The 56497-nt window shown below is 41.6% G+C and carries 65 protein-coding genes and 1 pseudogene (1 of these 66 cut by a window edge); 29 read left to right on the top strand and 37 right to left on the bottom strand.

Translation table 11 applies throughout. From position 1 onward, the window contains the following. Window positions 1-1177 carry the 3' portion of a GTP cyclohydrolase II gene (gene ribA, locus K9H14_03030; protein ID MCG9479164.1) on the top strand. 44 nt of this gene lie to the left of the window's left edge, so 1177 of the gene's 1221 nt are visible here — the last part of the coding sequence; its start codon lies off the left edge, out of view; its stop codon occupies window positions 1175-1177. A 16-nt stretch (window positions 1178-1193) separates the two neighbouring features. Then, window positions 1194-1658 carry a 6,7-dimethyl-8-ribityllumazine synthase gene (gene ribE, locus K9H14_03025; protein ID MCG9479163.1) on the top strand — a complete coding sequence of 155 codons (465 nt, stop codon included), beginning with the start codon at window positions 1194-1196 and terminating at the stop codon, window positions 1656-1658. A gap of 73 nt (window positions 1659-1731) precedes the next feature. On the opposite strand, the gene K9H14_03020 is transcribed toward ribE, so the two are convergent. Beyond that, window positions 1732-2367 carry a corrinoid protein gene (locus K9H14_03020; protein MCG9479162.1) on the bottom strand — a complete coding sequence of 212 codons (636 nt, stop codon included), beginning with the start codon at window positions 2365-2367 and terminating at the stop codon, window positions 1732-1734. 162 nt (window positions 2368-2529) lie between these two features. Between K9H14_03020 and K9H14_03015 the strand changes: the two genes are divergently transcribed. Continuing rightward, complete coding sequence (locus K9H14_03015) at window positions 2530-3138, top strand: hypothetical protein (protein MCG9479161.1); 609 nt, start codon at window positions 2530-2532, stop codon at window positions 3136-3138. Here K9H14_03015 and K9H14_03010 read toward each other — a convergent pair. Next, window positions 3135-3800 carry a 3D domain-containing protein gene (locus K9H14_03010; GenBank protein ID MCG9479160.1) on the bottom strand — a complete coding sequence of 222 codons (666 nt, stop codon included), beginning with the start codon at window positions 3798-3800 and terminating at the stop codon, window positions 3135-3137. The two genes, K9H14_03015 and K9H14_03010, sit on opposite strands and share 4 nt — an antisense overlap. 429 nt (window positions 3801-4229) lie before the next feature. Between K9H14_03010 and K9H14_03005 the strand changes: the two genes are divergently transcribed. Together K9H14_03005 and K9H14_03000 are read left to right on the top strand one after the other, a co-directional pair. After that, on the top strand, window positions 4230-4853 hold the full coding sequence (locus tag K9H14_03005) for a metallophosphoesterase (protein ID MCG9479159.1): 624 nt from the start codon (window positions 4230-4232) through the stop codon (window positions 4851-4853). Between the two features lie 3 nt (window positions 4854-4856). Beyond that, entirely contained in the window at window positions 4857-5762 is a 906-nt protein-coding gene (locus tag K9H14_03000) for a hypothetical protein (GenBank protein ID MCG9479158.1), read from the top strand. On the opposite strand, the gene K9H14_02995 is transcribed toward K9H14_03000, so the two are convergent. Genes K9H14_02995 through K9H14_02955 form a run of 9 tightly spaced genes read right to left on the bottom strand, consistent with a single transcriptional unit; the run spans window position 5743 to window position 12485 of the window. After that, window positions 5743-6531: a DUF1287 domain-containing protein gene (locus tag K9H14_02995; GenBank protein MCG9479157.1), complete on the bottom strand. Its 789-nt coding sequence runs from the start codon at window positions 6529-6531 to the stop codon at window positions 5743-5745. The two genes, K9H14_03000 and K9H14_02995, sit on opposite strands and share 20 nt — an antisense overlap. A 1-nt stretch (window position 6532) precedes the next feature. Further along, complete coding sequence (locus tag K9H14_02990; protein MCG9479156.1) at window positions 6533-8044, bottom strand: hypothetical protein; 1512 nt, start codon at window positions 8042-8044, stop codon at window positions 6533-6535. Beyond that, complete coding sequence (locus K9H14_02985) at window positions 8041-8379, bottom strand: hypothetical protein (protein ID MCG9479155.1); 339 nt, start codon at window positions 8377-8379, stop codon at window positions 8041-8043. Before K9H14_02985 ends, K9H14_02990 begins: the two co-directional genes overlap by 4 nt. A gap of 2 nt (window positions 8380-8381) precedes the next feature. Further along, the gene (locus K9H14_02980; GenBank protein MCG9479154.1) at window positions 8382-8828 is read right to left on the bottom strand and encodes a hypothetical protein; all 447 of its coding nucleotides are present in this window, start codon (window positions 8826-8828) and stop codon (window positions 8382-8384) included. Between the two features lie 60 nt (window positions 8829-8888). After that, window positions 8889-9320 (bottom strand): 4Fe-4S dicluster domain-containing protein, encoded by a 432-nt coding sequence (locus K9H14_02975; GenBank protein ID MCG9479153.1) that lies wholly within the window; start codon window positions 9318-9320, stop codon window positions 8889-8891. After that, window positions 9321-10247, bottom strand: a complete 927-nt coding sequence (locus K9H14_02970) for an NADH-quinone oxidoreductase subunit H (protein MCG9479152.1) — start codon at window positions 10245-10247, stop codon at window positions 9321-9323. Window positions 10248-10255: 8 nt separating this feature from the next. Then, the gene (locus K9H14_02965) at window positions 10256-11764 is read right to left on the bottom strand and encodes a hypothetical protein (protein ID MCG9479151.1); all 1509 of its coding nucleotides are present in this window, start codon (window positions 11762-11764) and stop codon (window positions 10256-10258) included. Then, window positions 11764-12162 carry an NADH-quinone oxidoreductase subunit NuoB gene (gene nuoB / locus K9H14_02960; protein MCG9479150.1) on the bottom strand — a complete coding sequence of 133 codons (399 nt, stop codon included), beginning with the start codon at window positions 12160-12162 and terminating at the stop codon, window positions 11764-11766. Before nuoB ends, K9H14_02965 begins: the two co-directional genes overlap by 1 nt. 2 nt (window positions 12163-12164) lie before the next feature. Next, window positions 12165-12485, bottom strand: a complete 321-nt coding sequence (locus K9H14_02955; protein MCG9479149.1) for a hypothetical protein — start codon at window positions 12483-12485, stop codon at window positions 12165-12167. A 186-nt stretch (window positions 12486-12671) separates the two neighbouring features. On the opposite strand from K9H14_02955, the gene K9H14_02950 reads away from it, so the two are divergent. Then, complete coding sequence (locus K9H14_02950) at window positions 12672-13775, top strand: AI-2E family transporter (GenBank protein ID MCG9479148.1); 1104 nt, start codon at window positions 12672-12674, stop codon at window positions 13773-13775. A 38-nt stretch (window positions 13776-13813) separates the two neighbouring features. Here the strand turns inward: K9H14_02950 and larC are convergent, their stop codons facing one another. Then, window positions 13814-14986 carry a nickel pincer cofactor biosynthesis protein LarC gene (gene larC / locus K9H14_02945; GenBank protein MCG9479147.1) on the bottom strand — a complete coding sequence of 391 codons (1173 nt, stop codon included), beginning with the start codon at window positions 14984-14986 and terminating at the stop codon, window positions 13814-13816. 91 nt (window positions 14987-15077) lie between these two features. Between larC and larE the strand changes: the two genes are divergently transcribed. Next, window positions 15078-15875, top strand: a complete 798-nt coding sequence (gene larE / locus K9H14_02940; GenBank protein ID MCG9479146.1) for an ATP-dependent sacrificial sulfur transferase LarE — start codon at window positions 15078-15080, stop codon at window positions 15873-15875. Window positions 15876-15937: 62 nt separating this feature from the next. Here larE and K9H14_02935 read toward each other — a convergent pair whose 3' ends face one another. The 3 genes from K9H14_02935 to K9H14_02925 all read right to left on the bottom strand — a co-directional run bounded on the left by K9H14_02935 (window position 15938) and on the right by K9H14_02925 (window position 17747). Then, window positions 15938-16606 carry a DUF2085 domain-containing protein gene (locus K9H14_02935; protein ID MCG9479145.1) on the bottom strand — a complete coding sequence of 223 codons (669 nt, stop codon included), beginning with the start codon at window positions 16604-16606 and terminating at the stop codon, window positions 15938-15940. Then, window positions 16600-16938: a DUF4190 domain-containing protein gene (locus K9H14_02930; protein MCG9479144.1), complete on the bottom strand. Its 339-nt coding sequence runs from the start codon at window positions 16936-16938 to the stop codon at window positions 16600-16602. Before K9H14_02930 ends, K9H14_02935 begins: the two co-directional genes overlap by 7 nt. 143 nt (window positions 16939-17081) lie before the next feature. Beyond that, window positions 17082-17747, bottom strand: coding sequence for a histidinol phosphate phosphatase domain-containing protein (locus tag K9H14_02925; GenBank protein ID MCG9479143.1), 666 nt, complete (start codon window positions 17745-17747; stop codon window positions 17082-17084). Window positions 17748-17844: 97 nt separating this feature from the next. On the opposite strand from K9H14_02925, the gene K9H14_02920 reads away from it, so the two are divergent. Next, window positions 17845-18789: a hypothetical protein gene (locus K9H14_02920; GenBank protein ID MCG9479142.1), complete on the top strand. Its 945-nt coding sequence runs from the start codon at window positions 17845-17847 to the stop codon at window positions 18787-18789. 1 nt (window position 18790) lies between these two features. Beyond that, window positions 18791-19489 carry a DUF2085 domain-containing protein gene (locus K9H14_02915; protein MCG9479141.1) on the top strand — a complete coding sequence of 233 codons (699 nt, stop codon included), beginning with the start codon at window positions 18791-18793 and terminating at the stop codon, window positions 19487-19489. Here K9H14_02915 and K9H14_02910 read toward each other — a convergent pair. Beyond that, on the bottom strand, window positions 19472-20065 hold the full coding sequence (locus tag K9H14_02910; GenBank protein MCG9479140.1) for a hypothetical protein: 594 nt from the start codon (window positions 20063-20065) through the stop codon (window positions 19472-19474). The genes K9H14_02915 and K9H14_02910 overlap by 18 nt on opposite strands. Before the next feature lie 131 nt (window positions 20066-20196). Between K9H14_02910 and K9H14_02905 the strand changes: the two genes are divergently transcribed. From K9H14_02905 to K9H14_02875, 7 genes are all read left to right on the top strand, one after another. Next, window positions 20197-21360 carry a cysteine desulfurase gene (locus K9H14_02905; GenBank protein MCG9479139.1) on the top strand — a complete coding sequence of 388 codons (1164 nt, stop codon included), beginning with the start codon at window positions 20197-20199 and terminating at the stop codon, window positions 21358-21360. 79 nt (window positions 21361-21439) lie between these two features. Then, complete coding sequence (locus K9H14_02900; GenBank protein ID MCG9479138.1) at window positions 21440-21583, top strand: hypothetical protein; 144 nt, start codon at window positions 21440-21442, stop codon at window positions 21581-21583. A gap of 3 nt (window positions 21584-21586) precedes the next feature. Continuing rightward, window positions 21587-23332: an NAD+ synthase gene (locus tag K9H14_02895; GenBank protein MCG9479137.1), complete on the top strand. Its 1746-nt coding sequence runs from the start codon at window positions 21587-21589 to the stop codon at window positions 23330-23332. A 24-nt stretch (window positions 23333-23356) separates the two neighbouring features. Further along, window positions 23357-24025, top strand: coding sequence for a winged helix-turn-helix domain-containing protein (locus K9H14_02890; protein ID MCG9479136.1), 669 nt, complete (start codon window positions 23357-23359; stop codon window positions 24023-24025). Between the two features lie 78 nt (window positions 24026-24103). Beyond that, window positions 24104-25345, top strand: a complete 1242-nt coding sequence (locus K9H14_02885; GenBank protein ID MCG9479135.1) for an ammonium transporter — start codon at window positions 24104-24106, stop codon at window positions 25343-25345. A gap of 24 nt (window positions 25346-25369) precedes the next feature. Continuing rightward, entirely contained in the window at window positions 25370-25711 is a 342-nt protein-coding gene (locus K9H14_02880) for a P-II family nitrogen regulator (protein MCG9479134.1), read from the top strand. A gap of 76 nt (window positions 25712-25787) precedes the next feature. Then, entirely contained in the window at window positions 25788-27125 is a 1338-nt protein-coding gene (locus K9H14_02875; protein MCG9479133.1) for a glutamine synthetase family protein, read from the top strand. Between the two features lie 43 nt (window positions 27126-27168). Here the strand turns inward: K9H14_02875 and K9H14_02870 are convergent, their stop codons facing one another. The 4 genes from K9H14_02870 to K9H14_02855 are packed head-to-tail and all read right to left on the bottom strand — an operon-like array spanning window position 27169 to window position 29768. After that, window positions 27169-27762 carry a VIT1/CCC1 transporter family protein gene (locus K9H14_02870; protein MCG9479132.1) on the bottom strand — a complete coding sequence of 198 codons (594 nt, stop codon included), beginning with the start codon at window positions 27760-27762 and terminating at the stop codon, window positions 27169-27171. Further along, window positions 27746-28534 (bottom strand): HAD family hydrolase, encoded by a 789-nt coding sequence (locus K9H14_02865; protein ID MCG9479131.1) that lies wholly within the window; start codon window positions 28532-28534, stop codon window positions 27746-27748. Before K9H14_02865 ends, K9H14_02870 begins: the two co-directional genes overlap by 17 nt. A gap of 29 nt (window positions 28535-28563) precedes the next feature. Next, the gene (locus K9H14_02860) at window positions 28564-29505 is read right to left on the bottom strand and encodes a prohibitin family protein (protein MCG9479130.1); all 942 of its coding nucleotides are present in this window, start codon (window positions 29503-29505) and stop codon (window positions 28564-28566) included. Window positions 29506-29531: 26 nt separating this feature from the next. Further along, the gene (locus K9H14_02855) at window positions 29532-29768 is read right to left on the bottom strand and encodes an Lrp/AsnC ligand binding domain-containing protein (GenBank protein ID MCG9479129.1); all 237 of its coding nucleotides are present in this window, start codon (window positions 29766-29768) and stop codon (window positions 29532-29534) included. 167 nt (window positions 29769-29935) lie between these two features. On the opposite strand from K9H14_02855, the gene K9H14_02850 reads away from it, so the two are divergent. Beyond that, the gene (locus tag K9H14_02850) at window positions 29936-30949 is read left to right on the top strand and encodes a class II fructose-bisphosphate aldolase family protein (GenBank protein MCG9479128.1); all 1014 of its coding nucleotides are present in this window, start codon (window positions 29936-29938) and stop codon (window positions 30947-30949) included. 110 nt (window positions 30950-31059) lie between these two features. Continuing rightward, window positions 31060-32342, top strand: a pseudogene (locus tag K9H14_02845) (O-acetylhomoserine aminocarboxypropyltransferase/cysteine synthase). On the opposite strand, the gene K9H14_02840 reads toward K9H14_02845, so the two are convergent. Beyond that, window positions 32339-32764 carry an Rrf2 family transcriptional regulator gene (locus K9H14_02840; protein MCG9479127.1) on the bottom strand — a complete coding sequence of 142 codons (426 nt, stop codon included), beginning with the start codon at window positions 32762-32764 and terminating at the stop codon, window positions 32339-32341. The pseudogene K9H14_02845 and the gene K9H14_02840 overlap by 4 nt on opposite strands. Before the next feature lie 125 nt (window positions 32765-32889). Here K9H14_02840 and K9H14_02835 point away from each other — a divergent pair, with 125 nt between their 5' ends. Both K9H14_02835 and metW read left to right on the top strand, forming a co-directional pair. After that, window positions 32890-34017 carry a homoserine O-acetyltransferase gene (locus tag K9H14_02835; protein ID MCG9479126.1) on the top strand — a complete coding sequence of 376 codons (1128 nt, stop codon included), beginning with the start codon at window positions 32890-32892 and terminating at the stop codon, window positions 34015-34017. Window position 34018: 1 nt separating this feature from the next. Then, the gene (gene metW / locus K9H14_02830; GenBank protein ID MCG9479125.1) at window positions 34019-34603 is read left to right on the top strand and encodes a methionine biosynthesis protein MetW; all 585 of its coding nucleotides are present in this window, start codon (window positions 34019-34021) and stop codon (window positions 34601-34603) included. On the opposite strand, the gene K9H14_02825 is transcribed toward metW, so the two are convergent. The 14 genes from K9H14_02825 to rpmH form a co-directional block, all read right to left on the bottom strand. Then, a complete protein-coding gene (locus K9H14_02825; GenBank protein ID MCG9479124.1) occupies window positions 34565-34981 on the bottom strand; it encodes a GIY-YIG nuclease family protein in 417 nt (138 codons plus the stop codon). The two genes, metW and K9H14_02825, sit on opposite strands and share 39 nt — an antisense overlap. Beyond that, entirely contained in the window at window positions 34981-35403 is a 423-nt protein-coding gene (locus K9H14_02820) for a hypothetical protein (protein MCG9479123.1), read from the bottom strand. The genes K9H14_02825 and K9H14_02820 overlap by 1 nt, the downstream gene beginning before the upstream one ends. Further along, on the bottom strand, window positions 35404-36273 hold the full coding sequence (gene lipA / locus K9H14_02815) for a lipoyl synthase (GenBank protein ID MCG9479122.1): 870 nt from the start codon (window positions 36271-36273) through the stop codon (window positions 35404-35406). After that, window positions 36254-37129 (bottom strand): ParB/RepB/Spo0J family partition protein, encoded by an 876-nt coding sequence (locus K9H14_02810; protein ID MCG9479121.1) that lies wholly within the window; start codon window positions 37127-37129, stop codon window positions 36254-36256. Before K9H14_02810 ends, lipA begins: the two co-directional genes overlap by 20 nt. Next, window positions 37107-37949 (bottom strand): AAA family ATPase, encoded by an 843-nt coding sequence (locus K9H14_02805; GenBank protein ID MCG9479120.1) that lies wholly within the window; start codon window positions 37947-37949, stop codon window positions 37107-37109. Before K9H14_02805 ends, K9H14_02810 begins: the two co-directional genes overlap by 23 nt. Before the next feature lie 30 nt (window positions 37950-37979). Continuing rightward, on the bottom strand, window positions 37980-38696 hold the full coding sequence (gene rsmG / locus K9H14_02800) for a 16S rRNA (guanine(527)-N(7))-methyltransferase RsmG (GenBank protein ID MCG9479119.1): 717 nt from the start codon (window positions 38694-38696) through the stop codon (window positions 37980-37982). 3 nt (window positions 38697-38699) lie between these two features. Next, on the bottom strand, window positions 38700-40529 hold the full coding sequence (gene mnmG, locus K9H14_02795; GenBank protein ID MCG9479118.1) for a tRNA uridine-5-carboxymethylaminomethyl(34) synthesis enzyme MnmG: 1830 nt from the start codon (window positions 40527-40529) through the stop codon (window positions 38700-38702). An 11-nt stretch (window positions 40530-40540) separates the two neighbouring features. Next, window positions 40541-42316 carry a tRNA uridine-5-carboxymethylaminomethyl(34) synthesis enzyme MnmG gene (mnmG, locus tag K9H14_02790; protein ID MCG9479117.1) on the bottom strand — a complete coding sequence of 592 codons (1776 nt, stop codon included), beginning with the start codon at window positions 42314-42316 and terminating at the stop codon, window positions 40541-40543. Window positions 42317-42380: 64 nt separating this feature from the next. Continuing rightward, complete coding sequence (mnmE, locus tag K9H14_02785; protein ID MCG9479116.1) at window positions 42381-43769, bottom strand: tRNA uridine-5-carboxymethylaminomethyl(34) synthesis GTPase MnmE; 1389 nt, start codon at window positions 43767-43769, stop codon at window positions 42381-42383. 110 nt (window positions 43770-43879) lie between these two features. Beyond that, window positions 43880-44458 (bottom strand): KH domain-containing protein, encoded by a 579-nt coding sequence (locus K9H14_02780; GenBank protein ID MCG9479115.1) that lies wholly within the window; start codon window positions 44456-44458, stop codon window positions 43880-43882. A gap of 19 nt (window positions 44459-44477) precedes the next feature. Then, complete coding sequence (locus K9H14_02775; protein ID MCG9479114.1) at window positions 44478-45239, bottom strand: YidC/Oxa1 family membrane protein insertase; 762 nt, start codon at window positions 45237-45239, stop codon at window positions 44478-44480. Between the two features lie 21 nt (window positions 45240-45260). Next, a complete protein-coding gene (yidD, locus tag K9H14_02770; GenBank protein ID MCG9479113.1) occupies window positions 45261-45470 on the bottom strand; it encodes a membrane protein insertion efficiency factor YidD in 210 nt (69 codons plus the stop codon). Between the two features lie 26 nt (window positions 45471-45496). Next, entirely contained in the window at window positions 45497-45817 is a 321-nt protein-coding gene (gene rnpA / locus K9H14_02765) for a ribonuclease P protein component (GenBank protein ID MCG9479112.1), read from the bottom strand. Further along, complete coding sequence (gene rpmH, locus K9H14_02760) at window positions 45817-45951, bottom strand: 50S ribosomal protein L34 (protein ID MCG9479111.1); 135 nt, start codon at window positions 45949-45951, stop codon at window positions 45817-45819. The genes rnpA and rpmH overlap by 1 nt, the downstream gene beginning before the upstream one ends. A gap of 438 nt (window positions 45952-46389) precedes the next feature. Between rpmH and K9H14_02755 the strand changes: the two genes are divergently transcribed. The 8 genes from K9H14_02755 to K9H14_02720 all read left to right on the top strand — a co-directional run bounded on the left by K9H14_02755 (window position 46390) and on the right by K9H14_02720 (window position 53657). Next, entirely contained in the window at window positions 46390-47184 is a 795-nt protein-coding gene (locus tag K9H14_02755; GenBank protein MCG9479110.1) for a histidine kinase, read from the top strand. A gap of 12 nt (window positions 47185-47196) precedes the next feature. Then, window positions 47197-48546: a chromosomal replication initiator protein DnaA gene (gene dnaA / locus K9H14_02750; protein ID MCG9479109.1), complete on the top strand. Its 1350-nt coding sequence runs from the start codon at window positions 47197-47199 to the stop codon at window positions 48544-48546. A 282-nt stretch (window positions 48547-48828) separates the two neighbouring features. Beyond that, window positions 48829-49938: a DNA polymerase III subunit beta gene (gene dnaN, locus K9H14_02745; protein MCG9479108.1), complete on the top strand. Its 1110-nt coding sequence runs from the start codon at window positions 48829-48831 to the stop codon at window positions 49936-49938. Window positions 49939-49951: 13 nt separating this feature from the next. After that, window positions 49952-50860, top strand: coding sequence for a DUF2520 domain-containing protein (locus K9H14_02740; GenBank protein ID MCG9479107.1), 909 nt, complete (start codon window positions 49952-49954; stop codon window positions 50858-50860). Further along, window positions 50857-51660 carry a 3-methyl-2-oxobutanoate hydroxymethyltransferase gene (panB, locus tag K9H14_02735; GenBank protein MCG9479106.1) on the top strand — a complete coding sequence of 268 codons (804 nt, stop codon included), beginning with the start codon at window positions 50857-50859 and terminating at the stop codon, window positions 51658-51660. The genes K9H14_02740 and panB overlap by 4 nt, the downstream gene beginning before the upstream one ends. Window positions 51661-51662: 2 nt before the next feature. Next, on the top strand, window positions 51663-52520 hold the full coding sequence (gene panC, locus K9H14_02730) for a pantoate--beta-alanine ligase (GenBank protein MCG9479105.1): 858 nt from the start codon (window positions 51663-51665) through the stop codon (window positions 52518-52520). After that, window positions 52517-52900: an aspartate 1-decarboxylase gene (locus K9H14_02725; GenBank protein ID MCG9479104.1), complete on the top strand. Its 384-nt coding sequence runs from the start codon at window positions 52517-52519 to the stop codon at window positions 52898-52900. The genes panC and K9H14_02725 overlap by 4 nt, the downstream gene beginning before the upstream one ends. Continuing rightward, complete coding sequence (locus K9H14_02720; GenBank protein MCG9479103.1) at window positions 52887-53657, top strand: hypothetical protein; 771 nt, start codon at window positions 52887-52889, stop codon at window positions 53655-53657. Before K9H14_02725 ends, K9H14_02720 begins: the two co-directional genes overlap by 14 nt. Here the strand turns inward: K9H14_02720 and corA are convergent. After that, window positions 53654-54646, bottom strand: coding sequence for a magnesium/cobalt transporter CorA (gene corA, locus K9H14_02715; protein ID MCG9479102.1), 993 nt, complete (start codon window positions 54644-54646; stop codon window positions 53654-53656). The genes K9H14_02720 and corA overlap by 4 nt on opposite strands. A 228-nt stretch (window positions 54647-54874) precedes the next feature. On the opposite strand from corA, the gene K9H14_02710 reads away from it, so the two are divergent. Continuing rightward, complete coding sequence (locus tag K9H14_02710) at window positions 54875-55783, top strand: hypothetical protein (GenBank protein ID MCG9479101.1); 909 nt, start codon at window positions 54875-54877, stop codon at window positions 55781-55783. Between the two features lie 54 nt (window positions 55784-55837). Here the strand turns inward: K9H14_02710 and K9H14_02705 are convergent. Continuing rightward, window positions 55838-56497, bottom strand: a 660-nt coding sequence (locus tag K9H14_02705; protein ID MCG9479100.1) for a class I SAM-dependent methyltransferase, incomplete at its 5' end; no start/stop codon positions are given.

The raw sequence follows: 56497 nt of genomic DNA, 5'->3' as shown, positions 1-56497 counted from the left end.
GGCTATACCCGATATAAAGCAGGGCAAGTTAATGATTATTGTAGATGACAGGTCTGAAAAAAATGAGGGAGTCTTCTTTCAAGCAGCGGAAGCAGTTGATGTCAGGTCTATAAATTTTATGATGACTCATGGCAAAAGCCTTATCTGCCTGGCCTGCCAGAAGGAGAGGCTGGACCAGCTAAAAATACCCATGATGGTAAGCGAAAGCAGCCAGGCCACAAATATTGGTGCTTTTGCCCTGTCCATAGATCTGAGAACCAGGCAGGGTACAGGGGTTTCAGCCAAAGACCGGGCAGCTACCATAAAGGCATTTGTTAACCCTGAAACCAGGGCCGGCGACTTTTTGATGCCGGGCCATATTTTTCCCCTTAAGTCACAGACGGGGGGAGTGCTCACCAGGGCGGGACATACCGAATCAGCAGTTGATCTGGCCACGCTAAGCGGGCTCTATCCGGCGGGGGTAATATGTGAAGTTATCAATGAGGAAGGGGAGGTAGCGCTGCTTCCGGACCTGCTGTCAATTGCCCGTAAATTTAACCTAAAACTTATTACTATTGAAGAACTCATAAGATACAGGAAAAGAAAGGAAAAACTGGTAGAAAAGGTTTCTGAAATTATACTTCCCACCAAGTGGGGGGATTTCAAGGCTTTAACCTACCGGTCCACACTGGACAACGAAACCCACATAGCCCTGGTTAAAGGCCAGGTAAGGGGCAAGGAAAATGTTTTAGTCCGGGTACATTCCCAGTGTCTTACCGGAGATACTTTTGGTTCCAAACGCTGTGATTGCGGCCAGCAGCTGGACAGCGCCTTTAAAATGATTAACCAGAAAGGCGAAGGGGTGCTTCTATATATGGCCCAGGAAGGAAGGGGCATAGGGCTGTGTAACAAGATGAAGGCCTATGAACTTCAGGATAAAGGCCTGGATACAGTGGAAGCAAACCTCGAGCTGGGTTTTGATGCCGATCTCAGGGATTACGGCCTGGGAGCCCAGATACTCTCGGACCTGGGATTAAGTACTTTGCATCTTATGACCAATAACCCCAGAAAAGTAGTGGGGCTTGAGGGCTATGGCCTGAAAATAACCAGGAGGGTATCCCTCAAGATACCCCCCAATAAGAATAATAAGCGTTATCTTGATACCAAAAGAGCTAAATTAAATCATTTATTAGACTAGAGAAAGGTTGTTAGATATGAAAAAGATAGAAGGAAACCTGGACGCAGGCAAGCTAAAAGTGGCTATTGTGGCCAGTCGTTTTAATGAATTTATCACCTCCAAGCTCCTGGATGGAGCCATAGACTGCCTTAACCGGCATAACTGTTCTGATGGCAATATCGATGTGGTGTGGGTACCCGGTGCTTTTGAGATGCCTTCTGCTACCAAGATGATTGCCGCCTCCGGCAAATATAATGCAGTCATATGCCTGGGTGCAATAATAAAGGGAGGAACCTCCCACAACCAGTATATTGCCAATGAGACTATTAAGGGCATTGCCAAAATCAGCCTTGATTTTGACCTGCCCATTGCCTTTGGGGTAATAACCCCTGATACCCTGGAACAGGCCATTGAAAGAGCAGGTACCAGGATGGGGAACAAGGGCTGGGAAGCAGCGCTCAGCGCCATTGAAATGGCTAATCTGTTTACAAAATTAAAATAACCTAAAAAAGTTAGAAGTGTCTAACTCCTATTAGGCACTTCTAACTTAATATCCCTATTATCAATAAGTTACTTTAACCAGCTAACAGCTGTTCGGCCAGGTCTACTGCACTGGAAGCATCGGGAGCATATCCGGCTGCACCAATGGAATCTGCATATTCCTGGGTAAGGGGAGCTCCGCCTACCATAACCTTGACCTCTTTGGTGTCGCTGTCTGCTGAGAGCGCTTCAATTATATCTTTCATTACCGGCATGGTGGTAGTTAAAAGAGCTGACAGGCCAACTACCTTGATTCCGTTTTTCTTTACTTCCTCTACAAATTTCTCGGGGGCTACATCCACGCCTGCATCCACTACCTCAAAGCCTCCGCCTTCCAGCATCATTCCCACCAGGTTCTTGCCTATATCGTGCAGGTCTCCCTGTACGGTTCCTATAAGTACCGAGCCCTTGGAGGGAGCTCCGGATTCAGTTAAGAGGGGCTTTATAATGTCCATGGCTGCATGCATAGCCCTGGCTGCTATCAGTACTTCAGGTATGTACATTTCATTTGCCTTGAACTTCTTGCCCACTACATTCATGCCCGGGACCAGCCCTTCATTCAGGATATCGGTTGCCTCCACATTATCATCTACAAGCTTCTGGGTAATCTCCTTGCTTTTTACATTATCGCCTGCAATGATAGCATCAGCTAGGTCTTGATATTTTGCCATATCTGTACTCCTTTTTTGGTTGTATTTTTCCATACAAAGCATGGAATTTTAATATATAATAGCAAAAATATGATAAAATAAAAATTAATGTGCTTATCTGTCTTGACTTGGATTTAATTAGTAAGTAGTATAATAAGCACTTAAAAGAATTAATATATTTATATGCCAATAAGCTCAAAAGAAAGTTTAAACAATTTAGAGAAGTCAGTTAAGAATTGTAAGAAATGCAGTGAGCTTGTAAAAACCAGAAAACAACCGGTATCAGGTATAGGAGCACCCAGCGCCAAGATAATAATTATCGGCAATTACCCCACACCCAAGGGGGCGGAAAAATCAGGAAAACCCTACAGCGGGGACAGCTCCGGTGAATTCATAAGGAAAATCATAGATGAAGTGGGACTTTCTCTGGATGAGGATACCTACCTTACCTATCTGGTAAAATGTGTACCCAGAGAAGGGGACGGCCTGAATATGAAGCCGGAATACATACAGAACTGTATCCACTATTTTAATGAAGAGATTTCCATAACCACCCCTCATATTATAGTTTCCCTGGGACTCAAGACTTCCAATATAATACTGAAACATTTCTTCTCGGTGGAGAAGGAATACCAGGATATCCATGATATTCACATGCGGGTATTTGAGAATCCTTCTTTCAAGCTGGTTCCTTTCTACAGCCCTCATGATGTGATGGTTAAAAAGAGAGTAAGTGAAGAGAGATATACCGAGGATTTCCGTTCACTTTCCAAAGTACTCAAGATGGTTTAATCATCCACCAGATACACTTTTATTTTACGACGGCCATAACGATAGCATTCTTCCAGTGACTCAAAACCTAGATCAATTCGGTTGCCCTTTATCCAGCCTCCGGTATCTGCTGCCAGGGCTTCTCCATATCCCGGAATATACAGCCGGGTACCCAGCGGTATTGTTTTAGGATCCACAGCCACAATTCCCTTTCTCACCCTTAAGCCTATAGCAGTAATTCCGTTTCCATTAAGTCCTCCGCCTCCCGAATAGTAAGCAGTAGCAACCATGTCCCATTCACCTACCAGGGTCAGGCCGGGGGGTTGCACCTGGGCGATTCTTTTTTTGATCTCGGACAGCAGGGTTGCCACTTCCGATCTTTCATTTTTTACCTGATCCAGGAGAGCCTGGTTGTAAGCAATACTCTGCTGGAGTTTCTGCTGTTCAGCCAAAACCCTTTCCCTGGTTTGCTCTACCTCTACCTTCTTTTCCTCAGATTTTCTGGAGACCCGGTCAAATTCTTCTCTTTCATACCGGTATTCCTCTATAAGCTCCGCGTCCCTTTCCATTATATTTTTAAACAGGTAAAGGTTATTTACCACTTCATTTAAATTTTTTGCCGATAAGACAAACTTTGTAATTTCATCGTTACCGTATTTATAGGTATATACCATCCTCTCCATTAAGAGCTGCTGTCTCTGTTTTAAACTTTCCTTGAGCTGTTTTCTTTTAACATACAAATCCTCCAGCTGTTTTTCATAATTTTCAAGATCCTGGTTTAATGACTGCAGTCGTTCCTGGTTAATTTGAACCTGGGTTTCGGAGGCTACTATAGCTTCTACCAGCTGCTCCTCTTCTGTACTTAATCTGGATACCCTTTCCCCCAGTTCCTGCAGGGTTATGGCTTCAAGGGGTGAAGGCAGCCCCAACTGAACTGCTCCTATCAGAACCGCAGCCATAATGGATATGGTTACCATCTTAATCTTAAGATTGCTTCTTTTTTCCATAATTTAGAGCATATTTTAATATACTTATTACTATTTTTACAGAAATAGGGGCCAAAAGGCAAACATTGCAAATACAGGATAAAAAAATTATCATTAAAAATTGTCATGAAAATTTTATTTCTAAGCGATAAGGTAGTAGATTTTTTATACAGCCCGGCCATAAGCAAAAAGATGGCAGATATAGACCTGATAATTTCCTGTGGGGATTTACCCACCTCCTACCTGGAATATATAGTAACCATGCTCAATAAACCCCTGTACTATGTTTTTGGAAACCACCATAAGAAAAAAATATTTAAGGAGGGCGGACTGAAAAAGAATATACCCCAGGGCTGCATCAATCTGGATAACAGGGTAATAAACTATAAGGGGCTGTTGATTGGCGGGCTGGAAGGATCCTACCGTTACAGCAGGGGAGATTACCAGTATACAGATTTTGAAATGTGCCTTAAGATTTTACGGCTCAAACCGAGGATGTATCTAAATAAATTATTTAAAAAAAGATATCTGGACCTTCTGGTAACCCATGCTCCGCCCTATGGGTTTCATGACGGCTCCGATTTATGCCACCGGGGCTTTAAGTGCTTCAATCATTTTATAAGAAAATTTAAGCCCGGATATCTGGTGCATGGCCATGTACATCTATACGGCATTGATGACAACTGGCTGACTGAAGTAAATTCCACCAAAGTAATAAACGCCTATGGTTTCAGGGTGGTAGAGGTATAGGTTGTGCTTATGTTATTTGATAATAATCCAAATGATGCCTTTGATCAGGCCAGGTTCAAATCTTTGCTTGGCGACCTGAGGTCTGTGGTCACCAGAAAAGAAAACCGCCTTCTTTCTTTTGATAAGATCAGCAAGAGGCTGAACCTTAAAAACCAGAGGTACTTGGGAATAAAACCGGTGCCTACAGACTCTATTGTGGGCAGTGTTGACCGCTACCGGGATTTTGACCGCCATTTTTTACCCAAAAAGGGACACCTGGAATACAGATGGAGTAAAATATATAAGGCTTACTCCAGGTTTGAAGATCTTCCTCTGGTAAAACTTTATAAAGTAGGGGAGATGTACTTTGTAGTGGACGGCAACCACCGGGTAAGTGTGGCCAGAAAAATGGGAGTAAACTATATAGATGCAGAGATAACAGAGTTTTTAACCAGGTTTCCGGTGACCAGGCAGATGGACCCCAAAGACATGTTTATACTTACCGAAAGAGAAAACTTTCTGGAGTTGACCGGGCTGTCTGAATCACGCCCCCGGATAAAGATAAGGCTGACTATACCCGGCAAATATGATGTATTGCTAAATCAGATAAACCAGTATATGTATGACCTGAACCAGAACGGGGAAAAGAAGCTTAATTTTAAGCAGGCAGCAGCAATATGGTATGACCGGGTTTATGACCCAGCTATTAAAAAAATAGAAAAATCCCACATTGTGGATATTTTTACCCACAGGACCAAATCTGATCTTCTGGTCTGGTTATATGAACATCAGCAAAACATCCAGGATAAATACGGCAAACAGATAAATCTCTCCCAGGCCATGGATGATTTCAGCCAAAGATACAGTGGAAATATCTGGTCCAAGATAAAAGCTGGCTGTCTCAGGTTATTTAAAAAGCATCCGGTTTAGGATAACGGAAGTGACCGGTAATTTTCTCTTTTCCCAATATGTCTTTTTCCACCGTATATCCCGGCTCAATGTAATTATATATAACCTTGGTAGCACCGCTTCTGGTGGTGCTGTCAGAGACAATTCCAACATTGTCTGTGTACCCGTCCCTGTCCATATCAAAGAATACCACATCTCCGGGAAGCCACTGCTGCAGGTTGTCTTTTTCGGCGGGATTAAAAATTGCGGTTAACGGTTCTGCGTTGCGCCTGAAAAAGACCTCCAGATTCTGGATCCGCCGATAATCAATATCCGGATCGCTGTATTTCTGATTCCAGATAGCCCGCAGCGGATACTGGTCAAAGTTCTGGTTGATATCCTCATTTACCAGCTCCCTTAAACCATAGCCAGCTTCCCTGAAAGCCCTGTCCACAATATCGGTGGCCAGCGCCAGGTCCCCAGGTGGATCCCCTCCCTGATAATAATTGGGCTCATCAGGCATGAGCAATATATTTTTTGCTTTTACTTCCAGCTGTTTTTTGGCTCCCAGCATTATATCTTTCTGGTCATTTATGCCATCCCTGTCAGCATCGGTTTCAATACCAATGTCATCCATGTCTATTACTCTATAGCGGGGCAGCATATTTACCAGGGCTGTAGGGGGTTCATACTCCCGGTCAAAGGGCAGCTGCCTTATGCTTAATACCACACCCAAGCCAATAATTAATACCAGAATAACCAGTAACAGGTGTTTTATATTAAATCTCTTCTGTTGCTGTTCTGCATCCATATTACGAAGGTGGTCTTAAAAAACCGGGATTAATCACACTGATGCCTGAGGCAGAAATTACCCCTGTTAACTCCAGCAGGCCCCATATGCCCAGGGCCAGAACCAGCAGGGTAAACAGGGTTACATAAACATGGTAGGCGCGGTGGTAATATACATTGGGCCCTGCCTTGTCTTTGCTGCCGGAAAACATAAACACCCATAGCCTGACCATGTTTGCCGCAATAAGCAAAAAAGCAACACAAACTACGGCCAGGGTTGCTATATCTAAACCAGATAACAGGCCCGTATTGCCCTCTCTGATGTATTGGGCTAGTGGCGCCAGCATGAAGTGCCTTAACATGTACCCGGGCGTACCTGCCATACCCAGCCAGCTTAGCATTACTATAAACATGTTTATACCCAGATAAGTATAACCCCTCATAAACCCCTTAAGGCTGTCTACTGAATCCGGCAGCCTGGAAAAAATAACCCAGACCGGAATTATGCAGATTACCATGTTTAAAATATTGGCCAGAATCATCCATTCCAGCCTGCTGCCTTCAACCATCCCTGCAGAAAACAATGAAAACCCCAGCAGGGCAAGGCCTATAAAGGTAAGATAGTTAAAACCCAGAATCCTCTTAAGACTTCTGGTAGAAAAGGCTCCTATGGCCGGACCCAGTATACATATGGCAGCTATAGCCAGTAACACCGGGGGCAGCACGTTGTATTCGGTTAGAAAATAATAGGCTACCTCCCTGAATTTTAGCAGTATTATAAAGCCGGCAGGCAGATAAAAAAGCCAGATAACCGAGGTTACCATGCTGTTGGTACGCTTTACCAGTTTCAGGTAATTTCCATGCAGGGGATAGGCGCACATAAAAATAAAAACAGAAAACATAATGAATAAAAAGCTTATACCATAAAAGGGATTATCCGGAGATCCTGATTCCAGTACCTGCTGCAGGTTCTTAAAATCGGTTACTGAATACAGGAAAGAAAATCCGATAAGCATCAACAACAATGCAAATACAGAGTTCAGGAAAAATTTTAAAATGTAGGTACTTTCTTTCTCTCCCGAGCCACCGGTAATCAGAAGGAAATTAGAAAGCACAAACAAAGACCAAGCCACCAGAATGGCCAAAAAATTCCTGGACAGCACCAAAACCAGCAGGGAAGCCAGGCCGAATAAAAATATTATAATTATCTTGGTAAAGTCGTCCTGATTATACTGGCCCAGTGACAGGAATACCAGCAGGTTTAATGCTATGAACAAAATCAGCAGCATTTCAGCCAGATGTATGGAACCAAAAGATAACACCATACTGGTAGATACTCCCCGGGTAATAAAACTGTAAATAGTAAAAAAGATTGAGGCTCCCATGCCCATCAAGGCAACTGCCAGGGATAGTTTCTTTATTTCCTGTTTTTTAGAAAGGCCAAAAAAAGTATTTACCACTATGGCTATACCTATAGCTATTACTGCATAAATAAAATTAAGATTGGCCCTGAGGTATTCCAAAAAAGCCATCACCGGTTATCCTCCCCCCACCAGATGCTTTTATCCCACTCGAAAAAATTAAGCTGTATCATCAAGTCTGCCCTTTCTCCTTCAAGTATGGAATAGGCATAAAAAAATAGCATAAACAAAAGCATATAAACCGGGATCAAAGCCATTATCATCATAGTTTTATCCCAGAGAGACCCCTGGTATAAGAAAAATGAAAAACTTAAAAAATTTATAAGGATGGAGAAAATAATCAGCTGCAGCCCCCAGGCTACCCTGACCAAACCCTTAAAGTATATAAGGTCAAACAGGCCCAGCAGGAATAGAAAGAAACTTATATATACCACTATGTTTAACTGCAAAACTATTGCCTCCGTTTATCAATAATTAATATAAACCATACCAGGGATACAAAGATTGCCCCCATCAGCAAAACTATTAGCAAATAGTAATTTTGAAAATACTCGATAGCTACATCCAGATAATTAAGTATGGTTATGGTCTCCACCCTTTCCAATCCAGCCACCGTTGGTACGGAACTTCGATAAAACCAAAATCCCAACGCCGCTACTGCTATTATTGCCCCTGCCAGCTCCCACCGCCTTATATGGCCACCTTTAGCCCCTGGCACCTGGTCATGATGATAAAAATAATATACCGGTATGTATAGAACCAGGAAATAAGTACCCAGAATAAGCACAAATACCCCTGAATAAAGAAGAAGGGCAAAAATGCATAAGGCCAGCATTATAAAGAAATAGAGCACCAGCCTGGCCCGGTCTTTTTTTAAAAATACAGACAGTACAGACATAAGCGTTATAATTATTATAAATGCAAGTTGTAAATTGTTAATTACTGTCTGAATCATTTCCTATTTTGACCAAAAATCTCTAATGACAAAATCTGCCTGCTTTACCAGGTCCAGCTTCTCAAAAACCAGCCCTTCTCTTTCGTATTCTGTCAGCTGATACCTGTAGGACATCTCCAGGCCTTTCTTGCCGCATACCTCTACACAGTTGCCGCAAAAAATACATTTACCCGCATCCAGGTAGAATTCTTCCAGCACTACTTGTCCTTTCTGGTCACTGCTTTTTTTCAGGCTGATGCAGTTTTGGGGACAGGCTTCCACACATTTTTCACAGGTATCACAGATAATTTCCAGGTTATCCGGGTCAAGCTTCAAGTGCAACATGCCCTTGCTGCCTTCCGGTATAATTATCTTCTCTTTAGGATAATTAACCGTCACCGGCCTGGTAAGCGAATTCCCTAAATTTTTTAAAAAATTTCTTATTATCCTTATCATCTAAATTAGTCCATATACCTTTCTTACTATCAGGAAAATCAGGGTTAATAAAAAATTAAAAACAGAAACCGGTACTAAAAACTTCCAGTTTATGTCTACTATATACTTATAGCTATCAATTTCCGGTATTGCCTTTTCTATAAGTATTACCAGCATAAACATAACATAAAATTTTAAAATCAGCAGCAGATTGCCATCAATAAAATACAGGTCCAGCCAGCCTCCCCAATAAAATATGCTCATTAATGCAATAATATAAAATAACAGCATGTATTTAGAAAACCTGCTTAATGCCCGGGGCAAACCATTGCCTTCCTTCTCAATTTTTCTGCCATATAGGGTCACATTTTTCCTGGTCAGCCCCCATACCTTTACCTGCAGAACAGCAACTATGAACACCACCAGAAAACCCAGAGGCTGGTATACTATATTCCAGTAATCATATTGCTGGTTAACCAGCTCCTTTAAATTCATGGTATTATTTATCATTATTACCGATATTAAACTGATTAAGACCGGCAAAAACAATGAAGCTATGGTGGCTGCTTCCCTGAATATGTGATCAGGCATCCACTTGTACCTGGACCTGGCAGCCAGCACATGCATGGCCAGAACGGCCAGATAAAACAGGATGGAAACCACAAACCCTGAATTGAAATCCAGAATCAGTATACTGGCATTTATGGGTATCACCGCCCACAGCAAAATAGAAAACAAAAACAATAGAGCATCCCATAAATTTATACTGCTCTGCTTGGAAAGATATTTTATCGTTTTAAAATATGGATAGGTTATACTGCCGAATCTGCTGGCTGCATAACCCCTCCTTGACTCTACCCTGGCCGAGACCTTAGACATAAGGTAGGAACAAATATACAGATTAATACCCAGGGTTAAAAATACATATAAAACTTTCTTTAAGATCATCAGCATAATTAACCCCACCTGTTCCTTACAATCTCGCCGCCGCTTATATCCAGGCTGGCCATAATCAGGGACACATCTTCCAGTAATGAGCCCTCCAGTATTTTTTCTGCAGCCATTAGGCTGTTAATGGAAGGCCCCATAACTGCCATGGCTTCTATACCGCTGCTTCCGGTCTCCATATATATATGAAACATACCGTGGGGGCACTCTACACTGGAGAAATAAGGCTTGGAAGGAAAGCCCTGGTCTGCAACCTTTTTGGCCTTTCTTGCTTCTTCTTCCGGAATATTTACCAGGCAATAATGGATTATTTTCAGTGACTGATAAATTTCCTTAAACCTTACAGCTACCCTTTCCAGGCAATCACCGTATCTGCCCAGGGGTGTAGTAAAAGATATTCCCTCATAAAGCAGATAGTCTTTTTCCTTTCTCAAATCTTTTCTGACACCGGTAGCCCTTAGATTGGGACCGGATATTCCAAAGCTAATAGCCTGTTCTTTGGTAAGGACACCCTTGCCTTTTAGCCTGTTGAAAACCAGAATATTTTCCATCATATTCGCTTCAATATCCCTTATCTTTTTCAGCAGGACAGGCAAAACCTTTTTTATGGTAGTTATCTTCTCATAATTAATATCTTTTTTTACTCCCCCTATGCGGACAAAATTTGGCAGAAGCCTGGCTCCGGTTATTGTTTCCATAATTTTTAAAACATGTTCTCTCTGTATTGATACCTGGCTGTAGAGAATATCGTATCCCACAGCTTCCAGCACATTGCTTATGCTGCCAAGATGGCTGGCTATGCGGGACAGCTCACTAACTATCATCCTTAAAGCCTTGGCCCTTTTGGGCACTCTGATATTAAGCAGTTTTTCTATGCCCGTACATAATCCTATCTCCGGGAATATTCCTGCATCATAGTCAAACATGCTTATCACAGCTACCCTTCCCAGTAAATCCTGCCTGTTCAGCAGTCCATGCTGAGATATGTTGGCCAGTGACACATCCACAATTGCCCTGGTTATCCTGCCCTGGTTTAGCTGGCCATGTATATCAAAGCTGTCCAGGCCGCTGGCTGGCTGGCTATACAGACTAAAATCAAGCTCTTCCCGCTCCAATAGTTTATGCCTTTTAAAAAATCCTGCTTCCGGAAAATATTCAGCAGTAGTCTGTACCAGGCCAAAATAAAGGTTCCGGTAACCTTCAGCGCTGAGGGGAACCCTGATAAGCAAATTAAAATTGTTCTCATATGAATACAGCACAATCAGCGCATAGGGATTGCCCCTTTTCCAGAAAAGTTTTATATCCCTGAAACTGCTTATGGAAAACTCCGGATTATCCTTCAGCTCTTTTAGAAGATTTTTAAGGTCTGAGCCGCCAATTTCACACAGCATATTTCCACCCATTTTCTGGATGCGGCCTATTTTTGCACCCAGTTGTTGAACCAGCTTTTTTTCCAGCCTGTCTATATATACATAATGGGGCGAACCATAGCCTTTGCTAAACATTTTTTTTACCATTAATCTTGCCTGTCCATTAACCTTAATATTGCATAAATAAATGCTTCCGGCCTTGGCGGACAGCCGGGTACGTATAAGTCCACCGGAATTTCCTTTTTCAGCTGTTTCATCTGATCTGCATTATCGCCCAAGGTACAGCCCTCCAGGGCACAGGTTCCCACTAAAGCTACCCATTTAGGATGGGCCATCCGGTTATAGAAATTGATTATTCTGGCCTGCATCTGGGGGTTCATGAAACCCTGTATAATCAGCAGATCCGCATCTTCGGGACAGGATACAAAAGTAGCCCCGAATCTTTCCAAATCATACAGGGGACTTCTGGTTGCATATATCTCCTGTTTACAGCAACCAAACCCGGTTACCAATATATTCAAGTTTTTTTTTACTGCTGTTTTCATTATTAACTGTCCTGGTTAAATACCCTGGATTTTACCACATATGCAGACATAAATATTAAAAGGAGGATAAAACCTGCCAGAATATACAGGGGTGGCCCCAGCTTTAATTCGTATATCAGAAGAATTATATCTGATATAAACAATATAGAAAATATAAGGGTTAAAAAAACAGTACCCAGTGCCATCAGGTTCTTATACAGGTATGGTCCTTTTTTAAATCCTTCCATGGTTTTCAGGCCAGCTTTCTTATGCCGGTTTGAAACCAGAAAAAGCACCAGAATAATTAACAGGCTGGCACCTATAAAAATAAGAAATTTTGCCATGTTATCAATATAGGCACCTAATGTATCCTTGAGCAATTTATACCTCAAAAAAATAATTTTGTTGATTTTAAACTTTATCACAATAACTATGCTACTTCAATCAGTTGCCATGATATCCAATATAAAACTTGTATGTTGTTATAAGTTATAAATACTTATATAATTTGTAAAAAAGTACTAAAAGAAATGAATTCAAAACAGCCCCAAAAAAATACTGATTCAATCAAAAGAGTAGGAATATTCTGCTGGTCAATTATAGGGTTGCTGATTATAATAGGGCTGCTGTTTTATTTTGTCTATTTGATTAAGCTGGCAGTTATCCCCCTGCTCATTGCCATAGCTATCGCCTATCTGCTTACCCCCCTGGTTCTGCTTCTGCAGAGAAAGATGAAAAAAATATTTGCAGTAATCATTACTTATATATTATTTCTGGGAATAATCTTTAATGTATTCTTTTTCCTTATTCCCCTGGTGATAGACCAGTTTAAGGTTTTTATTAGTAATTTCCCTTCCTATCTGGAAAACCTGACCACGGTAATTGATGATTTTTTAACCAACAGCACCCTTGTCCAGAATGTTGAAAATTTAATGGGGAGTGAATTTATTCCCAGGGATACCAGTGCCATTACCCAGTATTTCTTGGACAGAATGGACCTAAACCGGATAGACCTATTTCAGCAGGCCACTATCTTTACCAAGAACATAATAAACTGGGTGGTTAATTTTATAATAGGCCCCATAATAGGGTTTTATGTCCTGAAGGATACCAATAAGCTTAGAAGCATATTTATAAAAGTGCTGCCGGTCAGTTTAAGGCCCCAGGCAGTAACTCTTATAGACAAGATAAACATGGTGGCCGGCAGGTATCTGAGAGGACAGCTACTGATATCCTTTATTGTGGGGGTCTTGTGTACCATAGTGCTGTTGATCTTAAGGGTGGATTTTGCGATACTGCTGGGCTTTATAGCAGGCATCCTCAACATGGTACCATTTTTGGGCCCAATTCTGGGTGCAGTACCGGCAGCCCTTACCGCACTGTTTATATCCCCCTTAAAAGCCTTGCTGGTAGTTCTGCTGTTCATTGCCATACAGCAGATAGATAACTATTTTATAACTCCTACTATAATGAAATACCAGGTAAGTATTCACCCGGCCGTAATAATCTTCTCCCTTATTGCCGGAGGTGCTATCTTCGGTTTCTGGGGATTGCTGTTAGCGGTTCCTATAGTAGCCATCGTGCAGGAAATCCTGAAATTTTACCTCCTGGAAAAAAGAAATCTTACTCATTAGGCACAATACAAATAGACCCAATACCTTAAAAGAAGCGGCTACTCCGCTTTCTCATGGTAGATCTGCTTTACCTCCTGATAAACCTGTTTTAAAGGCCTGCCGGTTTGCTGGGCCAGGGAAAAGCAGGATTCGTATTCAGGTTCTGCGGTTACTACTTTACCCTTATAGAGCCCCAGTTTAATCAAGGCTTTTCCATAGCTTAAGTTTAACTGGATTACCTGTCTGTCAACAGTATGTCTGTCCACGCTTATGCTGCGCACTCCCAGAGTAGTAGTCTGGCAAAAGATTAAAGATGTGAGCTGGTTTTCCCTGGCGGCAGGAGCCAGTACACACAGTTTGAATCCCGGTCTTCCCTTTTTCATTAATATATTTTCAATCCATACATCCAGGGCTCCCTGCTCTAACAGTTTTTCAGCCACATATCCCATAATTTCCGGGCTTAAATCATCTATATTGGCAGACAGTAATTTAAGGCCGGATGGTTTGGCCTCAACCGGTGTGCTAAATTTTAGAAGCCTCAGAACATTGGGAATGCTTGTATGCTGGCGGCTGCCCGCCCCGGTGCCAACAGCTTCAATGGACGCTTCCGGCAGGGGTATAAAATCCTGGACATATTTTTTAATAACTGCCGCCCCGGTAGGAGTAGTGGTTTCAAACTCAAAGGGCCCTGCATATACCGGCAAGCCTTTAAGTATCTCCAAAACTGCTGGGGCAGGAACCGGTATCTTCCCGTGATCTGAGTCCACCATGCCCCTGCCCAGAGGTATGTTTGAACTGTAAACTCCGGTAATTTTTAGTTTATCTATGGCAGTAGCCACACTGACTATATCCACGATGGAGTCTATGGCCCCCACCTCATGAAAATGAACCTGTTCTTCATTGCAGCCGTGAACCCTAGCTTCAGCCCGGGCTAGTATCCCAAACATATCCAGGCTATCCTTTTTAATGCTTTCTTTCAGCCTGCTTTGTTCTAACATGCTCCGGATATCCCGGTAGTTCCTGCTTTCTTGCTCTATTATCTTTACCTCAAACTTTTTAGCAGCCAGAGATTTTACTCTGGTCTCCAGCAGTTCTATTTCATAACCTTCTAGGGGCAGTTTTTTTAGCTCCTGCCGGATTATTTCCAGGTCCAAACCTAAATCCAGCAGGGCGGCTACCATCATATCCCCGCTTATCCCTGAAAAACAGTCAATATATAGAAATTTATCCATTAAAATCCCTCCGCTTTAACCTGGCGAAATCCAGCCTTAATTTAAATATAATTTCAATTAAACCATGTTGCTGATAACATGATAATACCCTATGCGTGAAAAAATTGAAAAATTAAAAAAGTATATTTATAACCTCAAATCTGCAGTAGTGGCCTTTTCGGGAGGCGTAGACAGCAGCCTGCTGGCAAAGATTGCTTATTGTACTCTGGGGGATTCGGCGGTTGCCGCTACTGCGGTATCCGAACTTGTACCCCGGCAGGAAGCAGACCAATCCCGTAAAATAGCTCAGGAAATTGGTATAAAACAATATCTTCTTACCCTGAATTTGCTGGAGGTAGAGAACATAAGGGACAACCCCAGAAACCGGTGCTACTGGTGCAAGCAAAACATTTTTTCCAATATTGGCAGCCTGCAGCAGCAACTAAGATTCAACCATATTATTGAAGGCAGTAATGTAGATGATCTTAACAGCTACCGGCCCGGCATCCGGGCTTTACAACAGATGAAAGTGCTAAGCCCTCTAGCCCGGCTGGGATTTACCAAAGAAGAGGTAAGGCGATGCGCCGGGTTGCTGGGCCTGTCCAATTATAATTTGCCTTCTTCAGCCTGCCTTGCATCCCGGATACCCTACGGCCAAAAACTTGATGCCCGGCATCTCAATCAGATTGCCCTGGCAGAGCAGTATATAAAGGAGCTGGGTTTTGAGGTGGTAAGGGTAAGGTATCACCATCCGTTGGCCAGGATAGAGCTGCAGCCAGATAAACTGCCGCTGCTGTTTAAAAACCAGCTCAACCATAAGATTCATGATTACCTGACCGGGCTGGGTTTTAATTATATCACCATAGACCTGGCCGGCTTCAGGTCGGGAAGCATGGACGAGAACCTTTAAATTACCTTCTCATATAAACCAAAGATTATGGTTTAAACTGCACCAGACCTGTATCTGCCATATTAAAACCAGTAAATTCTCAGGGCAGAAAGGCCGCTCAGGATAAGAAGGGAAGCAATAAAACCGGCCAGGTATGCCCCTGCCTGCATCCAGCCCCTGGTTACCCTGCCTCCGCAATTAGGGAATAGGCTGATTAACAGAACCAGCAACAGGGCAGCAAATACAACCAGTCCCAATACCGACAGGGTCGACCATAGCCAGAACAGTGGTGCCCTGGAAAAATAAAAAGCGGCCATAAACAAAACACCGAGGCTGGCCCAGGCCGCCCATCTGGTTTTTGACTTAAGGTAGTAGCTGTTTACACCGGTCCGAAACAGTAATAAATTCTTTAAAGGCAGCAATACCAGGGGAAGGCTCCAGCCAAACATGAAACCGGTAAAAAACCTTATAATATTGCCGGAGTCATAGATTTGAAGGGTTGAAACTGCCACATCTGCCCCCATGACCAGCAGTACAGCCAGCATACCCCATAAAATTTTTTTGGGAGGGAGGTTGATTTTAGCTCTCCGGTCCAGAACCACCATTACAATCAGTGATAATAAAAATGCAATATAAATGCCGGTGCACCGGGAGCATACCGGCATAGCAAGCCCATTGGGCGCAAAAGATCTATATGCATTCTGGTGGCAGAGGCTTGCCCCTAAAAAGTAGAGTATGTCCCTTATTACCAACTCTGGTACATTCTAGGCATATTCATAAGGTATGCTGCCCCCAGGGTTATTATGGAAACTATGCCCCATACTACTATTATTCCACCCAGGACTATACCTACAATAGCCATTACTTTACCCTTGTCGCTGGTACTCTTCTTCTTAATATTCTTAAGTTCCAATATACCCAACACTATGGCAGCTATTCCCAGAATAAAATTCAGGAAAGGGATCCAGCAACAGAGTACGGCAACAATACCCAGAATCAGGGAAACAATAGCCATTACTCCTGGCTTTTGCTCAGCATTGATTATCTCGGATTTGACTTCTTCTACTTCTTCTTTATCGTTCATACCAATCCTTACTATTACTTTTTATTAATTATTTCATCAACTACAATTCATTGTCAACAGAAAAAATAATACTAAAACTTATCTGTGTATGGCTGCTATAGCCATAAAATATCTATTTTAGGCACATAGAGATATAAGTTTTATCAGGAACCGACACCTATCTTTTTTAGCATCAGTTTAGCATTAACCTTAATAATTTCTTTTACTTCCTCCGGACTAAGCCCTGCTCCCAGGCCAACCTCCTCCTGGAATTCTTGCTTAAACAGATCATTCTGGCTATGAGAATCAGTATTTATCAACAACCTGGCTCCCGCCTGGTTGGCCTTAAGGACTGTACGGCCATTGCCCAGGCTGTGGCCGCTTCTACCTGAAATTTCTAAAAAAATATCCATTTCGGCAGCTGCTTTTGCTTCCCTTTCGGTAATCAGCCCCGGATGGGCCAGAATATCAACATGTCTGGAATTAACCGCCTCCCAGTTGGTTCCTTCTTCTACCCTTTCCACAATTGACTGGCCATGAACCACCACCAATTTTGCACCTTTGCTTTTGGCATATTCTGCCATCTGGTCAATGCTTTTGGCCGGCACATTGGTTATCTCTACTCCCGGTATTGCCACAACATCCCAGTATTTTTGGGCCAGCTGGCAATCCTTGACCACATTCTCCAGTACAAAATCAATATTGGAGTAACTTGCATGATCGGTTAGAGCTATGCATCCGTACCCGTAAGAGACCGCATACCGGATCAATTCAATTGGGCTGTTAATTCCATCAGAGAAAAAGGTGTGTGTATGAAAATCATATATCATGGCCAAACCTTTCTAGACATAAAATTAGCTTTATTCTACCAATATAATATTAATAAAACTATAATTTTGATTAAAGTTATAGTAAACTTCTTAGGCAATGGAAGAGAAACAGATAATAGAACTTTCCCATAAAATAAGGGAAACAGTACTTCCCTATTTTGGCAAGCCCGAGTCCAAAAGAATTTCGGGCAAGGCCATAGGTGGAGATTCAACCTTTTTTATAGATGATATATCCGAACATTTTTTATCCAACTACCTGGAAAAAGAGGCCCGGGATATAGCTTACTATTCCGAAGACCGGGGGCTGGTAGGGGTGGGAAAACCCCGGGATCTGCTTATTATCGACCCCATAGATGGAACCCGGGCTGCTGCCTGCGGACTGGAATCCAGCTGTATTTCTATTGCTGCCTGCCCCTACAGCGAAGAAGCTGTCCTGGGAGATATAAATTTAGCGGTGGTTCAGGAAATAAAATCAGGCCGGCTTTACTGTGCTAAAAAGGGTGAAGGCATAATAATTATTGAAAAAAACCACAGCTATAAGCCCTCTCCTTCCAACAATTCAGAAATTGATTCCCTGTTCTGGTCCATAGGCCTGAGGGGTAGGCCCATAGTGCCTCTTATAGCGGTGCTGGAAGAGCTTATTGATGTGTCTAATTTTAATGGTACCCTTTTTGGACTGGGCAGCGCTTCCTTCTCTATGACCAAGGTGGCATCCGGACAGCTGGACTGTTATATTGATATTGGCCACCGGCTGGTTACAGATTTCCCGGTTCTGGAAAAAAACTATATGCATGTTGGCCAGGGGAGCATCATTAATAACTATCCATATGATATTGCTGCCGGTTACCTGGTGCTCAAGGAATCAGGAGGAGTGGTAACCGACGCTTATGGCAGGGATCTGACCAGCCATCCCCTTATGGGTATAGGCAAAGAATACCAGATGTCTACTGTTGCCTCATCCAATCCTTCCCTGCATAAAATACTTATAATGATGATTGACCGTGGTTTTAACCGGCTGGAAGACGATATGAAAAAATACTGATATGCTTATAGATATAATTATTGAAAAGATTGGTTTTGCAGTCTGCCACCAGCTCCCTGAAAGATGCCTGTCTTTCGGGCCCATTTTGATAAACATCTGTGCCCGGTGCAATGGCATATACCTGGGTTTCTTTATTTCTGCTTTGCTGCTTTTTGCCCTGTACCGAAAACGGCAGAGCGGACTTCCCCCGGTCTGGGTTTTAATTATTTTGCTGCTGTTTATTGCCTCTACCCTGGTTGACGGCCTGCTCTCCTATCTGTCAGTTATATCTACCAATAATATTGTAAGGTTTATAACCGGTTTTTTATGCGGTGCATCCATTATGGCCATAATATATCCGGTGTTTGTCTTTCAGTACTACCGGCAATCCACCCAAGATAGAATACTGGCAGAAAAGTGGAAACTTGCCGTATTCCTGGGAAGCTTGGGGGCATTTATTGCCCTTACCCTGGCACGGTGGGACTTTACCGGATTATTCTTTTACTACCTTTCTGCTTTTTCGGTCGCTTTTACCTTTTACTTTATAAACCTGACGGTAATGCTGCTGGTACCTCCCCTGGCCCAGAAAGCAGACCGGCTTTTTTCAAAAAATTTGATTATTCCTTCAGTTTCAGCCCTGGTTCTGGCTTCCCTGGAACTGTATGCTTTTTATCTTGTGCATGGCCTGGCCCAGAGAATTGTCTTACAGGTTCAGATGTAAAAACCCATACCTGGAATATATAAAGATGGTTCCTATGGCCGATATTATCGAACCAAGTATTACCTGCATTATGGTATGTCTTTTAATAGTAACCCTGGCCCAGCCAATAAAAGGTATCAGCAAAAGAAGCAGAAGCATCCAATGCCCAAACAGGATATAAAAGGTTATAGCGGTAACCGTAATCCAGCTGGTGTGGAAACTAATTTTCCAGAAATAGGTAATAGTGGTCAGAATCAAACCATTTACTATGCTTACTGCAAAAATTGCTTTTAAAAACAGGGGTGATCCCAGCACATACAGGATAAAAAATCCCATTATATAGCTTATCAGGGCCACTATTAGGGGTCTGATCCGGTTTTCCCTGTTGGGCAGGTGCAAATCATATATCTTCTTTTTACGGTACAGTATAAATACGTATAAAAAAGGTATTATAGTGGCAAAAAGGATGCACAGCAGAGCCCAGCCTATAGCTGCTATCCAGCTGTCCACTATTGTTAGGCAGATAACAATATAGACGGGAATCGATATGTAGGACCCGTCAAATATATAAGATATGGTTTTGGCAAACTTTTTCATTTTTTGGATTATTATACCTTATAAATTAAATCATTTTAATCATTTAGTTTCCAAAACAATAATTGTTTATTGACAGCTCGGCGAAAGGGTGGTAGTTTTTAATTCGATTTATGCCATTAAATTAGTATGATATGGACTATTCTTCCACATATATATACTTTGACCATAGCGCTACAACTCCGGTTTTACCGGAAGTGGCCCAAAAGATCGCCCAATGTTTAAATAACATTTACGGAAATCCCTCCGCAGGCCACAGGCTGGGCAAGCAGGCACAAGAGCAAGTAGAATCAGCCAGAAAACAGGTGGCTTCTGCCCTGGGCGCAAACCCCTCTGAGATTATTTTTACCAGCGGAGGCACCGAAAGCAATAATCTGGCTATTTTTGGCATAGCGGAAGCCTACCGCCAGAAAGGAAACCATATTATAAGCACCAGCATAGAGCACCCGTCAGTAAACATCCCCCTGAAAATGCTGGAAAGGAAAGGATACAGGATAACCCTTTTGCCTGTAGACAGCCAGGGCTTGGTGGATCCCCGGCTGGTCAAAGATTCAATTACCAAAGAAACCATACTGGTTACTATAATGCATGCCAATAATGTGTTTGGTACCATACAGCCCATAAGACATATTGGCAGCATTCTGCGCCAGGAAGGAATAATTTTTCATACTGATGCTGTACAGAGTTTCTGCAATATAGACACTGATGCATCCGCACTAAATGTAGACCTGTTATCAGTATCCGGTCATAAAATATACGGGCCCAAAGGTGTAGGAGCCCTTTATATTAAGAAAGGCACCAAGATAATGCCCCAGATCTTTGGAGGCGGCCAGCAGCGCAACCTGCGGTCGGGAACAGAAAACGTGCCCGGTATTGTAGGCCTGGCTGAAGCAGCAAGGATAGGCCACCATAATTTGGTGGACAAGATTATACGGCTTACCGTATTACGGGAGTATCTGATAGATGGGCTGCTAAGGACAGTGAAGGATATCAAGCTCTGCGGCCACCCTGCCAAAAGGCTTCCCGGCAACTGTAACTTCACCCTCAAAAATATCAGCGGCCAGGCTATAGTTGCCGAACTGGACCAGGCAGGAATAGCTGTGTCGGGAAGTTCTGCCTGCGCTTCTTCTTCTGCCAAGCCTTCGGCTACCCTGATGTCTCTGGGGCTAAGCTGTGAGGAAGCGGTGGGGTCTATACGCATTACCCTGGGATTTGAAAATACCCTGGAACAGATAGACTACTTCTTAAAGGTATTCCCGCCGATAGTCAACAAGCTGAGATCTTCTTCTTTTAGTTAAATATTTTGTATTGCATTTTTATTAATTCCATTATTTTATTAGAATATACATTAATAACCATGGCGTAAAAGAAGGTTTGATGACTGACAGCAAGATATCCACCCAACCGGCAATAAATGCCCTGTCCGGGGCATATGGCCCCGGGATACCTATTAATACAGTGGATTTGGGCTTAATCTATAAGGAAGATATAGATTCAGATGATAAATTCAAAAAGGAGTAAATTATAACTATTCTAAGGATTTATGCAGCACAGATTAACCCGGTAGTGGGAAATATCAGACATAACTACCAGCTCATTGCCCGGCATCTGCAGCAAGCAAGGGACCAACAGGCAGATATAGCAGTATTTCCCGAGCTTTGCCTCACCGGATATCCTCCTGAAGACCTGCTGCTCAAGCCTGCCTTCATAAAAGAAAACCAATCATTTTTGGAAAAACTGGCTGATTTTACTCAGGACATAATAGCGGTAACCGGCTTTGCCTATCAGGACCAGGGCCTCTATAATGCAGCCGCCGTAATATGCAATAAGAAGATATCCTGTATATACAAAAAACAGCTGCTTCCCAATTACTCCGTTTTTGATGAGGAAAGATACTTCCAGAAGGGGTCCCAGAATGTGGTATTTATGGCCGGCCCGGTACCCGTAGGCATAAATATTTGTGAGGACATTTATTATTCACTGGGACCGGCAAGCGTACAGGCTATGCTGGGCGATGCCCCCCTGATTATTAATATTTCAGCTTCCCCTTATTACACCGGCAAGATACAGGAAAGGGAAAAACTGCTTTTTGCAAGAGCAGTGGAAAACCGGGCAAATATTCTGTATGTCAATCTGGTAGGCGGACAGGATGAGCTGGTGTTTGACGGCAGCAGTATGGTTATTGGGCCCGAAGGACAGATTCTGGCCAGAGCCAAGCCTTTTTGCCAGGACACCATAATTCTGGACCTAGATACCACCGGAGTTGAATTTTCCAGGCTGGGAGATAAAAAATTCAAGGACCAGAGACAAACCCTGTCTAAACGTGCCGGTTGTTTAAAAGTGGTAGAAACCGGTTATAAGATTAATAATAAAAGCAGCAGACCGGAACCGGCAAAAGATTTCTACCATCAGGAGATAAGCAACACGGAAGAAGAAATTTTAAAGGCCCTGGTGCTGGGGACCAGGGATTATGTTGTAAAAAACGGCTTCAGTAAAGTGGTGCTGGGCTTAAGCGGCGGTATTGATTCAGCCTTTACCGCAGTAGTGGCCTGGCTTGCCCTGGGCTATCCAAATGTAAATGCGGTGCTTATGCCTTCCATATTTTCTTCTGAAGGCAGCATAGAAGACTCGGTGGCCCTATCCAAAAATCTGGATATAAATTATATGACCATTCCGATTTCTAAAATATATGATTCCTATATAAAGGAGCTGGACAGCTATTTAAAAACTAGCCAGATAAACATTACCAAGGAGAATCTGCAGGCAAGGATTAGGGGTAATCTGCTTATGGCTATGTCCAATGAATATGGATGGCTGGTGCTGGCAACCGGAAATAAAAGTGAGGTCAGCGTTGGTTACAGCACCCTTTACGGAGATATGGTGGGGGGATTTTCTCCCATAAAGGATGTGTATAAGACTACGGTTTATAGTATCTGTAACTTCATCAACCAGAAATATGGTAATATTATCCCCCGCAATATTATAGACAAGCCCCCTTCAGCTGAATTAAAACCGGAACAGAAGGATCAGGACAGTCTGCCGGAATATAAACTTTTGGATTCGGTACTGAAAGCATATATAGAAGAAGAAAAAGACCATCAGGCCATAATTGATATGGGCTTTGATCCACAGCTGGTAAAGAAAGTAATTAATATGGTAGACTTCAGTGAGTACAAAAGGAGGCAGGGAGCCCCGGGCATTAAAATTACCCCCAGGGCATTCGGCAAAGATCGCAGGTATCCCATTACCAATGGATTCAGGCTTAGTTAGGCACCTGCCCCGGAGGCGGCAGTTATGAATATAATAGTGTTTTCAGATGCTGAGCAAAACCTAAAACAAATAGAGAAAAAACTTCTGGCCAAGCCGTATCATATAGAAAGCTTTTTAGAGGCCCCTGAAATTCTGGATTTAAATAAATACAGCCTGGCGGCGGTGGATATTACCGGATGTAAGCAACCAGAGGATTATCCCCTTAGTTTGGTGGACCAGATAAACCAGGCAGGGCTGCCGGTCCTGTTACTGGCTGCCTATGAACAATCCGATCTGCTGCTTAAGCCAGAATTAAGTACTTTTGATGTAATTTTTTATCCCCAACTATCCTCAGAGCTGCCCTTCAGGCTGGACCGGATGATGGTAAATAAAGAGCTTATAAATCCTGCCAACTGCCTTTCTGTGGGAGAGATGGTGCTGAACTTGGATAAGTATGAACTCAGCATAAAAGATAAGCCCATAGAGCTCACCTACAAAGAATATGAGCTGTTAAAGCTATTGATGGACAATCAGGATCATGCTTTTTCCAGGGACAAGCTGCTGTCAATGGTTTGGGATTATGACTTCTACGGGGGCAGCCGGACCGTGGATGTACATATTCGTAGATTAAGGTCCAAATTGCCGTCCCCCTACAATTTAATGCTTAAAACAGTCAGAAGCGTTGGCTATATGTTTTCCCCTGATTTAACATAGATTTAACTTCCCCTTAACTTAATGGAAATAATCTTAAGCTAGAATAACCTCCATCATAAATAATTTTGTGGAGGTTTTATGGATACTATCTGGATTTTATTGGCAGCCTTTCTGGTATTTTTCATGCAGGCCGGTTTTGCCATGGTAGAAACTGGTTTTACCAGAGCCAAGAATACTGTTAACATCCTTATGAAAAACATTATGGACTTCAGCCTGGGAAGTCTGGTTTTCTTCTTTCTGGGTTTTGGCCTGATGTTTGGTTCAGATTTTGGTGGTTTTATAGGCATAGACAGTTTCTGGCTGTCTCTTACCAATCCCGCAGATACATCCAACTTTGCTGTATGGATTTTTCAGGCAGTGTTTGCAGCCACTGCGGCCACTATTGTTTCCGGAGCCATGGCCGAAAGAACCAGGTTTAAAAGTTACCTGGTGTACACAGTTATAATAACTGCAGTTATCTATCCCATAGCCGGACACTGGATCTGGGGCGGCGGCTGGCTCTCCGGGCTGGGCATGATTGATTTTGCCGGCTCTACGGTAGTGCATTCAGTGGGCGGATGGGCTGCTCTGGCGGGAGCCATGGTGCTGGGTCCCCGTTTTGGTAAATACAATCCTGATGGTTCTTCCAATGCCATCCCCGGCCATAATATATCGCTGGCTGCTTTAGGGGTATTCATACTATGGTTTGGCTGGTTCGGGTTTAATGCCGGCAGCACTCTTTCCGGTTCAAGTCAGGCTATCTCCACGGTAGCAGTTACCACTTGTTTGGCCGCATCTGCAGGTTCGGTCAGTGCCATGTTTTTTGTATGGCTGCGTTACAAGAAGCCTGATGCTTCCATGACCCTCAATGGTGCTTTGGCCGGCCTGGTAGCCATAACTGCAGGATGTGCAGTAGTCTCTCCCTTGAGTGCGGTAATAATAGGTTTGGCAGCAGGGGTTCTATGCAGCCTGTCGGTAGATTTTCTAGATAAAAAGTTAGGGATAGATGATCCGGTGGGAGCTATCTCGGTTCATGGACTATGCGGGGCTTTTGGCACCTTATCTGTAGGTTTTTTTGCCCAGCCTGAATTTGCTGCCCTGGCCGGCTATGGTGATACCGCCGGGCTGTTCTTTGGAGGCGGTTTCAGGTTGTTAGGGATACAGTTGACAGGAGTAGTCAGTGTGTTTGCCTGGACTTTTACCATTATGCTGGGTGCCTTTTATTTAATTAAGAGGACCATAGGACTCAGGGTATCCAGGGAAACCGAAATCAAGGGGCTGGATATTGAAGAGCATGCAATGGAAGCCTATGCAGGGTTTCAGATTTTTCAGAATGATTAATAACTTATTACAGGGGAGAATATTATGAAATTAATAATTGCCATGATACAGCCGCATAAGCTGCCCGATGTTAAAAAAGCCCTGTTCGACCAACAGATATATAAAATGACGGTTACCAATGTACTGGGTTGCGGACAGCAGAAAGGCTATACGGAAACTTACCGCGGGGTCATACATGAAGTTAATCTGTTAAAGAAAGTACGTCTGGAGATAGCGGTTAATGACGAGTTTGTGGAACCTACCATCAAGGCCATTACCGAAGGTGCCAGAACCGGTAATATCGGCGATGGCAAGATCTTTATAATTGAGCTGGACCGGTGCATAAGAATCAGGACCGGAGAAGAGGGCACCAGCGCCATTGGATAAAAGTTTACACAGATTTAACATAATCATTACAGTTTTTAAGGTATAATACTTTTAAAATAAGTTAACAGGAGGAAATATGGAAAATACAGAACAGATGAAAGAATATGTTTTAAAGAAAGCGCGAGATAACGGTATCAAGTTTATCCGGTTGTGGTTTACCGATGTACAGGGTTTCCTGAAGAGCTTTGCTATAACCGTAGAAGAGCTGGAAGGAGCCCTGGAGGAAGGAATGGGTTTTGACGGGTCTTCAATCGAAGGTTTTTCCAGAATAGAGGAAAGCGATGTTATCGCCATGCCTGACCCCAACACCTTCCAGATACTTCCCTGGAGCCCGGAAGAGCATGGAGTAGCCAGGATGTTCTGCGATATCCTGAATCCTGATGGAACCCATTTTGACGGAGACCCTCGCTGGGTATTAAAAAGGACACTTAAGAAAGCCAAAGATCTGGGCTACACTTTTTATGTAGGTCCCGAGCTTGAATTCTTCTATTTTAAATCAGATGAAGGTCTTCCCGAGGTGCTGGATAAAGGCGGTTATTTTGATTTAACTACCCTGGATGTGGCCAGTGGGCTTAGAAGGGATACGGTACTATACCTGGAAGCTATGGGGATCGGGGTAGAATATTCACATCATGAAGTGGCCCCCTCCCAGCACGAGATTGACCTCAGATATACCGATGCCCTTACTATGGCCGATAATGCTATGACCTACAGGCTGCTGGTAAAAGAAGTAGCCACCAATCATGGAGTATATGCTACCTTTATGCCCAAACCTATATTTGGAATTAACGGCAGCGGTATGCATACCCACCAGTCATTGTTTAAAGGGGATAAGAATGCTTTCCATGATCCCAGTGACAGTTATAACCTTTCCAAGGAAGCTAAAGCATATATAGCAGGCTTGCTCAAGCATTCCAAGGATATTGTAGCGGTTACCAATCAGTGGGTTAACTCTTACAAGAGGCTGGTACCGGGGTATGAGGCTCCAGTTTATATATCCTGGGCTCGAAGGAACCGGTCAACTTTGGTAAGAGTCCCCATGTACAAGCCAGGCAAAGAAGCTTCTACCCGGATTGAGTTCAGGTGTCCTGATCCTGCCTGCAATCCTTACCTTGCCTTCTCGGTAATGCTGGCTGCAGGGCTGGACGGAATAGCCAACAATTATATATTGCCCGATCCTATAGAAGAAAATATTTTTGAAATGGATGAAAAAAGGAGGGCCAAAGCCTCAATAGATACCCTTCCCAATAACCTGTTTGAAGCAGTTAAGTTCATGGAAAAAAGCAAGCTGATGAGAAAGACCCTGGGTGACCATATATTCTATAAATTTATAGAGAACAAAAAAATTGAATGGGATAGATACCGTACCCATGTGTCCAATTATGAGCTGGAAACATATCTCTCCGTACTGTAGTTAAAGCAGTTAGACAAGCAGGCAGTGCCGCCTGCTTGTCTATCTAGTCTATAAATGAAAGCAGGAAGCTTAACCCGGCAGTAAATGCGCCGGCTACTACCATTTTTATCCCGCTTATTATCAAACTGGTCCTGGATATTTTCCCCAAAAACAAACCTATACCCACTAAAACTAAAAAAGCCAGCCCAAAAGATAGATAGAAAGAAATGTTTAGAGGGATTATGCTTCCAAAGAAAAAAGGAATAATGGGAATAAGGGCGGTAATAACCGGCGACAATCCATTTACTGCTGCCAGCACCTTGGTAGCATAACCCTGGGCATAATGGATTACTGTCTTATCCAGATTATGCAGGGTGAATTTTTCAAGATCGTCTATTTCCTTCTTCCTTTCAGCACTTTCACTGTTATAAGCGCTCCAAACCCCGGAAACACCCAGTGAAATGCATACAGCCAGACCGGTTATCAGTACATTGGAGTAGCTGGTGGTTTCTATTATAAAATTACCTGTAAGTACCCCGATGATGGTTATTACCCCATCAAAGCCGTTTACGGCAAAATACCTCCTAACCAGTTTGGACATATTGGTGATCCGGTTATAGGTCTTTATCCTGTCTACAAAATTATCCATTCTTTCCATTTAAGACATACCTGTACAGGGCTTCCGCTACTCCATGGTTGTCATTATCGCTAACCACATGATCTGCTATCTGTTTAACTGCCTGGGGGGCATTGTCCATAGCAATGGCTATGCCGGCAAGATTCAACATCCCCAGATCATTTTCACTGTCTCCTATGGCTGCCACTTGGTAAGGTTGAATATTGAATTTTTCCAGAATTTTTTTGAGAGCAAAAGCCTTACCTGCACTCTTGTTGACTGCGGTTAAGAATATGGGGCCGCCCCTTCTAAATTTCAGTTTCTGGCCCAGCTCCTTTTCAATTATGCGGTTAAACTCATCCTGGGCATCAATAGTAACCGTAAATACCAGCGCCCTGGAAATTATCTTTTCTTGGGTTAGGTCCTCTACCTTAACTGTCTTATCACCGGTCTTGGCAATATAATCTATACCCGGATGGTCTTTTTCATAATAAAGCAATCCGTCATCTGCACTTAAAGCCAGGCCTTTATTATATTTTCTGGTTAAAAGAACCACTTCATTGGCCAAGTCAGTGGGTATATTAAGCTTGAACAGCACTTTTTTATCCCGGTCAATTATTGCCGAACCCCCGGATACTGTCTGGGGATCTACCAGATTTAACTGGTCTATTACCTGGGACACAGAAGATATGGTCTTGCCGGTAGTAATTATTACCTTTATTTTACGTTTTAGGCATTCTGCTATTGCCCTTCTGTTTTCAGAGCTAACCCTGGAATCAGAGTTATACAGTGTGCCGTCAAGATCTATTGCCACTAACTGGACCAATACTTTTCTCCTTTTCCTTATTCAATTATAGATTCCTGGGTTTCAGTTTCCTCTGTTTCTTCCGGTTCTACTGAAGTGGGAGTGCTCTGCTGTTGGCCAGGAAGCTCTTGCGTCTGTCCCTGCAGGTCTCCTAAATCCACCAGAGGTACTATACCTTCCGGAAGGATGCCCCAGCTTATATTGGGAGATAGTTTCTGGATGAACTCTAACTGTATAATTTCCGGATATTCCCTTAATGATTCACCCCTGATAGTAATCTCTTGCGCTTCTGCTTCTGCCTGTATAATAACCTGTTCTTTTCTTATTCTTTCCTGTTCCAGGATATTTCGTTCTACCTCAATTCTTTCCTCTGCAATCTGCTTTTCTTCCAGTACGCTAAAATACTCTTCGGTAAAATCAATTTTCCTCAATAAAAATTCATCAAGAATTACCCCGTTATTATCAAAGATTGGCCTCAGTGTATCTTCAAGCTCGTCCTGAACATCAAATACCTGTTCGGAGTACAGTTGAAGGGCAGTATATTTTTTGGGTATATTCCTGGCCAGGGACCTGGCTTCAGCTTTTACTACCTTTTCTACCAGGTCATCCATGGTGCCAATATTGTTTAGCACCCATTCTGCCTGTTTCCCGTCAATTGAAAACCTTATGGTGTATTTCAGCTGGATCTGCTGGCCGTCTGAAGAGGTGGTGTCCACCGCAAAATCAGGATAATTGGCAGTACTGGCATCCGGTGCATCACTGGTTTCATAGGTAACCTGGCGGGTAGAGTAATTAACTGTATTCTGTACAAAAGGAATTTTAGCATGCAAGCCGGGATAAAAAGTTACCCCTATAGTCTCTCCAAACTGGGTTAACACATTTACGTTACCTGCCTGTACTACTATAAAACTATTCAGTATAAGTACCAGCGCCACTATAAAAATAACAACTCCTGTTATAACTTTGGGAATTAATTTCATAATTTCTCCTTGTCTTTAAACTACATTTATAATAAATCAAGAACGATACAGGTCATGGTATCTTTTATCATGTTCAGATTCTGTATCTTTGATATAACCGTTCTGCCCAGAGAAGCCATGTCTTCTGCCGCTACATAGGCAACGATATCATAAGGTCCAGTAACCGTATGGGCGGTTTCCACGCCCTTCATCTTGCTTATCTTGGCCAAAGCATCATTCTGCTTGCCCTGATCTGATTTAATCAGGACATATGCATAAGTCATTTTTTCCCCCCTGTTAAAATTTAAATACAGATAGGAATATAACATTTATTAATCCTTTTTTCTACTTGCCGCCGGCCATGGGTTATATAATGGTTGATTTTAAAAAAAAGTATTTATATAATTTAGGTCACTATATAATTAACAAGCAAGGCAAAAGGAAAAATTTTATGGCTCTTATCAACTTAAACGATTTATTAACTCACGCCAAACAGAATAAGTATGCGGTAGGTGCTTTCAATATCACCAACCTCGATCTAATCGATACCCTTATAGATTCTGCCCTTGAGGAAAGCTCTCCCATAATCATGCAGGTAGCCGAGGTTCATTTTAAATATTTGAATTTTGAAGAAATAGGACCAGCTATTACACATGCAGCAGACAAGGTTAGGATTCCTATTTGCGTACACTTGGATCATGGCCAGAGCCTGCAAACGGTTATGAGGGCTATTAGGGCTGGCTTTACTTCAGTTATGTTTGACGGCAGCAGATTTCCTCTGGAAGAAAACATTGCCAGAACCAAAGAAGTGGTAAAAGTTGCTCATGGTGTAGGGGTTAGTGTAGAGGGAGAAATAGGCGCAGTAGGCGGAGAAGCAGTTGGAGAACAGGCTGCTACTGCTCATGCAGCCCAAAAAGAGTTGTTTACCAAAGTTGAAGAAGCTGAAAGATTTGCCAATGAAACCGGTGTCGACGCCATGGCTATAGCTATCGGCAATGTCCATGGATTGTACAAGGGAGAGCCGGAGCTTGACTTTGACCGGCTGGCAGCCATCAGGGATACTGCTGATATCCCCCTGGTCCTTCATGGAGGTTCAGGAATCTCTGATAATGATTTCAGGAAAGCAGTCAGCATGGGAATATGCAAGATAAACTTCTACACCGGGATGTCCAATAATGCAGTAGATGCTGCCAGAAAATACCTGCAGGAAAACCCGGGGGCCATTAGCTACCCCGACCTGGTAAACAAGGCCATGGCTGCTGCTAAAGACACCGTAAAAGACAGGCTCAGGGTCTTTGGGAGCGCCAAAAAATGCGTCGGTGAAAAATCTTTATGCATCTCTTGTGATGAAAAAAGTTGCGAACTTATTGATCCCAGATTCCAGCCGGAGAGCAAGGCCGTACTTTATTCAGACCTGGTAGAAAGAATTTCCAAAGAGGTTCTGTCACAGCTCAATAATAAATAAGTCTCCTATATACAAAACCTCAAGCCTTAAAAAGAATTGACATAATATTTTTAAGGTATAATATATATAAACTATTAATTCAATAGAATTTATAGTTTATAGGTGAGACAATGAGTAAGAAATACGGTTTTGAGACCAGGGCTATACATCAGGGCTTTAAAAAAGATTCCACCGGTTCCAGAGCAGTGCCTATCCATCAGACCTCTTCCTATCTTTTTGAAGATACTGCTCATGCTGCAGACCTATTTGCATTGGATAAACCGGGTTATATTTATTCCCGTATTATGAACCCAACAGTAGAAGTCTTTGAAGAAAGAATAGCTTCTCTTGAACAAGGGGTTGGAGCTCTGGCAACTTCCTCCGGGCAGGCAGCAGAGACCCTTTCAATTCTAAATATCGCCGGGTCGGGAGACCAGATTGTATCTTCTTCTTCCCTGTATGGAGGAACCTTTACTCTTTTTGAACATACCCTGGCCAAACTGGGTATAGAGGTTAAGTTTATCAAACCTTCAGATCTTGAAGGTTTCGACAATGCAGTGGAAAAGAACACCAAAGCTATTTATGCTGAATCAATTGGAAATCCTAATCTTGATGTGCTGGATATAAAAGCTTTATCAGAGATTGCCCATAGCCACGGCATCCCTCTTATAATTGACAATACACTGGCCTCTCCATATTTGCTAAAACCTATAGAATGGGGGGCAGATATTGTTATACACTCTGCAACCAAATTCATATGCGGCAACGGGACTTCTATTGCCGGAGCAATCATTGACTCTGGAAAATTCAATTGGGACCAATCCGATAGGTTTAAATCGCTTAACCAGCCAGACCCCAGTTACCATGGCCTGGTCTATACCCAAAAGTTCGGCAATGCTGCCTTTATAACCAAAGCCAGGGTACAGATGTTAAGAGATATGGGTTCATGCCTGTCTCCGTTTAATGCTTTCCTTTTGCTGTTGGGCCTGGAAACCCTTTCCCTCAGGATGGAAAGACATAGTTCAAACGCCCTAACCGTGGCCAGATATCTGAATGATCATTCCCGGGTTAACTGGGTTAAATATCCGGGGCTGGATACACATCCTACCTACAGTTTAGCCAAAAAATACCTTGATAAGGGTTATGGGGCCATGGTCGGTTTTGGCATAAAGGGAGGCCTGGGTGCTGGTAAAAAATTCATAGAATCGTTAAATCTTTTTTCTCATCTAGCAAATATCGGGGATGCCAAATCCCTGGCCATACACCTGCTACCACTACCCATCAACAGTTAAGCTTAGAACAGAGAGAGTCTGCCGGTATAACTGATGACTTTATTAGGCTGTCGGTAGGGATTGAAAGCATACAAGATATAATTGATGATCTGGAACAGGCTTTAGAAAAGTCTGGGAGCTAGACTTCTTTTTCTAATTTCTCCTGTTTGGCCAGCATTTGCTTAAGGTTAATTGAGTCCAGTTTCATGTATATATCCTTGGTTATCTCAGCCCAAATTTCTTTACTTACGCACTCTCCATACCGGTAGCACAGTTGGGGGTCGTTTATACACTCTACCAAAGCTATGGGTCCTTCTACAGCCTCCACAATTTCTCTTAAAGTTATATTTTCCGGTTCCCGGGCCAGTGTGTATCCGCCATGGGCCCCGCGGGTGGATTTCACCAGTCCTGCAATTTTTAAGGGTATTATCAGCTGGGACAGGTATTTAAGGGATATGTCCTGGGCTTTGCTTATGTCCTTTAGAAATATTGGTCCCTGGTTGTGCCTGGAGGCAAGCTCAAGCATCAGCCGGGTGCTGTATCTTCCTCTGGTTGATATTTTCATAGTATTATAATCATATTATTAGTATTCTTATAGAAAAAGTATTGTATAATATAATTGCTTAATTGACAATTACTTAGGGTTATATTATTATTCCCTATAAATTCTATAGTATTAATAGTAATTATATGACAAAAAAGGAAATTATAAAAACCCAATATTTTGATGCTTACCCTTCCGGGCAGCCATTACGGCTGGAGTGTGGGAAGCAAATCTCGCCGGTAAGAGTAGCATATGAAACCTATGGCAGCCTGAACAGCAGCAAATCCAATGCCATAGTTGTATTCCATGCCCTGTCAGGCGATGCCCATGCAGCTTTTTTTAATTCCCCGGAAGATACCAAGCCGGGCTGGTGGGATTTTATGATTGGGCCAGGCAAGCCTTTTGACACTGATAAATTTTTCATAATTTGTGCAAATGTGCTGGGAGGATGTAAAGGATCAACCGGCCCCAGTTCTATAAACCCGGAAACCGGCAAGCCTTATGGTGTATCTTTTCCTCCTATCACTATTTCTGATATGCTCAAACCACAAAAGGAGCTCTTAAAGCACTTGGGCATTACCAAATTACTGGCAGTAGCAGGAGGCTCCATGGGAGGAATGTTGGCCCTGCAGTGGGCAAAAAGCTATCCAAATCAGACCGAAGCTGCAATATTTATTGCTACTGCTGCCAGCCATACAGCCCAGGCTATTGCTTTTAACAGCGTGGGCAGATATGCCATAATATCTGACCCCAACTGGAAAAGGGGCAACTATTATCCGCAAGAGAATAAACCCCTGGTAGGCCTTAAGATTGCCAGGATGATTGGGCATATAACTTATATTAGCCAGCAATCAATGCATCAAAAATTTGGCAGAAAAACTTATAACAACAAAGTAGAAGGTATAGATTTTTTAAAAGAATTTGAGGTGGAAAGCTATTTGCAATACAAGGGGGAATCCTTTGTAAAAAGATTTGATCCCAACTCCTACCTTTATATAACCAAGGCCATAGATGCTTTTAATATCTACGGTAAACATAGCAACCTGGCAGAAGCCCTTAAGGGAGTTAAGGCCAGATCTTTGGTTATCTCTTTTTCTTCTGACTGGTTGTATCCACAGCAGGAGTCTGCCAAGATAGTAAAGGCTTTAAAAATTAATGGACTGGATACCGCTTACTGCAATATTGAATCTCCTTTTGGCCATGATTCCTTTCTGCTGGATCTGCCAAAATTTAAGGATGCAGCCAGGGGTTTCCTTAATTCCTTGGGGAGCTGAAATGATAGATACAATTTTTCTAAAATGGGTGGATAAGAATTCAAAGGTGCTGGTGCTGGGCTGCGGATCAGGCCAGTTACAGCAACAGCTTATAGATAGAAAGGGTGCAAACTGCTTTGGTTTAGATATATCGGAGCAAAAGGTTGTTGCTGCATTGTCCAAAGGCCTTTCAGTAATCCAGGGAGATATTAATCAGGACCTAACTGATTACCCCCCCTCCTCTTTTGATATGGTATTGGCCCATGATATCTTGCAGTTAACCAACAATCCCAAGAAGATAATCAAAGACATATTAAGAATTGGGGATAAGGCTATAGTGAGCTTTCCAAACTTTGCCTATATAAAAATAAGGTTGTCTATTCTGTTTACCGGAAGAATGCCAAATACCAGGATACTACCCTATAAATGGTACGAAACCCCCAATATACACCTGTTTACGGTAAAGGACTTCCAGGAATTTTGCAGGGAAGAGGAGATTCAAATCCTGGATCAGAATTATACCGTTTTCCAGGGGAAAAAGTCAGTTAACTTTGTTCCCAATTTAACTTCAGAGTTTGCCTATTTTCTTATATCCAGCTCCGGTTAGCATTATTTTAACCATTGCTTTCCGGCCGGGCTTAAAATAATACAAGTGGCTGTTGCAGCTGCAGTCGGAGGCCCCAAATCGGTCTATCCCCTGCAGTTTATCCCTTAACCGCCTTGCTGTTTCACATTCTCCGCCCTTTTTCCAGTTTTTAGAATATATGGCTTTCAGAGCTGAATGGGGATTGTCTAACAAATAATCTATGTGCCAGTATAGTTTTTTTCCTTTTCTTGAATGCCTGGCCAGCCTTTTATCCATATTGCTTTTAGCCGATCCGATGTAGATATAGTAGCCCTGGCAAAAACTCAACCGCCCCAGCCTGCCCACCTTTTTTCTAACACTGGCCTCCAGGCTTATGATTAAACAATAATTACCACCCATTACTTTAACCTGATTAAAGTAACCAGTGCTTTGATGCAGGCTGTTTTTCCGGTTTTGGCAAAGGTAACTATAGGAATAATTTTTTTGGTTTGATGAGATGGGTAATGTAGGCTACAGCTCCATTTATCACCAATGTATTCTATTGCCATCTTGCTCAGGTCAGGGGCTGTTTTCTTTAACAGGGATACTACCTGGCTGAGGTTAGGAATCCATAAAAGATCTTTTTGGTCTATTTCAAAATTGGAGTCGTAGTTTGGGACCCACACCATGCATTTGGCATCATCTTTAAAACCTTTGTTTTTTTCCAGAAAAGAAAAAACTTCTTGAGATTTTATGAGAAACCTGTCTCCCGCATTCCAGGTACACAGGGCTTGTATTTCCTTAAGGCTACACAGTTTAATATATTTTTTGGACATTTCCATTTAACTATCCATCCTTATTCTATCCAGCAGTTCAGCAGCATGGTAGGATGAACGAACAAAGATTCCGCTTACTGCTGCTTTTAATCCCATTTTTTCAGCTAAATTGCCCACCTCTCTAAATTCTTGAGGGCTATAATATTTAATTACTTCTGTATTGCTGGCCGAAGGCCTAAGATACTGGCCTATGGTTACCATATCGCAGCCAGTACTTCTTATGTCTTCCAAAAGCTTTTTTATCTGTGATAAATTCTCTCCCAAGCCCAGCATAAATCCGGTTTTGGTATATATATTTTCCCTGCTTCTTTTTGCATTTTTTAATATATCTAGGGAGCTTTTATAACTTGCTTTGGGTCTGACACGGGCATAATTTCCTGATATGGTTTCAAGGTTATGATTCAATACTGTTATGTCTTCGGAAAGTATAGTTTCTAAGTCTGTTGCATCCCCCTTAAGATCAGGTATAAGACACTCTATATAACAGTCCTCATTCTTCTTCTTTATTTCCCTTATGGTAGCAGCAAAATGGCTGGCGCCGCCATCAGCAAGGTCGTCTCTGGTAACTGAGGTTAGCACCACATAGCGCAACCCCATTTTTTTTACAGCTTGAGCAATCTTTACTGGCTCTTCTTTATCCAAGGGCAGAGGTTTACCGGTGTCTACCCCACAAAAGGTACAATTTCTGGTACATCTGTCTCCCATTAACATAAAGGTAGCAGTTTTTCTGCTATAGCATTCAAAAATATTGGGGCACTTGGCACTCTGGCATACTGTGTTAAGATTGGACCCGCCGATCAGCTCTCTAATTTCAGATATGTTGGTATTATCAACTTTAATTCTCTTCTTTAGCCAATCAGGCTTTTTGCCCAACAATTTTACTGAAGATCCTTTCTAGGTCCTTTACTGAGCTAAAAGATATTTCTACCTTGCCTTTTTTCTTATTAACTTTAATTTTTACCGGGGCACCAAGGTGGAAAGACATCCTGTCGGATAATTGGGGCAGTTTTTTAAACTGGACATCTTTTACTCTCTTACGTTGCTGGGTCTGGCTGTTTTCCCGGTTTACCAGCTGCTCAATATCTCTTACGGTTAAGCTTTTTTTGATTATTAGATTTGCTAGATTTATCTGTTTCTGTTCTGACTCTAAAGTTAGAAGGGCCCGTGCATGACCTGCACTTATTTTTCCCTCATCTACTAATTTCTGAACCTGTACAGGTAGAGCCAGAAGTCTAAGGCAATTGGTTATGGCTGTCCTGCTCTTCCCTACTCTTTCCGACAGTTGGTCATGGGTTATTTTAAATTCTTCGACAAGTTGCTTATAGGTGAAAGCCAGTTCCATGGGGCTAAGGTTATCCCGATGTATGTTCTCAATTAGGGCCATCTCCAGTGATGAAATATCGTCTACACCAGAGGCTATAATGCTGGGAATACTGTCCAGTCCGGCAAGCTTGGAAGCCCGGTACCTTCTTTCCCCTGCTACTATTTCGTAACTGCCCTCCTGTCTGCCTGAAGTTCTTATTAATATGGGCTGTATTACTCCAAATTGTTTAATAGAAGCCGCCAGTTCTTCCAAAGACTGGTCTTTAAAATTCTGCCGGGGCTGATTTTTATTTGGTCTTATATGGGATAAAGGCACCTCCTGTACCTTGAATTTTTCATCCTGTTTGGTTTCTTCTTTACTGCTGGGTATAAGTGCGCTGAGCCCCTTACCCAATCCTCTTCTTGCCATTTTCTATCACTTCCTTCATCAAATTTTTATATGCAACTGATCCTTTGCAGCCAGAATCGTATATCATAATAGGCTGCCCGTAACTTGGCGCCTCACTTAATCTTACATTTCTGGGAATTATGGTGGTAAACAATTTTTTGTCAAAATAATTCCTTACTTCTTTTATTACCTCTTCTGCCAGCCTTGTCCTGGGATCATACATGGTCATCACTGCCCCGGTAATCTCCAGGCCTTCATTAAGGTTGTTTTTAACCAAATTAATGGTGTTGATAAGCTGTCCCAACCCCTCCAATGCATAGTACTCACATTGAATTGGGATCAGAACTTCCCGGGCTGCGGTAAGAGCATTGATGGTTAACAGGCTCAGCGCAGGAGGGCAATCTATTATTATATACTGGAATTGGTCTTTTATCTTATCAATAGCTTTATCTAATTTATATTCTCTTTTCATGCTGGAAACCATTTCTACTTCTGCGCCAGCTAGTTCTATTGAGGAAGGAATCAGTTTAAGATGGTCAAACTCGGTTTCCATTATAACCTGGTTGGGATCCTGGTCTTCTATGAGTATGTCATAAATAGAACTGTTTATATTTTCCGAATTTATCCCCAGACCGCTGGTAGAGTTACTCTGAGGGTCCATATCCACCAGCAAGGTATTAAGGCCTTCCATTCCCAAAAAAGCCGCAAGGTTAACCGCAGTAGTACTTTTTCCTACTCCGCCTTTTTGATTGGCAATTGCTATGATCCTGCATTCCTGATTGAAAAAGTTTTCCTGTTCTTTCTGTTTGGATTTAGTGAACACTTTTTTAAAGAATTGCATAATTACACAAATACATAATTGATTGCAAAATTAACCCCTTTTTATCTTAGCAAAGTTTCTTGGATATTCGGCCGGCGTTTTTGATACTTTCCCTATTTCCAATAAAGCCCTGAACTCGTTAAGTCCATCTACTTCTACCTGGTGAATTTGCCTTATTTTACCTCCCAATTTCTCAATCATCCCTGAGCTACTATTAATTTCTTCGAACACCTTCCTGCTTTTATAAAATATAATTTTACCATTTATTTTACAAAATGGAATTGCCAATTCTATTAATATCTTGAAACTGGTAACTGCCCTGGCCAATACTGTTTCAAATCCTTGCCGGTATTTATGTTCTCTTGCTAAGAGTTCCGCCCTTCCTCTTATTATCTCTACATTTTGCCAGGGACTGATCAGGGCGGCCTGGTTTAAAAATTTTGTTTTTTTCAGAGACTTTTCCAACAGGAAAAACCGGCAGTGAGGAAGATAAAAGGAAAGCAGCATCCCCGGCAATCCACCCCCGCTTCCGATATCCAGGATGCAGGTGGCTTCTTTAAAAAACTTCTGTCTATACTGAAGTATGGACAGGCAATCTAAGAAGTGGCGTATAACTATTTCCTGCTTGTCCCTGGTTCCCATTAAATTCAATTTTTGGTTCTGTTGGTATAAAAGATTAAGGTATTTTATAGTGGGGGTTAACATTGAGGCTTCGGCCTCTATTCCCATTTTTTGCAGGTAATTGTTAATAACATATTGGTAATCCAAAGCTTATCTTCCTTTCAAAGCCACCATCAGTACTGATATATCTGCAGGTGAAATACCCGCTATCCTTGATGCCTGTCCCAGAGTATTAGGCTTAATTTTTGACAGTTTCTCCCGGGCTTCATAGGTTAGTCCTTTTAATTCATAATAATCTATCCGGGACGGCAGCACAAAGCTGTCCAGGTTTTTTAGTCTCTTTATATCTGCCAGTTGCCGGCTAATATATCCTTCATATTTTACACTTATTTCTACCTGTTCCAGCACCCGGGGGTGATAATCATTCTTAGATATTCCCGAAGCACGCAAAACCTGGCCTACTTTTAGCTCTGGTCTTTTTAATAGATCATATGCAATAATGGAAGCCGATTTTTTATTTTTCCAGGTATCTTTTATATTTATAGACTTCAACTTTTCAATTAGCTCTTTTATTTCAATTTGATTTTTTAACACCTGCTCATGTTGGGTTTTATCCAGGAGTCCAATCCGGTAACCATGCCCTGCCAGCCTGAGGTCTGCATTATCAGACCTCAGCAGCAGCCTGTATTCTGCCCTGGAAGTGTACATGCGGTATGGTTCCACCAATTCCTTGGTTATTAGGTCATCTATCAGGACCCCTGTATAGCTATTATCTCTGGTTAATATAAGTGGCTGGTCCCCTTTTATTTTCAGTGCTGCGTTAACTCCGGCTACAAACCCCTGAACTGCTGCTTCTTCATAACCTGAAGTGCCGTTTATCTGGCCTGCAAAATAAAGGTTTTCTACCAGCTTTGATTCCAGCGTATAGTTAAGCTGATTGGGTATAAGGTAATCATATTCCACTGCATAACCTGGCCTTATAATGGACGCGTATCTTAAGCAGTCAATGGTATTAACTATTTTTTGCTGTATGCTAAAAGGCATGCTGGTGGTTAGCCCCTGAAGATACATTTCATTTGTATACACCCCTTCAGGCTCTATAAAAACAGGGTGTTTTTGTTTATCCGGAAAATTTATAACTTTTCTATCAATAGAAGGACAGTGCCTGGGCCCATGGGTATCCACCATTCCTGTTTTAATTGGAGAGTGCTGGATATTTTTGGCTATGGTTTTATGAGTCTCTTCATTGGTATAAGTAAGGTAGCTGGAAATATTGCTGTTATTATCAGCATTTCCCTTACTCCAAAACGAAAACCGGCCGGCATCATTGTCTCCCGGACTTTCTACGGCAGCAGAAAAATCAATGGTTCTTTTATCTATCCTGGGCGGTGTTGCTGTCTGGAACCGGTCCATTTTAAACCCCATACCTATTAGATTTTCAGTTAATTTCATGGCCGGGTATTCGCCCATCCTGCCTGCGCTGTAATCCTTGTCCCCTAATATTGTTCTACCCCTTAAAAATGTTCCACTGGTAACTACCACCGCTTTAGACCCAAACTCTAAGCCGTCTCCGGTAATTACTCCCCCTATTCTCCCTCTATTGTTTATTAACCGGGATACTGTACCCTGTTTTATTATAAGATTGGGGGTATTTTCAAGGATCTTCTTCATTTCAATTTCATATTCTTTTTTATCTATCTGTGCTCTTAGAGCCTGAACTGCAGGCCCCTTCTTTCGGTTTAAGACTTTAAACTGTATGCCTGTTTTATCAGCGGTTTTGCCCATCTGGCCCCCCATTGCGTCCAATTCTTTCACCAGCTGGCTCTTACCCACTCCTCCAATAGCCGGATTACAGGGCATTAGAGCAATTTTATCCAGATTTATGGTAATCAGTAATGTACTTAAATTCAGTCTGGCTCCGGCCAGTGCTGCCTCGCAACCTGCATGTCCGGCTCCAACCACAATAAGATCATAAAACAATTAAATTCCCCCTATGTTTCACGTGAAACATTTTTAAGATAACACAATAAAGCAAAAATATCAGCGGAGCTTACGCCCTCCATATTTTTAGCCTGCCTCAAGGTTGAAGGCATCTTTTCTTTTAAGCTTTTCTGTCCTTCATTGGAAATATTATTTATTCTTTCGTAATCAATTTTATCCGGTATTTCGAAGTTTAGGCTATTGGTTATCATATTTATATTTTTCTTCTGTCTATCTATATAGTGTTTATATTTAGCTTCAATATAGGCTGTTTCCATTTCTTCCGGATTTAATTTATACTTCTCCCCCAACTTTTGTCCCTCCCTGGCTAAGAAATCCTCATATGTCTGGCCTAACTCATAGTTTGGTGACCAAAGCTGGTCCACCAAGGCTGCTATTCTTTCATACTTTTCTTCAATTTTATCTGCCTTTTGGTTAAATCCTAATTTTTTCAAATATTTACTCATCCTGTAATCAGCATTGTCATGCCGGTGGAAGAGCCGGTACTCATTCCTGGAAGTAAGCATCCTGTAGGGTTGAGTTACTCCCTTGGTAACCATATCATCTATTAATACCCCTATATAGCCGTCTTCTCTTTCAATAACCATGGTCGGCTTATTTTTAACATACCGCCCAGCATTTATACCTGCCAGACAGCCCTGGGCAGCTGCCTCTTCATAACCGGTGGTTCCGTTAATCTGACCGGCATAGAATAATCCCTGATGGATTTTGCTCTCCAGGCTCGGCTTTATTTGGTAGGGCAGTATATAATCATACTCAACACCATACCCGGGCCTGGTAATTACTGCTTGCTGTAACCCTTTTAACCTTTCTAAAATTCCTTTTTGTATATCCTCTGGAAAAGTAGTCATCAGCCCATGAAGATACATCTCGTTGGTATCCATGCCCTCTGGCTGTATAAAGATCAGGTGCCGCCTTTTATTTGGGTATCTCAGGATCTTTTCTTCTATGGAAGGACAGTACTTGGGGCCTTCTGCCCGGTCTGGTTTATTTATAAAGGGAGCTTTTTTGAGATTATACTTAATGTAGTCTATTGCTTCTTTTTCTACATAAGTAATGTAATTATCAATCTGTTTTCTTTCTATATTGGAGCTGTGGTAAGAAAACATGCTGGGGTTTTTATCATAATGCTGGATTGCAAGGCAATCTATATCAATAGTTTTTTTATCTACCCTGGGTGGGGTATCAGTTTTCAACCTACCAAACCTTATCCCCATTTTTTCCATATTCTGAGGCAATCTATTGGATGGAATCTCCCCTTGTCTTCCTGCTTCAACCAGATTATTGCCCCAGAATATTTTACCCCTGAGAAATGTTCCATTACTCAATACCACTGATTTTGCCTTATACCAGCTGTTATCACTGGTCTTAACCCTGTAAGCTCCTTCACATTTTTCAATATCTGTAACCAGAGCCTGCCTTAGCTGTAAACTACTATGGTTTTCCAGCACTCTTTTCATCTCCAAAAAATATCTTCTCTTGTCTACAATAGCCCTTAGTGTTCTTACAGCTGGCCCTTTTGATGTATTGAGCATTCTTATATGTATGTAGGTCTTATCTGTATTTTTTGCCATTTCTCCACCCAATACATCAATTTCTCTTACCATCTGCCCTCTTCCCGGGCCGCCAATAGCACTGTTACAAGGCATAGAAGCTATGCTGTCCATATTTATGCTAATCAACATGGTCTTGGCATCCTGCTTTGCAGCCGCAATAGCGGCCTCGCAGCCTGCATGGCCTCCACCTATTACTATAACCTCGTACATAATTACCCCTGATGTTTCACGTGAAACATTTCGCCAAATTTTCTAATAACATTAGATTTTGTCATTATTTTCCTATACAAAACTGTGAAAATATCCTATCCAGCACCTCATCGCTGGCAGTTTCTCCGGTTATTTCTCCCAATAGATCATTAGCAACCCTTAAATCTGCTGCCGGAAACTCCTCTGAAAGTTGTTTTTTCATTGCCTCTTCAGAATTTTTTAGTAGCTCACCTACTTCTTTCAGCAGTGATTTATGCCTGCTGTTTACTACAATCATTTCCTCCAGGCTAAACTCTGCCTTTCCCATTATCATTTCTTTGATTTTTTCTTCCAGGCTATCTATGCCCAGGTTTTCTGTAGCCGAAACTTCTACTATATTCTGATCTAAACAATTACTCTTAAGGTCCTTTTCGGTAATGTTTTTTCCTAAATCTATCTTATTTATAACCCCAATTATTTCTTTATCTTTAACCTTTTCAATTATTTCCCTGTCTCTCTGGTCCAGTTTTTTACTTCCATCCACTACTACCATTACCAATTCCGCCTCGTTTATGTGTTTTAAACTTCTCTCTACCCCTATTTTTTCTATCTTATTGCTGGTTTTTCTTATTCCTGCAGTATCCACAAGTATAAGAGGTATTCCACTTATATAGATTATTTCTTCTACTGCATCCCTGGTGGTTCCGGGTATGGGGGTTACTATTGCTTTTTCTTTCCTTATCAACAAATTAAGCAGGCTTGATTTTCCAACATTCGGCTTTCCTACAATTGCTACCTTTACTCCATTTTTTATAATTTCACCCTTTTCTTCATCTACGATCAATTTATCTATTTGTTTTCTAATATTTGCTACCTCCATGCTTAACTCACTATAGGGAGTAAGCTCTAAATCTTCCTCTATGAAATCTACCGATGCCTCCAGCTGCGCCAACACTTCTATTATCCTCTGCCTTATTTCTTTAATAGCGGTTCCTGATTCACCGTCTATATTCTTGGCCGCAATCCTCAGACTCTCTTCGGTCTTGGATCTAATCATCTCTATTACTGCTTCAGCCTGTGATAGATCAATTCTTCCATTAATAAAAGCTCTTTTAGTAAACTCCCCCGGCTCGGCTATCCTTGCCCCCTGGCTTAAACACAATTCCAGCACTTTGGATGTAGGGATTATTCCACCATGGGTGTTTATTTCTACCACATCTTCTCTGGTGTAGGAACGGGGAGTTCTCATAACCGATAGAATCACCTCATCCAAAGCACGGTCATCCTGGTCCACTACATGCCCATAAGCTATAGAAAAACTTTCCATATCCTTTACCCTTTTCCCCGAAGCCGAACGGAATATTTTATCCGCAATAGCTATGGTTTGTGCTCCGCTTATCTTTACTATCCCTATAGCGGCCTCCCCTGGTTTGGTGCCAATAGCTGCAATTGTATCTTGATCTGATCTTAACATTTCATTACCTGTCTTTTGCTATCTATATAATATTATTTTTGCCTAAAATCAAGCAACCATAAAAAAATGGCACCCTTTAGGTGCCATCTGAATTAATTTTTCTTTAGTTATTAACCCTGTTCCTGCACCGGATAAATTACAATCCTTCTATAGGGTTCCCTGTTTTTGCTTACTGTTTTTATGTTCTTGAAATTGGCCAGGGCATTGTGTATTATCTTTCTTTCATAAGAGCCCATAGGCTTCAACTTTACTTTCTTGCCTTCCTCTATTGCCTTCCTGGCCATCTTTATTGCTGTTTTCTTCATCTTTTCCGCTTTTTTCTTGCGGTAATCCTTTATGTCTATAATCACACTCTTATCCACCAGTTTTTTTCTAGCTGCAATCAGGTTTACTATGTGCTCAAGTGCTTCCATATTTTTTCCATTTCTGCCTATAGCCATCCCCAAGTCCCGGCCATAAACCGATATTTTCATATCTCTGATATCGGACTCAACCCTAACATCTTCACCAATACAGATAATTTCTACCACTTTCTTTATTATTCTCTCCAGCTTCTCCATGCCGGGGCTTTCTTCAGGTTCGGGGGTTTCCTTCCAGTTATTGTGTTCTACAAGCTTTCCATTTTCCTGTTCCCGTTTCAGTGATTCAACAAATGTGTCCAGGGCATCTTCCATCTTTTTATCATCCATGCTGCCAACACCTCGCTTGTTATTTCTTCTTCCTTCTTTTTTTTCTTTTCTTTCCGGTTATTACTTTCTTTTCCTCCGGGGACAGCTTCTTCTCTTCGGCCTGTGGTTTCTCTTCTTCTTTCTGCTCCAGTTCCTGGTCTCCTCTTCTTATCCATTTATTTACCAGCCACTGCTGGCCTATGGTCCACACATTGGTAGTTGCCCAGTATACCAGTATACCTGAGGGAAGGGTTATGGAAATAAAGCCAAAAACAACCGGCATTATATAAGTGATGGTGGATTGTTTGGGATCAGTATTGGTCATCCGGGTAGACAGGAACATGGTTACCACCATAAGTATAACCATAATAAAGTAAGGGTCGGGCCAATTTAAATTCATCCATAAAAACTCAAAGGTTCCTACTATATCAGTTACCCTCTCTGTGGGCTCTCTCAAGGTTCGGAACAGTGCAAAAAATATGGGCATTTGAAGCAATAGGGGCAGACACCCGGCCAATGGATTTACATTATTCTGCTTGTAAAACTCCATTGTTTTTTCCTGGATCTTCTGTTTATCGCCCTTGTATGCCTTCTGTATTTCTTTAAGCTTAGGCTGCATCTTCTGCATCTTAGCCATAGACTTAGTCTGGCTTAGAGTTAGGGGGGTCAGCACTATTCTTACTATAATCGTCAACAATATAATTACTACACCATAATTCTGTACTACATTCTGGTACAGAAAAACGATTATATACTCTAATACGGTCTGAATGGGACTTAATAATTCCAATATCTGGCTCAAGCTAAAATACCTCCCTTTATATTATTTAACTGGATCATATCCACCTTTATTGAAAGGATTACATCTTAATATCCTGTATATTGCTTTCATACTACCTTTTAGTACACCAAACTTATATAGTGCGTCTATGGCATATTGAGAGCAAGTAGGGTAAAACCTGCAGCTGTCGGGCAGGATTGGAGACAGAATTTTTTTGTATCCTTTTATAATAAAAATAACTATTGTTTTCATGGTTTGCTTATAACGGTTGCGATTGCTTAATTAAAAGAAGATAATGCATGGTATATTGATTGTTTAATCTGTCCGTAGGTAGCACTAACAGATTCCTTCTTGGCTATTATTAACAGGTCCAATCCCTTTTTTGTTAAATCACATTTCCTCAGCAATTCTTTTATTATCCTTCTTATCCTGTTTCTAACCACAGCATTACCAATATATTTGCCGGTGCTTATACCGGCCCTGATCATCAACTGATCATTTTCCAGAGCATAGATTGTAAAATATCTGCTCTGTTTTCTTTGTCCCTGTTTGTATAATCTATTAAATTCACTTTTCCTTTTAATAGTCTCAAAACGCATTAAGCAGTTAGCTTCTTTCTACCTTTCCTTCTTCTATTGGCGATTACCCTGCGCCCGGCCTTGGTTTTCATCCTGGCCCTAAATCCATGAACCTTTTTTCTTTTCCTTACGTTTGGTTGGTATGTCCTTTTCATATTTTATCCTTAAGTAACCTGTTTTCAATCAAGTTTTAAATTATACATTTTAATCTTTCTAATATCAAGGCTGGTACCCAGCCTGTTTTCCTCAAACACTTGTTCTTGCTTAACACCTTCTGTGAAAAGCTTTTTTGCTCCTGTTAATAATACAGTGGAGTTTTTCAAAATCAAGTAGAATTTTCCAATAAGTTTTCAACAGCTGTGGAAAATAATGTTAATAACTCAAAAAACACCACTGTATGGGCTTTCAATACCTGTTGATTTGATTATATTTTTCTCTTTTAATGTTCAATTTTCCTTATATTGCCGCTAACTTTTTTTGAATATCTGTTGTTAATAACTTGCCTGGTTGAAAAGATGTTGAAAAGATTGATTGATAAAAACACCCTAAATTTATATAATTCTGTTTGTTATTAGAAACTAGATCCTTTTTTTATGGCAGACGAATCAGTCAACCCAAACAGAAAATCTGAGGTTTATATACCGGTAAGGATAGCCATATATGATAATATGCGCAGCATCCCCAGGATAGTTGAACTAAGTTTTGATAATGTTAAGGATTTTATAGACGAGACCTCACAAAAAACCTACACTCTCTCTCACCAAGCGGGGGGGCAAATTCCCTATACTATTATCAGGGAAATCGTTGAAAATCTAATACATGCAGATTTCCGGGAAACCATTATTACCATCACTGATAATGGAAACCATATTATAGTATCTGATCAGGGCCCGGGGGTCGATGATAAAGACAAAGCTTTTTTACCCGGCTATACTTCTGCAACCCGGAAAATGAAAGAATACATAAGGGGAGTAGGGTCCGGCCTGCCTATTGTAAAAGAAACCATAACCTTTTCCGGAGGATCCATTGATATAACCGATAACTTAAAAAAAGGTACTGTGGTTTCATTAAAAATTGAAAACCAGGACCAGGCACCAGAGCAGCAACCTGTTGCTGCAAAAAATTCCGAGGATAAACAAGACCAGGAAAAGGAATTTGCCAATATTGATTTAAGCCTCCGGCAAAAACAAATACTGTCTTTAGTTTTAGAGATGGACGAAGCAGGGCCATCTAAAATTGCCAAGGAACTAAATTTTAGTCTTTCCACTTCATACCGAGAACTTATTTATCTGGAAAAACAGAAACTTCTTAATTCCAGCAGCTCGGGTAAAAGGAGATTATCTTCAAGGGGAACGAAATATCTTGAATATTATTCAAATAGTTTTTAATATAAGCATATCATGATAGATATAAACGATTCCTGGAAATTGGTACTAGAAGACATAAAGGGGAGTATAAACACCCCCACTTTCAAAACGTGGTTTGAGAATATATACCCGGTGTCTTTTAAAAAAAACTGTTTAACCATTTCTGTTAACAGCCATTTTGCAAAAGAATGGCTCGAAACAAGATATGTAGAAATACTTTCTAGTTCTATTAAAAAAAATATTAGTAAAGATTGTACTTTTAAAATTGTAGTTACCCCCGGCGAAGAGTCTTCTTACCCCGAACCTGACTCTTTTACCCGGGCCCCTGCTAAAAATAAAAAGCCCAAGGCTACCACTTCCAGGTTCAATCACAAATACACTTTTGAGACTTTTGTAATTGGCAGCGGTAACCGTTTTTCCCATGCCGCCGCTCTTGCAGTAAGTGAAAACCCGGGGAAAGCCTATAATCCTCTTTTCATCTATGGGGGAGTAGGGCTGGGGAAAACCCATCTGCTCCATGCTATTGGCCAGTATATGGCACAGCTTTATCCCGACCTTACGGTTACCTATGTTTCTGCAGAAAAATTTTTAAATGATTTTGTAAATGCCCTGCGGGATAAAACAGTGCTTTCTTTTAAGGACCATTACCGCAACTCCGACGTGTTGCTGGTTGATGATATACAGTTTTTAGAAGAAAAAGAAGCCAGCCAGGAAGAATTTTTTCATACTTTTAATGCCCTCCATGACACCAACCGGCAGATAGTCCTTTCCAGCGACCGTAAACCCAAGGATATCTCAACTCTGGAAGAAAGGCTCCGGTCCCGGTTTGAATGGGGCCTGGTTACCGATATCCAGCCGCCTGATTTTGAAACCCGTTTTGCTATTTTAAAGAAATACTCTGATAGAGAAAAAATAGTGGTGTCTGATGATATATTGAGTTTGATCGCCAGTAAAATCTCCTCCAATATAAGGGAGCTGGAAGGAGCGCTTACCCGGGTGGTGGCTTTTGCCTCCCTAACCCGGTCCAAGCCCGATGTGGATATAGCAAAAAATGTTCTAAAAGATATACTTCCCGAAGACAGCAGCCATAAAATAACTATGCAGCAGATTATAAAGGAAGCATCCAAATACTTCTCTATCCCGGTTAATACTATTACCGGGTCAAAAAGAAGCAAGTTTGTTTCCCATGCCCGGCAGCTGGCTATGTATCTTTCCCGGGAGCTTACCAGTAACTCTTTACCCAAGATAGGCAATGCTTTTGGCAACCGGGATCATGCTACGGTTATTTATGCCATATCCAAGATATCAGATCTTATGAACAAGGATGAACAGGTGTACAAACAGATACAGCAGGTAACCAATAATATTAAAAATAATCCTTAAAAACATTACCTGTTGATAACCTGTTTAAAACCGCCCTTTTTTATAAACAATTTTTTTTAATACCGTTGATAACTTCTGGTTTTTTTCTTACAGTTTATAAACCTGCTAATTATAAATAGTTATCAACTTTATTTCCCACAGCCTCTTTCTGGCTATTGCTGTCAAAGGTATGGTTTCTAACAGTTTTAACACCCCCTATGATTACTATTAAGTTATTTAAATAATTAAGTATATATAATAGAATGGTTTATAAGTTAACCATTTATATTAAAGAGGTTAAAAATGAAAATAGAAACCACCAGAACCGATCTGCTCAATTGTATCATGTTTGCCAGCAGAGTCATTTCTTCCAAGAACACCAATTATGTATTAAGCGGTTTGATGATGGAAGCTGATCAGGAGCTGAATGTTTACAGCACAGATCTGGAAACCAATATAAGAACCAGCATCAAAGCCAAGATAATAGATAAGGGAAAACTGGTCGTTCCCTCCAGGATTCTATTAAACATATTAAAAAATTTTCCAGAATCCAAAGTGGAGCTGGAATTTAACCAGGAAACCAACCAGTTAAAAATAACCTGCCAGAAGGCAGCATTTAATTTAAACACCTTCCCCCTGGAAGAATTTCCCCAGTTCCCTGAAATAAAAAAAGATAACTCTTTCTTTATAGATATAAAAAAATTTAAAAAACTGGTAAACAAAACCCAGAGGTCCGTATCCAATGATGAGGGCAGGGTTATACTAACCGGGGTTCTGTGTGAGATAAATAACAGTATTTTAAGAATGGTGTCCACCGACAGCTACCGGCTATCCTTTATTGAAGAAAAACTAAAAGACCTAAAAGATAATACTTCAGTGGTAATACCGGGCAAAGTTTTGGACAATATAACCAAAACTGAAACCGATGACGGAAAACTGGAAATAAATATTGAATCAAGCCAGATAAGTTTTGGCATAATGGATAAAAACGGATTTAAAGCCACTATTGTATCCAGGCTGCTTACAGGTAAATTCCCAGATTATAAACAACTTATTCCAAAAAATATAAAACACAACATCCTGGTGGACAGAGAAAAACTTTTGGAAGTGGTAAAAAGAATTTCTTCCATATCACAGGACAATATTCCCATCAGCCTGGAACTTGTTGATGGGAACATGAAAGTGTTTATGGACATAAAAGAGGTGGGAAGCTCCAGTGAAGACTTTAAAGTACCTTATGGCGAGGAGAAAATAAGCATAGCTTTTAATCCCCAGTTCTTAATAGACGGTATTAACATGATAGAAGGTAAAAACATAATACTGGGGGTAGAAGAATCCCTTAAACCGGTTCTATTGAAACAGGAACAAAACGAAAACCTTTTTTATTTGCTAATGCCCATAAGGATATCTTAGACCAAGGAAAACTATGGACATCCTGAATATCTCTATAATAGGCGCAGGCAGAGTGGGCTCGACCATGGCCTATTTGTTTAAAAGGAAAAAAAACAGCATAGTAAAACTTAAAGCAATATCCAGCAGGAGCCAGCAATCACTTAACAGGGTAAAAGAGCTTTTGGGGTCTGGCCGCCAGGACATAAACTATACCCTGGACAACATAGAGGCAGCCAGAGATACTGACTGTCTGTTTATATCCACTCCCGATGATCTGATTAAAAAGGTTTGTGATGAAATATTTTCACAGATAAGTGATTACCGGGGCAGGTATGTAATACACTTTAGCGGTTCCAAAAAACTGGGAGTACTGGCATCGGCAAAAGAAGCAGGGGCTTCTTTAGGGTGTATGCACCCGGTAAAATCTTTTGCTTCAGCAGAGCAGGCTATTGCTACTATGGAGAAAACTGTGTTTGGCCTGACTTATTCAGATGATAGGGCCGAAAAACTCTTACAACACCTGGTAAAAAAACTGAAGGGCAGCTTTATAGAAGTTGAGGATAGTAAAAAACCACTCTACCATGCGGCTTGCTGTGTTGTATCCAATTACCTGGTAGCCCTTTTTGATTATGCTGCAGACCTTGCCCTTAAGATAGGTATAGAGAACAGGCAGGCAGTAGATGCTCTAATGGGGCTGGCAGAAGGAACATTAAAAAACATTGGCAGAATGGGGACCCAAAAATCATTAACCGGCCCTATCGCCAGGGGAGACAAAGGCACTGTGACCGAGCACCTGGAGAACTTAAAAAAACATGGTTGTAATGAAGACATATACAGGGTTATGGGTAAAAAAGCTGCGGGGATTGCCCTTGATAATCAGTGGCTTGAACCAGAAACCTACAAAATATTAATTTCAATAATGGAGGATGAATCCAGGCAATGAGTCAAACAAAAATAAATGTTAATACATTAATGGAAATGAAGAAAAGCGGCGAAAAAATAACCATGCTGACCGCTTATGATTTCCTTATGGCTTCTCAACTGGACCAATGCGGTATAGACCTTATACTGGTGGGTGATTCTGTGGGCAATGTATTGCTGGGATATAAAAACCCCATACCGGTAACCATGGAAGAGATGCTCCATCATTGCAAAGCGGTAAGACGGGGAGTAAAAAACGCCATGGTAATTGGTGATTTACCCTTTATGTCTTACCAGGTAAGTGCAGAGAAGGCAGTGACCAACGCAGGAAGACTGGTTAAAGAGGCTGAAGTGGAAGCAGTAAAACTGGAAGGGGGACAAGAAGTCTGCCCGGTTATAAAAAAGATGGTGGATGCGGGTATACCGGTAATGGGACACCTGGGATTAACCCCTCAATCCATAAACAAGCTGGGAGGTTATGGCATAAGGGGAGAAGGAGAGGAAGAGGCCGTCCAAATTATTGCCGATGCCAAAAAGCTGGAATCGGCAGGAGTATTTTCCCTGGTACTGGAAAAAGTTCCGGCCAAACTGGCCAGAGAAATAACTGGAAGTCTTTCCATACCCACCATTGGTATAGGTGCAGGTGTTGATTGTGACGGCCAGGTACTGGTAACCCATGACATGCTGGGAATGTTTGAAAAGTTTAAACCCAAATTTGCCAAAAGATATGCTGAGCTGGCCACACAGATGAAAGATTGCTACCACCAGTACATACAGGAAGTAAAACAAAAGAAATTTCCTTCCCAGGAGCACAGCTATTAGTTATGGAAACCATAACCAGCATTAAACAGGCCAAAAAAATTACGGAAGACCTCAGACTCAAGGGTAAGAGCATAAGTTTTGTACCCACCATGGGCTATCTTCACCAGGGACATTTAAGCCTTATGAAAAAGGCAGGTAAACAATCAGACATACTGTTTATAAGCATATTCGTAAACCCCCTGCAGTTTGGTCCCTCTGAAGATTTCAAAAAATACCCCAGGGATTTAAATCGGGATTCAGAATTAGCACAGGGAGCAGGGGTAGATTATCTATTCAATCCTCGGGGCAGGGATATGTATGGACCCGGCTTTAAAACCATGGTTAGTGTAAAGGATTTGGACCAGGCGATGTGTGGAAAATACAGGCCGGGCCATTTTAATGGAGTATGTACAGTAGTGCTCAAGCTGTTTAATATAATAAAGCCTCACCGGGCATATTTTGGGCAAAAAGACTACCAGCAGTTGATAATTATAAAGAGAATGGTAAGTGACCTCAATCTGGATATAGAAATTATTGCCGGAAAAACAGAGAGGGAAGAAGATGGGCTGGCAATAAGCTCAAGGAATGTATATCTGGACCGGCAGCAGAGGTCAAATGCTCCCTTACTGTATAAGAGCTTAAGGGAAGCAAAGAAAATAGTTAAACAAAACCGGGATCTGGAGGCGGCCCGGGAAAGGGCCATACAAATGCTTAGGGATAATGAGTCTGTGGAAAAGATTGATTACTTTGATTTAAGAGATTCAGAAACCTTAGAGCCTGCTCTGGATACTGGCACAAAAAATGATATACTTATCGCTGCAGCCATATGGATGGGCAAAACCAGGCTGATAGATAATATAATAGTAAAGGGTAAAAATTGAATATAAATATATTAAAAAGCAAAATACACCGGGCCAAAGTAACTGATGCCAACATACATTATACGGGGAGCATCACTATTGACAGGGAGCTAATGGACCATGCCAACCTGGTTGCCTATGAAAAAGTACTGGTGGTGAGCCTGGACAGTGGACAAAGGCTGGAGACCTACGTTATTGAAGGTAAAAAAGGCAGCAGAGAAATATGTTCTAATGGCGCAGCTGCCCGCAGGATAATTAAAGGTGACCGGATAATAATTATGTCCTTTGCTTCTATTGATTGCCAGAAAGCCGGGGATTTCAAACCCAAGGTAGTAACCCTTGACGAAGAGAACCGGATAATTGATGAAGAATACCATGTAGACGAATATGACCAATGCTAGATATATACTGGCAGCATTTTTAATCATGTCTGTTGTGGTCTTAGCTTCCTGCAGTCAGGGCCAGGAAGTTAGGCAGCAAGGACCAGCTGTTCCAGATATCAGCAATCCCTCTGCCCTGCACTATTTTGATTACCACAGTATTATCCTGGACAAAACCACTGCTATTGGCCTGGAGATAAAAAATCTTAATCTATATCTGGATATGTATGGAACCCTTACAGTACTGGGAGAGGTACAGAATACATCAGCATTAGTAAAATCTAACATAGCTATTACTCTGGATTTCTTTGATAACCAACAGAAGTTACTGTTTTCAACAGAGTATCCCGGGCAGGTAAAATACCTGTTGCCGGGCAATTCCCTCCCGTTTTGCCTGTATGTAGACCAGAAAGATAAATACATAGACATAGCCCGGGTGAAGGCGGGGGTTAACTACCAGGATTACCACAGCCAGTTTAAGGGTAATCCGGTGCTGCAGCAGGAAAAATATTATTATCAGGGAGATTATTTGATAATAGAGGGGCAGCTTATTAATCTGGGTCAGGCCGAGGTGAAAGATCTGCTATTGCTCTGCACCTTCTATAATCAGATGGACAAAGTAGTTTTTGTAAAAAAATGTTATTTACCCCGGACAAGCCTTGGCCCCCGGGCCAGACAAAAATTTGAATTGAAATTGTTGCTGGATACCTATCTGCCGGAATTTACCCATCACCGCTTTTCCGTATTTTTTAAGGATGCCATAGGGGGAGAAGCTTAGAGCCATTCCTTATGTTTAAAATACATAAACATGCCCAGGGCCAATAATGCCAGGAAGGATATAATTATAATAAAAGCAAAGGCATTATTTTCCAGAGGCAGGCTTACATTCATGCCATAGAGGCCGGTAATAAAGGTAAGAGGTAAAATAACCACTGAAAAAATGGTTAAGATACGCATGATGTCATTAATCTTGTTGGAAAGAAGCGACTGGTGAGCCTCATGTATGCCTTCTATAAGTTCTTTGTAATTTTCTAGGGTATCCCATATTTTTTCAATGTGGTCTACCAGGTCACTGAAGTAAACTTCAAGCTCATCGATTAAAAACTCCATGTCTTTTATCTCTAAAGTTTTAAGCAGTTTCCTCTGAGGAAAAATAATGTTGCGGAAGGTGAGAATATTGGTTCTTATCCTTAGTATGTCCCTAACATTCTTATTGCTAACTTTTTTAAATATCTCATCTTCTACATTCTGAATATTCCTGTAAATTTTATTGAGTATGGGAAAGCTGTAATCAATTAAGGCATCTATTATCCGGTGAAGCAGGTAGCCGGAGCCCACAGTCAGGGTAGAATGCTTTTCTACTATATTGGCCCAGGTATTCTGGATGGGCTTGCATAATCCCTGATGGACGGTCACTAAGTAATTTCTTCCTATAAATATATTTACGGTAAAGGGAACCAGTTTGCGGGTCTGCTTTATAAAAAATGGTATATGCATAACCAGAAACATGTAATCGTCATATTCATCAAGCTTGGGTCTTTCTATTACTGACAGGCAGTCCTCAATATCCAGGGGGTGGAACTTAAAGTCATCCAGCAAAAACTGCATTATTTCCCGGCTGGGGTTTTCTATGTCTACCCAGATAAGATATTGCTGGTTATTTATGTAAGGGGCAACCTCTTCAAGCTTAAGATCCTGCATTATTTTTTTTGCACTCTTGTCAAAAACCATTATTTTCATGGCATCACCCCTTGATCCGGTAAGCATGTAATAAGTATCTCATAATAATATTTAAAAATATATATATTTTAAAAAAAGGGTTTACCCTTTTGCAGACCGGAATTTAAAAATTCGAGAGTCTTTATAGAATAAAATGCTATTTTATAACAAAAGATTTGTCAAAATTTTTTAAAAGAAAGGTTGGGTAAATATTTTGCTAAAAAATTACCATAAATGTTGATAATATATATTCAACAACAAAAAAATCAAGGAGATATGATGAATATAGAAGAAAAATATAGTTATGGGGAATGGCAGAACTGTATAAAAATGGAAAATAAAGAAATTGAACTGATATGTACCACCGATGTCGGCCCCAGAATAGTATGGTTTAGTTTAAGGGGTAACCAGAACATGTTCAAGGAGTTTAAACAGGAGCAGGGCAAAACCGGAGGACAGCAATGGAGAAGTTACGGCGGACACCGGCTCTGGCACAGCCCGGAGGCCAAGCCCCGTACCTACTATCCAGACAATGAAACAGTTGATTATGAGATTGAAAATCAAAAGGTAAGGCTTATCCAGAATACCGAACCTACCACCGGAATGCAAAAGCAAATGGAAATAACCTTTTTGGGCCAAAACCAGGTAAGAGTAGTTCACCGGATAACCAACCATAATTTATGGGACATAAGATTTGCCCCCTGGAGTATTACGGTTATGAATACAGGAGGCAGGGCCATAATTCCCCAGGAACCTTTTGTGGATTGGGAAGAAAGGCTGACCCCGGTAAGGCCCATTGCCTTATGGGGTTATACCGATATGTCCGATTCAAGATGGTTGTGGGGGAAAAAATATATACAATTGAAACAGGATCCCCAGAAAAGAACCAAGCAAAAACTAGGAGTATTAAACACCCTGGGGTGGATGGCCTATGTATTGGGGAAACAGGTATTTGTTAAAAAGTATGATTACAGACCTGATAATATGTATCCTGATTTTGGAGTAAACAATGAGTTTTATACCGACTCTGATATTTTGGAGATGGAAACTCTGGGAAGCTATGAATCAGTAGCCGGGGAGGATTATGTTGAGCATACCGAATACTGGCACTTGTTTAAGGCCGAGATTGGGACCGAAGAAGAATCGATAGATAAAAATCTGATTCCTCTTCTAAACAGGATATAATTAAAATATTTAGCCGGTTTATCCCTGATGAAGTAAAATGGCTGTAAGGTATGATTATGTTTTACGGCAAACCATGATTATTTGAGGATAATTCATGTATATTAAGCCATCTTTTTCATAGGGGGAAAACCCGGTATGATTGGTACCCAGGTCTTCTTTTATCAATTCCCTTATTTTTTGGTCATCTCCTTTATTGGGAAAAGAATTGGCTAACTGATCTTCCAGTTCTCTGGGGAGTTTATAGTATTTGTTTTCTATGTTCTTCAATCCTGATTTTTGGGCTAAATCCAAGAATTGCCGGGGGGTAAGGGCTTTAGTGGTAGAAGGGTCTCGAAGTTTTTCTACCCGGTTATAGCCTTTCTGGCTTTCCGGTAAAGGGGCTACGTCAACTATGGTTACTGTGCCGTCCGGTTTGCATACCCTTTTCATCTCCATCAGGGCTTTAAAGGGGTGAAGCAGGTGGTGGAAGGAGTACCTGGTTATTACCACCTCAAAGGAGTTGTCCTGGTAGGGTAGTGTATATATGTCTCCAATCTCCCATGAAACATTTTTTATGTTTTTTCCCTGCTGCAGCTGTTTTGCCCTTTTTATCATGTCGGGCACCTTGTCAATTCCTGTAACCTGTTTGGCCTGTTCTGCTATAGCCAGAGCCAGGATGCCCGGGCCGCAAGCAACATCCAGTACTGTGTCTTGCTCACCTATAGCGGAGGTTTT

The organism is Actinomycetes bacterium (assembly GCA_022396035.1).
In the GTDB taxonomy this organism is placed as follows: Bacteria; Actinomycetota; Humimicrobiia; order Humimicrobiales; family Humimicrobiaceae; genus Halolacustris.
Note: the sequence above shows the minus strand (reverse complement) of the source record. Positions and strands in the feature narration are given on the sequence as shown.

Bases quoted from the DNA above. Each gene is read 5' to 3' on its own strand.
- metW (MCG9479125.1), top strand. From the start codon at position 34,019: ATGATAGATACAATTTTTCTAAAATGGGTGGATAAGAATTCAAAGGTG.
- K9H14_02970 (MCG9479152.1), bottom strand. From the start codon at position 10,247: ATGATCTTAAAGAAAGTTTTATATGTATTTTTAACCCTGGGTATTAAT.
- panC (MCG9479105.1), top strand. From the start codon at position 51,663: ATGGAAACCATAACCAGCATTAAACAGGCCAAAAAAATTACGGAAGAC.
- K9H14_02835 (MCG9479126.1), top strand. From the start codon at position 32,890: ATGACAAAAAAGGAAATTATAAAAACCCAATATTTTGATGCTTACCCT.
- K9H14_03005 (MCG9479159.1), top strand. From the start codon at position 4,230: ATGAAAATTTTATTTCTAAGCGATAAGGTAGTAGATTTTTTATACAGC.
- K9H14_03010 (MCG9479160.1), bottom strand. From the start codon at position 3,800: ATGGAGAGGATGGTATATACCTATAAATACGGTAACGATGAAATTACA.
- K9H14_02850 (MCG9479128.1), top strand. From the start codon at position 29,936: ATGGCTCTTATCAACTTAAACGATTTATTAACTCACGCCAAACAGAAT.
- K9H14_02915 (MCG9479141.1), top strand. From the start codon at position 18,791: ATGCTTATAGATATAATTATTGAAAAGATTGGTTTTGCAGTCTGCCAC.
- K9H14_02875 (MCG9479133.1), top strand. From the start codon at position 25,788: ATGGAAAATACAGAACAGATGAAAGAATATGTTTTAAAGAAAGCGCGA.
- K9H14_02930 (MCG9479144.1), bottom strand. From the start codon at position 16,938: ATGAACGATAAAGAAGAAGTAGAAGAAGTCAAATCCGAGATAATCAAT.
- dnaN (MCG9479108.1), top strand. From the start codon at position 48,829: ATGAAAATAGAAACCACCAGAACCGATCTGCTCAATTGTATCATGTTT.
- K9H14_02810 (MCG9479121.1), bottom strand. From the start codon at position 37,129: ATGGCAAGAAGAGGATTGGGTAAGGGGCTCAGCGCACTTATACCCAGC.
- K9H14_02965 (MCG9479151.1), bottom strand. From the start codon at position 11,764: ATGGTAAAAAAAATGTTTAGCAAAGGCTATGGTTCGCCCCATTATGTA.
- rnpA (MCG9479112.1), bottom strand. From the start codon at position 45,817: ATGCGTTTTGAGACTATTAAAAGGAAAAGTGAATTTAATAGATTATAC.
- rpmH (MCG9479111.1), bottom strand. From the start codon at position 45,951: ATGAAAAGGACATACCAACCAAACGTAAGGAAAAGAAAAAAGGTTCAT.
- K9H14_02905 (MCG9479139.1), top strand. From the start codon at position 20,197: ATGGACTATTCTTCCACATATATATACTTTGACCATAGCGCTACAACT.
- K9H14_02920 (MCG9479142.1), top strand. From the start codon at position 17,845: ATGGAAGAGAAACAGATAATAGAACTTTCCCATAAAATAAGGGAAACA.
- K9H14_02900 (MCG9479138.1), top strand. From the start codon at position 21,440: ATGACTGACAGCAAGATATCCACCCAACCGGCAATAAATGCCCTGTCC.
- mnmG (MCG9479117.1), bottom strand. From the start codon at position 42,316: ATGTACGAGGTTATAGTAATAGGTGGAGGCCATGCAGGCTGCGAGGCC.
- K9H14_02885 (MCG9479135.1), top strand. From the start codon at position 24,104: ATGGATACTATCTGGATTTTATTGGCAGCCTTTCTGGTATTTTTCATG.
- panB (MCG9479106.1), top strand. From the start codon at position 50,857: ATGAGTCAAACAAAAATAAATGTTAATACATTAATGGAAATGAAGAAA.
- larE (MCG9479146.1), top strand. From the start codon at position 15,078: ATGCGTGAAAAAATTGAAAAATTAAAAAAGTATATTTATAACCTCAAA.
- K9H14_02890 (MCG9479136.1), top strand. From the start codon at position 23,357: ATGAATATAATAGTGTTTTCAGATGCTGAGCAAAACCTAAAACAAATA.
- K9H14_03015 (MCG9479161.1), top strand. From the start codon at position 2,530: ATGCCAATAAGCTCAAAAGAAAGTTTAAACAATTTAGAGAAGTCAGTT.
- K9H14_02950 (MCG9479148.1), top strand. From the start codon at position 12,672: ATGAATTCAAAACAGCCCCAAAAAAATACTGATTCAATCAAAAGAGTA.
- K9H14_02740 (MCG9479107.1), top strand. From the start codon at position 49,952: ATGGACATCCTGAATATCTCTATAATAGGCGCAGGCAGAGTGGGCTCG.
- K9H14_02980 (MCG9479154.1), bottom strand. From the start codon at position 8,828: ATGTCTGTACTGTCTGTATTTTTAAAAAAAGACCGGGCCAGGCTGGTG.
- K9H14_02840 (MCG9479127.1), bottom strand. From the start codon at position 32,764: ATGAAAATATCAACCAGAGGAAGATACAGCACCCGGCTGATGCTTGAG.
- nuoB (MCG9479150.1), bottom strand. From the start codon at position 12,162: ATGAAAACAGCAGTAAAAAAAAACTTGAATATATTGGTAACCGGGTTT.
- larC (MCG9479147.1), bottom strand. From the start codon at position 14,986: ATGGATAAATTTCTATATATTGACTGTTTTTCAGGGATAAGCGGGGAT.
- K9H14_02860 (MCG9479130.1), bottom strand. From the start codon at position 29,505: ATGAAATTAATTCCCAAAGTTATAACAGGAGTTGTTATTTTTATAGTG.
- K9H14_02955 (MCG9479149.1), bottom strand. From the start codon at position 12,485: ATGGCAAAATTTCTTATTTTTATAGGTGCCAGCCTGTTAATTATTCTG.
- K9H14_02910 (MCG9479140.1), bottom strand. From the start codon at position 20,065: ATGAAAAAGTTTGCCAAAACCATATCTTATATATTTGACGGGTCCTAC.
- K9H14_02855 (MCG9479129.1), bottom strand. From the start codon at position 29,768: ATGACTTATGCATATGTCCTGATTAAATCAGATCAGGGCAAGCAGAAT.
- K9H14_02755 (MCG9479110.1), top strand. From the start codon at position 46,390: ATGGCAGACGAATCAGTCAACCCAAACAGAAAATCTGAGGTTTATATA.
- K9H14_02720 (MCG9479103.1), top strand. From the start codon at position 52,887: ATGACCAATGCTAGATATATACTGGCAGCATTTTTAATCATGTCTGTT.
- mnmE (MCG9479116.1), bottom strand. From the start codon at position 43,769: ATGTTAAGATCAGATCAAGATACAATTGCAGCTATTGGCACCAAACCA.
- K9H14_02925 (MCG9479143.1), bottom strand. From the start codon at position 17,747: ATGATATATGATTTTCATACACACACCTTTTTCTCTGATGGAATTAAC.
- K9H14_03020 (MCG9479162.1), bottom strand. From the start codon at position 2,367: ATGGCAAAATATCAAGACCTAGCTGATGCTATCATTGCAGGCGATAAT.
- K9H14_02995 (MCG9479157.1), bottom strand. From the start codon at position 6,531: ATGGATGCAGAACAGCAACAGAAGAGATTTAATATAAAACACCTGTTA.
- K9H14_02710 (MCG9479101.1), top strand. From the start codon at position 54,875: ATGATGAATATAGAAGAAAAATATAGTTATGGGGAATGGCAGAACTGT.
- K9H14_02820 (MCG9479123.1), bottom strand. From the start codon at position 35,403: ATGGAAATGTCCAAAAAATATATTAAACTGTGTAGCCTTAAGGAAATA.
- ribE (MCG9479163.1), top strand. From the start codon at position 1,194: ATGAAAAAGATAGAAGGAAACCTGGACGCAGGCAAGCTAAAAGTGGCT.
- yidD (MCG9479113.1), bottom strand. From the start codon at position 45,470: ATGAAAACAATAGTTATTTTTATTATAAAAGGATACAAAAAAATTCTG.
- K9H14_02870 (MCG9479132.1), bottom strand. From the start codon at position 27,762: ATGGAAAGAATGGATAATTTTGTAGACAGGATAAAGACCTATAACCGG.
- K9H14_02975 (MCG9479153.1), bottom strand. From the start codon at position 9,320: ATGATAAGGATAATAAGAAATTTTTTAAAAAATTTAGGGAATTCGCTT.
- K9H14_02825 (MCG9479124.1), bottom strand. From the start codon at position 34,981: ATGGGTGGTAATTATTGTTTAATCATAAGCCTGGAGGCCAGTGTTAGA.
- corA (MCG9479102.1), bottom strand. From the start codon at position 54,646: ATGCTTACCGGATCAAGGGGTGATGCCATGAAAATAATGGTTTTTGAC.
- dnaA (MCG9479109.1), top strand. From the start codon at position 47,197: ATGATAGATATAAACGATTCCTGGAAATTGGTACTAGAAGACATAAAG.
- K9H14_02780 (MCG9479115.1), bottom strand. From the start codon at position 44,458: ATGGATGATAAAAAGATGGAAGATGCCCTGGACACATTTGTTGAATCA.
- K9H14_02805 (MCG9479120.1), bottom strand. From the start codon at position 37,949: ATGCAATTCTTTAAAAAAGTGTTCACTAAATCCAAACAGAAAGAACAG.
- K9H14_02880 (MCG9479134.1), top strand. From the start codon at position 25,370: ATGAAATTAATAATTGCCATGATACAGCCGCATAAGCTGCCCGATGTT.